Annotated in this window: 48 protein-coding genes and 2 pseudogenes (2 of these 50 running past the window's edge); 21 read left to right on the forward strand and 29 right to left on the reverse strand. The window is 63.3% G+C overall.

Annotation, left to right across the window (positions count from 1 at the left end; translation table 11 throughout):
* A protein-coding gene (locus JFY56_RS01890) for a LysR family transcriptional regulator (RefSeq protein WP_208311791.1) crosses the window boundary here: on the reverse strand, window positions 1-50 show its 5' portion. The gene continues 841 nt to the left of window position 1, outside the view; the window shows 50 of its 891 coding nt (coding positions 1-50); the start codon lies at window positions 48-50; the stop codon falls past the left edge of the window.
* 139 nt (window positions 51-189) lie between these two features.
* On the opposite strand from JFY56_RS01890, the gene JFY56_RS01895 reads away from it, so the two are divergent.
* Both JFY56_RS01895 and mmsB read left to right on the forward strand, forming a co-directional pair.
* On the forward strand, window positions 190-1,707 hold the full coding sequence (locus JFY56_RS01895; RefSeq protein WP_208311792.1) for a CoA-acylating methylmalonate-semialdehyde dehydrogenase: 1,518 nt from the start codon (window positions 190-192) through the stop codon (window positions 1,705-1,707).
* 101 nt (window positions 1,708-1,808) lie between these two features.
* Window positions 1,809-2,684 (forward strand): 3-hydroxyisobutyrate dehydrogenase, encoded by an 876-nt coding sequence (mmsB, locus tag JFY56_RS01900; protein ID WP_208311793.1) that lies wholly within the window; start codon window positions 1,809-1,811, stop codon window positions 2,682-2,684.
* A gap of 155 nt (window positions 2,685-2,839) precedes the next feature.
* Here mmsB and JFY56_RS01905 read toward each other — a convergent pair whose 3' ends face one another.
* Window positions 2,840-3,226: a hypothetical protein gene (locus tag JFY56_RS01905; RefSeq protein ID WP_208311794.1), complete on the reverse strand. Its 387-nt coding sequence runs from the start codon at window positions 3,224-3,226 to the stop codon at window positions 2,840-2,842.
* 205 nt (window positions 3,227-3,431) lie between these two features.
* Here JFY56_RS01905 and JFY56_RS01910 point away from each other — a divergent pair, with 205 nt between their 5' ends.
* Window positions 3,432-3,749 (forward strand): transcriptional regulator, encoded by a 318-nt coding sequence (locus JFY56_RS01910; protein ID WP_208311795.1) that lies wholly within the window; start codon window positions 3,432-3,434, stop codon window positions 3,747-3,749.
* Between the two features lie 412 nt (window positions 3,750-4,161).
* On the opposite strand, the gene JFY56_RS01915 is transcribed toward JFY56_RS01910, so the two are convergent.
* Window positions 4,162-4,539, reverse strand: coding sequence for a hypothetical protein (locus tag JFY56_RS01915; protein WP_208311796.1), 378 nt, complete (start codon window positions 4,537-4,539; stop codon window positions 4,162-4,164).
* Between the two features lie 144 nt (window positions 4,540-4,683).
* Here JFY56_RS01915 and JFY56_RS01920 point away from each other — a divergent pair, with 144 nt between their 5' ends.
* Entirely contained in the window at window positions 4,684-5,403 is a 720-nt protein-coding gene (locus tag JFY56_RS01920; protein WP_208311797.1) for an endonuclease, read from the forward strand.
* Window positions 5,404-5,569: 166 nt separating this feature from the next.
* A complete protein-coding gene (locus tag JFY56_RS01925) occupies window positions 5,570-6,076 on the forward strand; it encodes a DUF1993 domain-containing protein (protein ID WP_208311798.1) in 507 nt (168 codons plus the stop codon).
* Window positions 6,077-6,116: 40 nt separating this feature from the next.
* On the opposite strand, the pseudogene JFY56_RS01930 reads toward JFY56_RS01925, so the two are convergent.
* Window positions 6,117-6,218, reverse strand: a pseudogene (locus JFY56_RS01930) (AsnC family transcriptional regulator); the annotation flags it as partial.
* A gap of 150 nt (window positions 6,219-6,368) precedes the next feature.
* Here JFY56_RS01930 and gmtY point away from each other — a divergent pair.
* Genes gmtY through gmtX form a run of 3 tightly spaced genes read left to right on the forward strand, consistent with a single transcriptional unit; the run spans window position 6,369 to window position 12,047 of the window.
* Window positions 6,369-7,754, forward strand: coding sequence for a gamma-mobile-trio recombinase GmtY (gene gmtY, locus JFY56_RS01935; protein ID WP_208311799.1), 1,386 nt, complete (start codon window positions 6,369-6,371; stop codon window positions 7,752-7,754).
* Window positions 7,755-7,759: 5 nt separating this feature from the next.
* Window positions 7,760-11,413 (forward strand): VPA1269 family protein, encoded by a 3,654-nt coding sequence (locus tag JFY56_RS01940; RefSeq protein WP_208311800.1) that lies wholly within the window; start codon window positions 7,760-7,762, stop codon window positions 11,411-11,413.
* A complete protein-coding gene (gmtX, locus tag JFY56_RS01945) occupies window positions 11,406-12,047 on the forward strand; it encodes a gamma-mobile-trio protein GmtX (RefSeq protein WP_208311801.1) in 642 nt (213 codons plus the stop codon). The genes JFY56_RS01940 and gmtX overlap by 8 nt, the downstream gene beginning before the upstream one ends.
* Before the next feature lie 317 nt (window positions 12,048-12,364).
* Here the strand turns inward: gmtX and JFY56_RS01950 are convergent, their stop codons facing one another.
* The gene (locus tag JFY56_RS01950; RefSeq protein ID WP_208311802.1) at window positions 12,365-12,688 is read right to left on the reverse strand and encodes a helix-turn-helix domain-containing protein; all 324 of its coding nucleotides are present in this window, start codon (window positions 12,686-12,688) and stop codon (window positions 12,365-12,367) included.
* Window positions 12,689-12,773: 85 nt separating this feature from the next.
* Here JFY56_RS01950 and JFY56_RS01955 point away from each other — a divergent pair, with 85 nt between their 5' ends.
* A complete protein-coding gene (locus JFY56_RS01955) occupies window positions 12,774-13,220 on the forward strand; it encodes a hypothetical protein (RefSeq protein ID WP_208311803.1) in 447 nt (148 codons plus the stop codon).
* Window positions 13,221-13,425: 205 nt separating this feature from the next.
* Here JFY56_RS01955 and JFY56_RS01960 read toward each other — a convergent pair whose 3' ends face one another.
* The 14 genes from JFY56_RS01960 to JFY56_RS02025 form a co-directional block, all read right to left on the reverse strand.
* The gene (locus JFY56_RS01960; RefSeq protein WP_208311804.1) at window positions 13,426-13,617 is read right to left on the reverse strand and encodes an AbrB/MazE/SpoVT family DNA-binding domain-containing protein; all 192 of its coding nucleotides are present in this window, start codon (window positions 13,615-13,617) and stop codon (window positions 13,426-13,428) included.
* Window positions 13,618-13,705: 88 nt separating this feature from the next.
* The gene (locus JFY56_RS01965; protein ID WP_208311805.1) at window positions 13,706-14,011 is read right to left on the reverse strand and encodes a hypothetical protein; all 306 of its coding nucleotides are present in this window, start codon (window positions 14,009-14,011) and stop codon (window positions 13,706-13,708) included.
* Window positions 14,008-14,409, reverse strand: coding sequence for a hypothetical protein (locus JFY56_RS01970; RefSeq protein ID WP_208311806.1), 402 nt, complete (start codon window positions 14,407-14,409; stop codon window positions 14,008-14,010). The genes JFY56_RS01965 and JFY56_RS01970 overlap by 4 nt, the downstream gene beginning before the upstream one ends.
* 338 nt (window positions 14,410-14,747) lie before the next feature.
* Entirely contained in the window at window positions 14,748-16,133 is a 1,386-nt protein-coding gene (locus JFY56_RS01975) for a DUF1254 domain-containing protein (protein WP_208311807.1), read from the reverse strand.
* A gap of 109 nt (window positions 16,134-16,242) precedes the next feature.
* A complete protein-coding gene (locus JFY56_RS01980) occupies window positions 16,243-18,582 on the reverse strand; it encodes an arylsulfatase (RefSeq protein ID WP_208311808.1) in 2,340 nt (779 codons plus the stop codon).
* Window positions 18,583-18,670: 88 nt separating this feature from the next.
* Window positions 18,671-20,170 (reverse strand): arylsulfatase, encoded by a 1,500-nt coding sequence (locus JFY56_RS01985; RefSeq protein ID WP_236032390.1) that lies wholly within the window; start codon window positions 20,168-20,170, stop codon window positions 18,671-18,673.
* Between the two features lie 312 nt (window positions 20,171-20,482).
* Window positions 20,483-22,051 carry a long-chain-fatty-acid--CoA ligase gene (locus JFY56_RS01990; RefSeq protein WP_208311810.1) on the reverse strand — a complete coding sequence of 523 codons (1,569 nt, stop codon included), beginning with the start codon at window positions 22,049-22,051 and terminating at the stop codon, window positions 20,483-20,485.
* 89 nt (window positions 22,052-22,140) lie between these two features.
* Window positions 22,141-22,833, reverse strand: a complete 693-nt coding sequence (locus JFY56_RS01995; RefSeq protein WP_328824782.1) for a DUF2889 domain-containing protein — start codon at window positions 22,831-22,833, stop codon at window positions 22,141-22,143.
* A gap of 15 nt (window positions 22,834-22,848) precedes the next feature.
* Entirely contained in the window at window positions 22,849-24,000 is a 1,152-nt protein-coding gene (locus JFY56_RS02000) for an acyl-CoA dehydrogenase family protein (protein WP_208311811.1), read from the reverse strand.
* A 17-nt stretch (window positions 24,001-24,017) separates the two neighbouring features.
* Window positions 24,018-24,848: an SDR family NAD(P)-dependent oxidoreductase gene (locus JFY56_RS02005; protein ID WP_084311238.1), complete on the reverse strand. Its 831-nt coding sequence runs from the start codon at window positions 24,846-24,848 to the stop codon at window positions 24,018-24,020.
* A 37-nt stretch (window positions 24,849-24,885) separates the two neighbouring features.
* Window positions 24,886-25,305, reverse strand: coding sequence for a MaoC family dehydratase (locus tag JFY56_RS02010; protein ID WP_208311812.1), 420 nt, complete (start codon window positions 25,303-25,305; stop codon window positions 24,886-24,888).
* A 10-nt stretch (window positions 25,306-25,315) separates the two neighbouring features.
* On the reverse strand, window positions 25,316-25,756 hold the full coding sequence (locus JFY56_RS02015) for a MaoC family dehydratase N-terminal domain-containing protein (protein WP_084311236.1): 441 nt from the start codon (window positions 25,754-25,756) through the stop codon (window positions 25,316-25,318).
* A 64-nt stretch (window positions 25,757-25,820) separates the two neighbouring features.
* On the reverse strand, window positions 25,821-27,008 hold the full coding sequence (locus tag JFY56_RS02020) for a lipid-transfer protein (protein ID WP_208311813.1): 1,188 nt from the start codon (window positions 27,006-27,008) through the stop codon (window positions 25,821-25,823).
* Between the two features lie 417 nt (window positions 27,009-27,425).
* Window positions 27,426-28,568 (reverse strand): acyl-CoA dehydrogenase family protein, encoded by a 1,143-nt coding sequence (locus JFY56_RS02025; RefSeq protein WP_208311814.1) that lies wholly within the window; start codon window positions 28,566-28,568, stop codon window positions 27,426-27,428.
* A 247-nt stretch (window positions 28,569-28,815) separates the two neighbouring features.
* On the opposite strand from JFY56_RS02025, the gene JFY56_RS02030 reads away from it, so the two are divergent.
* From JFY56_RS02030 to JFY56_RS02040, 3 genes are all read left to right on the forward strand, one after another.
* Window positions 28,816-30,927: a 3-hydroxyacyl-CoA dehydrogenase NAD-binding domain-containing protein gene (locus JFY56_RS02030; protein ID WP_208311815.1), complete on the forward strand. Its 2,112-nt coding sequence runs from the start codon at window positions 28,816-28,818 to the stop codon at window positions 30,925-30,927.
* A gap of 65 nt (window positions 30,928-30,992) precedes the next feature.
* On the forward strand, window positions 30,993-32,177 hold the full coding sequence (locus tag JFY56_RS02035) for an acetyl-CoA C-acyltransferase (protein WP_084311232.1): 1,185 nt from the start codon (window positions 30,993-30,995) through the stop codon (window positions 32,175-32,177).
* Window positions 32,177-32,950: an SDR family NAD(P)-dependent oxidoreductase gene (locus tag JFY56_RS02040; RefSeq protein ID WP_208311816.1), complete on the forward strand. Its 774-nt coding sequence runs from the start codon at window positions 32,177-32,179 to the stop codon at window positions 32,948-32,950. The genes JFY56_RS02035 and JFY56_RS02040 overlap by 1 nt, the downstream gene beginning before the upstream one ends.
* Window positions 32,951-33,000: 50 nt before the next feature.
* On the opposite strand, the gene JFY56_RS02045 is transcribed toward JFY56_RS02040, so the two are convergent.
* The gene (locus tag JFY56_RS02045) at window positions 33,001-35,691 is read right to left on the reverse strand and encodes a LuxR C-terminal-related transcriptional regulator (protein WP_084311229.1); all 2,691 of its coding nucleotides are present in this window, start codon (window positions 35,689-35,691) and stop codon (window positions 33,001-33,003) included.
* Window positions 35,692-35,916: 225 nt separating this feature from the next.
* Entirely contained in the window at window positions 35,917-37,044 is a 1,128-nt protein-coding gene (locus JFY56_RS02050; protein WP_208311817.1) for a CaiB/BaiF CoA transferase family protein, read from the reverse strand.
* A 148-nt stretch (window positions 37,045-37,192) separates the two neighbouring features.
* On the opposite strand from JFY56_RS02050, the gene JFY56_RS02055 reads away from it, so the two are divergent.
* Complete coding sequence (locus JFY56_RS02055; protein ID WP_208311818.1) at window positions 37,193-39,949, forward strand: LuxR C-terminal-related transcriptional regulator; 2,757 nt, start codon at window positions 37,193-37,195, stop codon at window positions 39,947-39,949.
* Here JFY56_RS02055 and JFY56_RS02060 read toward each other — a convergent pair.
* Window positions 39,946-42,507, reverse strand: coding sequence for a LuxR C-terminal-related transcriptional regulator (locus JFY56_RS02060; protein WP_208311819.1), 2,562 nt, complete (start codon window positions 42,505-42,507; stop codon window positions 39,946-39,948). The two genes, JFY56_RS02055 and JFY56_RS02060, sit on opposite strands and share 4 nt — an antisense overlap.
* 309 nt (window positions 42,508-42,816) lie before the next feature.
* Between JFY56_RS02060 and JFY56_RS02065 the strand changes: the two genes are divergently transcribed.
* A complete protein-coding gene (locus JFY56_RS02065; RefSeq protein ID WP_236032391.1) occupies window positions 42,817-44,628 on the forward strand; it encodes a DUF1302 domain-containing protein in 1,812 nt (603 codons plus the stop codon).
* Window positions 44,629-44,654: 26 nt separating this feature from the next.
* Window positions 44,655-46,025, forward strand: a complete 1,371-nt coding sequence (locus tag JFY56_RS02070; protein WP_084311221.1) for a DUF1329 domain-containing protein — start codon at window positions 44,655-44,657, stop codon at window positions 46,023-46,025.
* Between the two features lie 145 nt (window positions 46,026-46,170).
* On the opposite strand, the pseudogene JFY56_RS02075 reads toward JFY56_RS02070, so the two are convergent.
* From JFY56_RS02075 to JFY56_RS02095, 5 genes and pseudogenes are all read right to left on the reverse strand, one after another.
* A pseudogene (locus JFY56_RS02075) lies at window positions 46,171-46,401 on the reverse strand (helix-turn-helix domain-containing protein); the annotation flags it as partial.
* Between the two features lie 252 nt (window positions 46,402-46,653).
* Window positions 46,654-47,739, reverse strand: a complete 1,086-nt coding sequence (locus tag JFY56_RS02080; RefSeq protein ID WP_236032392.1) for an alpha/beta fold hydrolase — start codon at window positions 47,737-47,739, stop codon at window positions 46,654-46,656.
* On the reverse strand, window positions 47,723-48,160 hold the full coding sequence (locus tag JFY56_RS02085; RefSeq protein WP_084311215.1) for a hypothetical protein: 438 nt from the start codon (window positions 48,158-48,160) through the stop codon (window positions 47,723-47,725). Before JFY56_RS02085 ends, JFY56_RS02080 begins: the two co-directional genes overlap by 17 nt.
* Window positions 48,161-48,174: 14 nt before the next feature.
* Window positions 48,175-49,494 carry an alpha/beta hydrolase gene (locus JFY56_RS02090; protein WP_208311821.1) on the reverse strand — a complete coding sequence of 440 codons (1,320 nt, stop codon included), beginning with the start codon at window positions 49,492-49,494 and terminating at the stop codon, window positions 48,175-48,177.
* A gap of 205 nt (window positions 49,495-49,699) precedes the next feature.
* Window positions 49,700-50,077: a winged helix-turn-helix transcriptional regulator gene (locus tag JFY56_RS02095; RefSeq protein ID WP_208311822.1), complete on the reverse strand. Its 378-nt coding sequence runs from the start codon at window positions 50,075-50,077 to the stop codon at window positions 49,700-49,702.
* 149 nt (window positions 50,078-50,226) lie between these two features.
* Between JFY56_RS02095 and JFY56_RS02100 the strand changes: the two genes are divergently transcribed.
* The 5 genes from JFY56_RS02100 (at window position 50,227) to JFY56_RS02120 (ending at window position 55,275) form a co-directional block, all read left to right on the forward strand.
* Window positions 50,227-51,261: a quinone oxidoreductase family protein gene (locus tag JFY56_RS02100; protein ID WP_084311209.1), complete on the forward strand. Its 1,035-nt coding sequence runs from the start codon at window positions 50,227-50,229 to the stop codon at window positions 51,259-51,261.
* Between the two features lie 16 nt (window positions 51,262-51,277).
* The gene (locus JFY56_RS02105; protein WP_084311207.1) at window positions 51,278-51,754 is read left to right on the forward strand and encodes a RidA family protein; all 477 of its coding nucleotides are present in this window, start codon (window positions 51,278-51,280) and stop codon (window positions 51,752-51,754) included.
* A gap of 131 nt (window positions 51,755-51,885) precedes the next feature.
* On the forward strand, window positions 51,886-52,878 hold the full coding sequence (locus tag JFY56_RS02110; protein ID WP_208311823.1) for an AraC-like ligand-binding domain-containing protein: 993 nt from the start codon (window positions 51,886-51,888) through the stop codon (window positions 52,876-52,878).
* Window positions 52,879-53,030: 152 nt separating this feature from the next.
* Entirely contained in the window at window positions 53,031-54,281 is a 1,251-nt protein-coding gene (locus JFY56_RS02115; protein WP_208311824.1) for an acyl-CoA dehydrogenase family protein, read from the forward strand.
* A gap of 67 nt (window positions 54,282-54,348) precedes the next feature.
* Window positions 54,349-55,275 carry a transporter gene (locus JFY56_RS02120; protein ID WP_208311825.1) on the forward strand — a complete coding sequence of 309 codons (927 nt, stop codon included), beginning with the start codon at window positions 54,349-54,351 and terminating at the stop codon, window positions 55,273-55,275.
* 17 nt (window positions 55,276-55,292) lie between these two features.
* Here the strand turns inward: JFY56_RS02120 and JFY56_RS02125 are convergent, their stop codons facing one another.
* Both JFY56_RS02125 and JFY56_RS02130 read right to left on the reverse strand, forming a co-directional pair.
* Window positions 55,293-56,027 carry a FadR/GntR family transcriptional regulator gene (locus JFY56_RS02125; RefSeq protein ID WP_208311826.1) on the reverse strand — a complete coding sequence of 245 codons (735 nt, stop codon included), beginning with the start codon at window positions 56,025-56,027 and terminating at the stop codon, window positions 55,293-55,295.
* A 55-nt stretch (window positions 56,028-56,082) separates the two neighbouring features.
* Entirely contained in the window at window positions 56,083-56,826 is a 744-nt protein-coding gene (locus tag JFY56_RS02130) for an SDR family NAD(P)-dependent oxidoreductase (protein WP_208311827.1), read from the reverse strand.
* A 187-nt stretch (window positions 56,827-57,013) separates the two neighbouring features.
* Here JFY56_RS02130 and JFY56_RS02135 point away from each other — a divergent pair, with 187 nt between their 5' ends.
* Window positions 57,014-57,186, forward strand: partial view of a shikimate dehydrogenase family protein gene (locus JFY56_RS02135; RefSeq protein ID WP_208311828.1) — the start only. It continues 619 nt past the right edge of the window; 173 of the gene's 792 nt are visible here — the first part of the coding sequence; the start codon lies at window positions 57,014-57,016; the stop codon falls past the right edge of the window.

Consider the following 57,186-nt stretch of genomic DNA (forward strand, 5'->3'; position numbering starts at 1 on the left):
TTCCCGGCCCGCGACAGTTCGAGGAAAAAACGCAGATTGTCCCAGTCCATTTCGGCCTTCCTGTGCAAAAACGCAGACCATGCTTGCACATCGCCGCATTGAGTTCATCAAAAACGCACTGCTACTCTCAATCCGAGTCTTCCCCCGCCCTCCCGGGCCATAACGACAATTCGCAGAAGGTTGAGTCCCATGACCACGCAAGCCACTGCCGCAACCGCCACCGTCAAACTGCTGATCGACGGCAAGCTCGTCGAATCCACCACTTCCGAATGGCGCGAGGTGATCAACCCGGCCACCCAGGAAGTCCTCGCCCGCGTGCCCTTCGCCACCCAGGAAGAGATCGACGCGGCGGTCGCCAGTGCCAGGAAAGCCTTCAAGACCTGGAAGAAGACCCCGATCGGCACCCGCGCGCGGATCTTCCTCAAGTACCAGCAACTGATCCGCGAGAACATGAAGGAGCTGGCCGCGCTGCTCACCGCCGAACAGGGCAAGACCCTGCCGGACGCCGAGGGCGATATCTTCCGCGGCCTGGAAGTGGTCGAGCATGCCTCCGCCATCGGCAACCTGCAGCTCGGCGAGCTGGCCAACAACGTCGCCGGCGGCGTGGACACCTTCACAATGCTGCAGCCGATCGGCGTCTGCGCCGGCATCACGCCGTTCAACTTCCCGGCAATGATCCCGCTGTGGATGTTCCCGATGGCCATCGCCACCGGCAACACCTTCGTCCTCAAGCCTTCCGAGCAGGACCCGATGGTCACCATGCGCCTCGCCGAGCTGGCCCATGAAGCCGGCGTGCCGCCGGGCGTGCTGAACGTGATCCACGGTGGCGCCGCCTCGGTGAATGCGATCTGCGACCATCCGGATATCAAGGCCGTTTCCTTCGTGGGCTCCACCAAAGTCGGCACCCACGTCTACAACCGCGCCTCCCAGGCTGGCAAGCGCGTGCAGTGCATGATGGGCGCGAAGAATCACGCGGTGGTGCTGCCCGACGCGAACAAGGACCAGACCCTCAACGCCATCGCCGGTGCTGCCTTCGGCGCTGCCGGCCAGCGCTGCATGGCGCTGTCGGTGGTGCTGCTGGTGGGCGAGGCGCAGAAGTGGCTGCCGGAGCTGGTCGAGAAGGCCAAGACCCTGAAGGTCAGCGCCGGCGTCGAGCCGGGCACCGATGTCGGCCCGCTGGTTTCCTGCTCCGCCCTCGACCGCGTCAGCGGCCTGATCGAACGCGGCGTGCAGGAAGGCGCGCAACTGGTACTGGATGGCCGCAACCCGCAGGTCGCCGGCTATGACAACGGCAACTTCGTCGCCCCGACCATCTTCTCCGGCGTCACTCCGGAAATGACCATCTACCGCGACGAGATCTTCGGCCCGGTGCTCTGCGTGGTGCAGGCCGACACCCTGGACCAGGCCATCGAGCTGATCAACGCCAACCCGAACGGCAACGGCACCGCCCTCTTCACCCGCTCCGGCGCGGCTGCCCGCCACTTCAAGGAAGAGATCGACGTCGGCCAGGTCGGCATCAACGTGCCGATTCCGGTACCGGTGCCGCTGTTCTCCTTCACCGGCTCGCGCGGCTCCAAGCTCGGCGACCTCGGCCCGTACGGCAAGCAGGTGATCCAGTTCTACACCCAGACCAAGACCGTCACCGAGCGCTGGTTCGACGAGAACGAGGTCGGCGGTGCGGTGAATACCACCATCGAACTCAAGTGATGCGACACACGTAGGGCGGGTGCAACCCGCCAGATTTTCAGCAGGTGGCGGGTTGCACCCGCCCTACGTGCACGTCCGCAAACAACAAGAAGGACATCCCCATGCGCATCGGCTTCATCGGTCTCGGCAACATGGGCGGCCCCATGGCCGCCAACCTGCTCAAGGCCGGCTACGACCTCACCGTCTTCGATCTTTCCAGTTCCGCCGTGCAGAGCCTGGTCGGCCAGGGCGCCAGGAGCGCCGCCTCGCCCGCCGAACTGGCACGGGCCGACGTGGAAATCATCCTCACCATGCTGCCTGCCGCGCAGCACGTGAAACAGGTCTACCTCGGCGACGACGGCCTGCTGGCCAACGTCCAGCCGGGCGTGCTGCTGATCGATTCCTCCACCATCGACCCGCACAGCGCCCGCGACGTGGCCGCCGCAGCCCGCGCCCACGGCAACCCGATGCTCGATGCGCCGGTTTCCGGTGGCACCGCGGGCGCAGCGGCCGGCACCCTGACCTTCATGGTCGGCGGCGAGCAGGCGGACTTCGAGCGCGCCAGACCGGCACTGGCGGCCATGGGCAAGAACATCGTGCACTGCGGCGCAGCCGGTAACGGCCAGGTGGCCAAGGTGGCGAACAACATGCTGCTGGGCATTTCCATGATCGGCGTGGCCGAGGCGATGTCGCTGGGCGTGAAGCTGGGAATGGATGCGGAAGTGCTGGCCGGGATCATCAACACCTCCAGCGGCCGCTGCTGGAGCTCGGAGGTGAACAACCCGCTGACCGGCGCACCGGCAGCGCGCGGCTACAGCGGCGGCTTCGGCACCGACCTGATGCTCAAGGACCTCGGTCTGGCCAGCGAGGCGGCCCGCCAGGTGCGCCAGCCGGTACTGCTCGGCGCCCTCGCCCAGCAGCTCTACCAGAGCTTCAGCGCGCAGGGGAACGGCCAGCTGGACTTCTCCGCCATCGTCCGGCTGTACCAGGAACAGTGAATCGGCAGAAAGTAAAAAGCCCGCTCTAGAGCGGGCTTTTCGTCTGGGGTGCTAGTCCTTTAGCTGGGTCCATCATTACCTGATATCTGTGAAGAATTCGTGAAACGCGTCGACCTTCTTTCCGGAAAAGCCGCCACTCATCCGGAAATCCCTCATCAGCCCGAGTAATCCAGCGCCGTCCACATCCGGCTCAGCCCGCCACGAATGCTGCAGGTGGAAAGGTCAGCGGGTTCGTCGCCCACCGCGTAGACGGTCGTGCCGAGCGATTCGCCCTCGCCGCCGGTCAGCCACTGCAGGCGGCCACAATTGGGCGTCTCGATCACATAGCTGGCGGCAATCGGCGAGCGCGCCTTCGGCAGGTGGATCGCGTCGAGCACGGTGCCACGCTCTTCCACGCGCTTGCCATCGGCGACCAGCACCGCCCAGGCCTCGCGGCCTTCGATGATCAGGTAGGCGCCGTTCGCCTTCGGCTGTTCGACCGGCGGCTCGGCACAACCGGCCAGCATTCCCAGCACCGCACACACCATCAGGACTCGTTGCATCGCCATGCGCTCCTTTTCCGAAGGATTCCCTGCAGGTCCGACAGCTTGGTCCTGCAGGATGGGACATCGTTTCAGGTCAGTGAGCTCATGGTAGTCACAAAACACTGTTTATGCATACAGTATTTTTCGATTACTCTTACGGACATCGACGAAAGGCCGTCCGAGACGGGTCAACAACCGTCGTCAGAACTAGGAGCAGGAACCCATGGCAGACATCCGCCAGTTGAAATACACCGTCAACCACATGGCCACCGAGGAAGTCAGCGAAGCCGTCGCGGAACTGCTGCTGGAAGGGCTGGTGACCGAAGGCAAGACGCCGTTCACCCGCACCCACTTCAACACCTGTTTCGCCGAGATCGAGGCGCTGCTGCAGCGTGCCGGCTACCACCGCCCGCTGGACGTGGTCGGCTATCAGGGCAAGGCGTACGCGATGTTCGACCCGACGCGCTGGGACGCCGTGGAAGTGCTGCGCTGGCTGAAGGAGTATGCGGAGGAGGCAGAGCAACAAAGGGCAAGGGCATAGCAGCAACTGTCTTGCCGCCGAAGGTGCTTTTTGTAGGGTGGACAACGCGAAGCTTGTCCACCGCCGCGTCGCGTCGCGCTTGATGGTGGAAAAGGCTTCGCCGTTTTCCACCCTACGTTCTGCACGAGCTAACCGTAGGAGCCAACTGTCATGCGGAATATTTCCCTCGCTGAAAAACAGCACTATCGTGCTACATTCTGGAAAATTCCTACCTGGCAGCGTGCAAATTCCTCATGACAAATTCCATATTCCGTGGTTGGCGGTGGGCCTATCAAAAGCTCCGCAACTGGTACGTCAGCCCTATTGAATCGGTGTTTCGCGCCACCCTGTTCAGCCTGCGCGGAGATACCGGCGTGTTTTACAGCCATGGTGGGCAACGCAAATCGCGTATCGTCCGCGACGGCGACTAAACTCAGGGTTGTGACTGGCGGCGGATGACAGTTCGGCCGCCCGGCGTGACGGGATAGGTGGTGCCGTCGGGATACTCGACGCTCTGGCGAATGCCGCCGCTGCCGGACTGGATCACCGTGGTGGAACCACTGTTTCCGTAATTGCGCGGAACCCGATAGCCCCCGTAGCCGTCATAGCGCTGCCAGTTGGAAGATGTTCCGACACTGCCGCTCGCGCCCGGACTGACGTAGACACGTTCGACCACCTGCGGCCGCTGGTACGGGTACTGCGTCGATTGCCGGGGTGCCACTTCCTGGGCCGAGAAATCCCGCGCCGAAGCCGGCAGCGCCAGCACGCCGCAGGCCAGGACAACGGCAGCGCCGAACCACTTGATCGTCATCGAACCACCCTCCTCAGGCTGTCGCTCCAGCTTACCAGCCTCGCTTCCGAACACTCGAAAAATCGACCGGATGCCATTCGATTGCCACGATTGGCAATCCCTTCATAATCATTAAGATGCAGCTATTTCCTTAAGTAAAATATAATGATTATTCGCTGCGTATCCTTGCTGCTGCTCCTGTCCCTGCCGCTGGCCGCTTCCGCAGCAGCGCCCCGAACCTTTGCCGAAGCCAAGAAGATCGGCTGGAAGCTGTATGCCCGGCAGTCGGTGGAGTTCTACTGTGGCTGCCGCTACACCGGCAACAAGGTCGATCTCGCCAGTTGCGGCTACGTGCCGCGCAAGCAGCCGGCGCGGGCCAAGCGTATCGAGTGGGAGCACATCGTGCCCGCCTGGAACATCGGCCATCAGCGCCAGTGCTGGCAGAACGGCGGACGGGAGAACTGCTCGCGGCATGACCGCATCTATCAGAAAGCCGAAGCCGACCTGCACAACCTGGTACCCAGCATCGGCGAGGTGAACGGCGACCGTGGCAACTACAGCTTCTCCTGGCTGCCGAAGCAGGCACCGCAATACGGCGCCTGCCCGATGGTGATCGACTTCAAGGCGCGCAAGGCCATGCCGCGCCCGCAGGTCCGCGGGATGATCGCCCGCACCTACTTCTATATGAGCGACCGCTACGGCCTGCGCCTGTCGAAACAGGACCGCCAGCTGTTCACCGCCTGGAGCAGGCAATACCCGGTGGAAAACTGGGAGCGCCAGCGCAACCAGATGGTTGGCTGCGTGATGGGCTGGGGCAATCCCTATGTCGGCGAGGTCGAGATGAACCGCTGCCCTGCGCCGAAGAAGTCCGGGCGCAATTCGTAGGCTGAGCTTGCGAATCCCGATGTAACGGTAGGGCGGGTGAAACCCGCCAGGCCAATGCACAGCACGTGCTACCTGTGGCGGGTTGCACCCGCCCTACATCCCGCCCTATCCCACGCGCTACACTCCACGGGTTTGCCCAACCCCTGCAATCATCTGGAGTATCCGCATGTCCCTGTCGATCTACGAAGCTTCCGTTCCGGTGTTCATCCGCATGCTCGGCAATCTTTCGACCATCCTCGGCAAGGCCGCCGCCCATGCCGAGGCGAAATCCATCGACCAGGCGGTGCTGGTGAACGCCCGCCTGGCCCCGGACATGTTCGCCCTCGCCCGCCAGGTGCAGATCGCCAGCGACAGCGCCAAGGGCTGCGCCGCGCGCCTGGCCGGCGTGGACGTGCCGAGCTATCCGGACGAGGAAACCACCCTGGAGCAGTTGCAGGCGCGCATCGCCAAGACCGTCGAATTCCTCAAGGCCATCAAGCCCGAGCAACTGGAAGGCAGCGAGAAGCGCACCATCAACCTGAAGATGCGCACCCGCGAGGTCAGCTTCAGCGGCCGCGACTTCCTGCTCGGCTTCGCCATGCCAAACTTCTACTTCCACGTCACCACCGCCTACGACATCCTGCGCCACAACGGCGTGGAGGTCGGCAAGATGGACTTCCTCGGCGGCGTCTGAAGCAACCACGGGGCGCTGTTTCCGGCGCCCCTTTCCCGGATCAGCGCCCCGGCAGCGGCAGGCTGGTGGTGGACTTGATCTCCGACAGCGCGACGATCGAGTTGATCTCCTGGATGCCCGGCACCTGGGAGAGCTTCTCGAAGATTAGTTACCCTCAAATTCACTCCTAAAATTCTTCAATTTCCCCCATTGAAAGCTGAAATTTTCTCTAACACGCCTTGACTGCAGCCCTGCAACGTCAAGAGTTACCCCTACCAAATACAAAATTCCAAGAGACATGGTAGGGGCTTCGATGAATACCCTGTTTGAATCCTCCCACCGCGAGTACAGAACAATCATCGGTAATGCGGTCGGGCTGCAAGCCGTGTTGCCTGTTGTCGTCACAGAGCATGGCGTGCTCAGTCAGTTCGCCCGGTACATTTATCGGAAGCAACGTAGGAGCCGTGCGTGGCAGGACACCGCCACCTTTGCAATTCAACTGTTGCTCGAATTCTCGGAGGCGAACCAGGGGTTCTATGAGGAGCCAAGAGCCCTTTTCGCTGCCTTTTCAGATGCCCTCTATACCGGCACGATTGAGCGAGGGTGCGATCCGTCAGGACTTTATTGGCAAGCACGCCAGCCCAACGACGCCAGCAAGCTGATCAATCACATCACCCAATTCTCGGACTGGCTGTCAGCAATTAATGAGGATGCTGGCCTCCAGCTCAATCCGTGGCGGGAGGCTACTCGGCATGAGCAGCGTCTGAATTGGGCCGCATACACGCATCGACGGGACAACGCATTTCTCTCCCATCTTGTGTTTCGAGACGAGCCACAAACGGATCAATCCAGAGCAATTAGATCCCAAGGGTTACCGATTGAACATCTGACCCCGGCCAAGGCCTTCCCTGAGGCAAAGATCGATCTGCTGCTCACGGATGGATTTCGCAGGCGGGCACGGGACGGGCGCGGGCCGACAAACCTGCGCAATGTCCTTATAACGTTGCTCATGCACAACGGGGGACTGCGGCTGTCTGAAGCGCTTTCACTGTGGAGTGATGACGTCACGATTGAGAATGGGGAGGTCATCGTCCGGGTGTATCACCCGGAATATGGACTAGCCCCAGATAGTAGGACCAATCGAGCGACTTATTTGCAGCATCGCTTTGGTTTGCTACCGCGCAAACGGCTGGTGAAAGCGACTGACCCTCTGTTTCTTGGATGGAAGGATCCACTGATTACCGATCCAGCTCGAAAGTGTTTCGAGGTCTATTTCTTTCCCCATAGCGCCGGAGAGGAATTTGCTCAGCTGTGGCTCGACTATCACCGGAAGCAACGGGTAAAGCCATTGCTGAACGCCCAGCATCCTTATGCGTTTACCAACCGCGACGGCCAGCCCTACTCACACCGCATGTTTCGTAAGGCCCACCAACAGGCAGTCGAACGTATTGGTCTGGAACCCGAAAAACTCCTGGGTACAACTCCGCATGGTCATCGACATGCTTTCGGCCAGCGCTTGGCAGCGGCCGGCGCCTCGGACCTCACGATCAAAACCGCCATGCACCACAAGTCGATTGAGTCGAGCCAGACCTATACGCAACCGACCTCGACAGATCTTCGCAATTGCATGATTGAACTGGAGTCACAGCTTTCTGAGCGGCACGCAAGCGCCAACGCACTACAACTCAGCAAGGAGTGAAAGTGATGCCAGTAAAGAAGGATTTTTACAACTACGCCGAGGCGCAGGCAGCAGCCCAGGCGCTGAGAATCAAGAATTTGCCTGACTACAAAAAGCGTCATCACGAAGATCCGCGGCTACCTGCTGTCCCCCATCAATTCTATGCCAATGCCGGTTGGACGAACTGGTATGCCTACCTGGGTCGGGAAAAAACCAACCTTTACGCCACCTACGCCGAGGCGCAGGCAGCAGCCCAAGCGCTGGGAATCAAGAATGGGACGGACTACAAAAAGCGCTACCGCAAAGATCCGCGGCTGCCTGCTGGCCCCCATCAATCCTATGCCAATACCGGCTGGACAAACTGGTACGCCTTCTTAGGCAAGGAAAAAGCCAACTTTTACGCCACCTACACCGAGGCTCAGGCAGCAGCCCAGATGTCGGGGATGAAGAGTCAATCTGACTACCTCGCACTCTACAAAGAAGATCCGAGACTGCCTGCCACCCCTGACAGGGTATACGCCGATGCAGGCTGGACGAACTGGTACGCCTTCCTGGGCAATAAACAACCCAACCAATACGCCACCTACGCCGAAGCACAAACAGCAGCCCAGGCGCTGGGGATCAAGAGTCAGCCTGACTACAAAAAGCGCCGCGATGAAGACCCGAGACTGCCTAGCCGTCCCGACCAGCGCTATGCCGACACCGGCTGGATAGGCTGGCACGCCTACTTGGGCAAGGAAAAACCGGACTTTTACGCCACCTACGCCGCGGCCCAGGCAGCAGCCCAGGCGCTGGGGATCAAGAGTCAGCGTGACTACGAAAAGCGCCACCATGAAGATCCACGGCTACCTGCTAGCCCCCATCAATGCTATGCCAATACCGGCTGGACGAACTGGCACACCTTCCTGGGCAATAAACAACCCCTCCGATACGCCACCTACGCCGAGGCGCAGGCAGCGGCCCAAGCGCTGGGGATCAAGAGTGGGCCGGATTACGAAAAGCGCTACTGCCAAGATCCGCGGCTACCTGCCTCCCCCAGCCAATTCTATGCCAACATCGGCTGGACGAACTGGTACGCCTTCCTGGGCAATAAACAACCCGACCGATACGCCACCTACGCCGAGGCGCAGGCAGCGACCCAGACACTGGGAGTCAAGAGTGAGCCGGAGTACAAAAAGCGTTACCGCGAAGATTCGCGGCTACCTGCCACCCCCAACTACGTCTATGCCAACGTCGGCTGGACAAACTGGTATGCCTTCCTCGGGACTGAAGGACCTTATGATGCTGCAACTGACTATCCAATTATCTGGGCCGATTTTGAACGATGGCTAAGCAATTCTCTGGGGCATACCATCAAGAGAATTGCGATTAGGGCGCTGTTGGCAAATTTCTTTCGGGGACAGGGCTTGCCCGACGACCCACGATACTTGCTGCTGCGTACCAATCCCTTCAATGCCGAAGCTTACCAACAGTTCATCGAGAACCAGGCCGAGTCCACGAAAGTCCAATTTCACAGCACTTTCAAAGCCTTTTTCGGATGGCTATTGGATATGTACTGCACCGATGTCGATGCCTACGAGCGCGTCGTGCTTCCAGAGTACCGAAACCCCTTTTTGACAGTGCTTGCCGGCTTTGCCGATAGCTTGGGTAGTTATCGACCAAGCCAGTCCACAAAGGTACCTCTAGGTTACGAATACATACTTCGAGCGCGTCAATTCTTAGTGCCGAACGGCGAACAAGTTATGCAAACTCGGCCGTGCCTTAAGGACATTCCGCACCTGCAAGAATTTTTCAGTAACGACTGGAGGTCTGTTGATGAGGCCATTATTGATCGGAGTGATCCGAACTGTATTTGGCGTATAAAGAAAGGGCGAGCTAAAGGCTATGAGATTTGGTCGCCAGTTCGCTTCATCGCCCTCTACACACTACTGCGCTGCCCACTGCGTGGCCAGCAGATCCTCTGGCTCGACAGCGGAGAGGCGGACAGCGAGATTGCCGTTCTAGATGCTAAAAATGGCGGTATCCGCTGGGAGAAAAACGCCGGCCCCCTGACTGGAAAAGGAAGCAAGAAGCGTCGCCCACAAGCCGCAATTCAACGCGGTAGTTTGAATGAGCCGAAGTTCTATGTAACCACGAACAAGACCAGTCGAGTCAGAGGCGGTTACGAAATCGAGTGGATTCCCGACGACCTTGTCTACTGGTTCATCCTGCTGCGGGACTGGCAGGCCAAATACGCCCCCTTGAGCGCACCGACCAACTGGTCTGCAATTGGCCTTGACAGCACGACCAATTCAAAGATTTTGCAAGCACGGGGCACACAGTGTTTTCTGTTTCGCGCTGGCGCCTCGGGCACACCAATGGCCACCTCCACTGCCTTCACTCAATACTTCCCCGCGTTGCTCTACCAGATTCAACGCGATGGCGAGAATCTGGCTACCCCAGATCCTGAATGGCCTACACGCCAGCGCTATCTCAGCCCGTACACTCCCCACTGTCTGCGCGTGAGCCTCATTACGGCATTCATTATTGACGGCGACCTGCCCGTTGCAATCGTCTCGAAACTGGTCGGCCATGCCTCGTTGGTGATGACGATTTACTACACCAAGCTGAACAGGGGACAGATGCGGCATGCAATGGGAGAGGCAGAAAAGCGAGCCGCGCAATTGGTTACGGAGGCCGGTGTCGAATCGATCAGAAAACAGGGGCTGAAGCCCCTTCGCCACCAGTTGATTGCAACAGACGGCAATCGTTCGCTGCTCGAGACTGACGTACCGAATTCCGCCTGCGTCGTGTTCGATCACGGAATCTGCCCAATGTCAGCCAGCGCCTGCGAGGAAGGTGGGGACCTACTGGTAGAGAACGTTGCTCAAGCCGTCTATGGCCCCGTTCAAGTAGGTTATCTCGGAAAGAAAAATTGCCCCCAATGCCGGTTCTTTGTCACTGGCATCCCATTTCTCGGCGGATTGGTGGCAATCGCCAACGAGGTCGCACTGGAGATACACGCGGAGAGCAAGCGCTACCAAGACTACACCACAGAGGTTGAACGGCTTGAGCAAGAGCGCTATGACTCTTGCCAGGAAAATCTACCAGATACCCAGCAACCGAAGCTGAAACAGGCGATTGCCTGTCAGCAGCAAAGCGCCGCAAAGCTGGACAGCCTACTGGCTGATTACATCGCGATTAGCCGTTACATCCAGGGTTGCCTGAAACTGATCAATGAAGGCGAGCAGCATAGCGAGAGCCAGGATGCCGTCAGACTGATCGTCGCTGACGGCGTTGGTGAAGTTGGCGCGACATATGAAGAATCCAAGACCGAATACCATCTGCTCGCCGAGATTTGTCAGAACGCGACCATCTATCAATCGGCCAATCCTTCGCGCGCTGTGCCCCTTATCGCCCAGGCCATCGACCGCATGGCTGAAAACAACGGCCTGGCACCTGCAATGTTCAGGCTCAGCGACAAACAAAAGTTGGTCGTCGCCAACGAGTTGAACCGACTACTCCTCCAACGCCTCGGCTCGTGGGAAAGGATCGACGATCTGTTTGCCGGCGACTTGATGCTGCTCGATATCGATACCCATGAGCCGGCATTGACGCGCATCTCGACCGAGATACAGCGTCTGCTATCTAACCCAAATAGCGCTCGCCAAGTTGCTCTCGAGGTTCCGGCTAATGAGTGAGCAGCTAACTACGCCGCAGGAAACGTTCGAGCGACTGATCAACGAGGCTAGCGATGCGCGCCGTAAACGCAGTCTGGATGCTCTGAATGAGGCATGCCGGTTGTTACATGAGCGCGGGTCTTCTGACTTCTCGTACAAGACCATCGTCACCCTCGGCCAGGACCGAGGGCTTTCAGTACCCGGTGAAAAATCAATTGTTAATGCCACGGGAGCGCATTACCGCGAGCTGATCCAAGCCTGGAAACTGAACTCGGTCGCGGGGAAGGCCAACAGAAAGGTCGCTCCAAATGATTGGATAGAGAAGATAGATGATCCTGTGTTACGCCTGAGTGTCGCGCTACTGGCCAAAGAATTGCGCGCAATCAAGACAAAGATTGCTCGGCAAGAGAAGGCCAACGGTGCACCGATTTATTTGGGTGCTTCTCAAGTCCAAGGCCAAGGCACCTCGAAACAACCGAACCTGAACGCCGCTGAGTTGGACGCCCTCAAGGCCGCAATTGATCCGAGCGTCCTATCGCCGCTTGGATATTCTATTGGCAGTCGTGGCGAAGTGGTGGATGCGAAGGGCAGGAAGATTCATAAGCCTGGATTTCGGGATGCCATTGAGAAAATCCTGTCTGTACAGGTGAAGTGAAATGGCCAATGGATAGCAGATAAGCCCTGTTCACCGAGGGGTGACAGTCCCTAGGAATTACCATGCGAGCACCTATCGACGGTCCAACATCAAAATCGCGTGATGGAGACTCCGCCATCGTCCAGGGACGCCGCCCCGATCACGAATGCTGAGTCATCCGAGGCTAGATAAAGAACCGAGCGAACCTGCTCTTAAGGCTTCGCCACATGCATCAACGCATGCAGATTGGTAACGAAATTATCTATCTGAATCACCCTGGTCGATCGAGTTCATCTAGGCCTCCTCGACCGCCTGTAGGCAAGCACATACAGGTTCTCCTATGCGTTGGAGGCACCGATCGACGTCCGGTCGCTTCCGTTGGCCAGCCCAAGGAACTGCAGCTCCCGTTCTAGGCGGGTGATGAGCGTTCGACTGTCCTGATGCGGCTCTTTATACAGGTAAGCTGCAATTAGCAGAGTCGCCGGGTGCACCTCCAATACGTCGGCCAACTGCTCGAGCTTCTGAATCGTCGGGACCTTCTGTCCGCGTTCCAAGGTGCTCAGGTAAGTTCGGCTGCTGACCGTCGAAAAATCCTCCTGAGTCAGCTCTCGCTGCTTGCGTAGCTGCTTGAGGGCAAGCCCGAATGCGGTATTCAGTTCCATTTTGCCAATTCCGCAAAAGGAACAATGAGGCCTACATGAACACTATGGAGCTACAATCTATAGGACTCATTTCGAGTGTCCGGCCATGTTTATCACCTATCGCTACGCCGAGATGTCTCTGGATCCGCGGCTCGAGTTCACCCCGGCACAGCTGTGGGCGGCTGTGGAGCAGGATATCCAGTGGCCTTGGTTTTACGTGCAGATCGCTCGGCGCGATGGACGCGAAGTGGTTGCCAGTGCGCTGCTGCTCCAGCATGCACATGATCTGGAAACCATTATCCAGAGCCAGTCGAAGCACGCGTGGGTCGAGCAAGTGCAGATCGTCACCCCGGCGCATCTCAATGGACATGCCAGATGGCTGATGGAGCCGTTGAAGGAAGTGTGCTTAATGCAAGACGATGCTGGAGAGAAAGGCCTGCTGTTCAAGGTGGAGAATGATGTCCGCTATTCGCTGCACCCGCAGCGCAACCTGGAGCAACTGCTCTTGATCAAGGTGTTGTTCTCGGCCGAGTCGGATCTGCAGCGGCGTTGAACGAGGGACAGTCGAGGCAGGCAACCTCGACCGGAATCTAGTGAGCGCGCGGTGGCGGCTGCTTTGTCTGCACTAGGTGGTGTGTGCTCGCGAGCCATTGTCATGGCATCGATTTGCATTGTCCGCAGGGGAAGACGGTTTCCCGTCAACATGTCCCTAGGACCGTGAAGTCAGTTTACTCGAAAAGAAATCACTACTGACATATCTAGCCGGTTGGCTCACTGGGCAGTGGCTTAAGCTTCAGGGACAGCACACTCTCGACACGCTCAAGGATCAACTCGTCGCCCACAACCCACCCCAGCCTCTCAAGCAGTTCGGATGGCAGCTCGATGATGGCGTCGCCACTGCCATCCCCAGCGTCTTGGCAGGCAACCCGCCACGTATTGATATCAGCCATTGCCCATATCCTCGTCAAGTGATGGCATCGTAGGCACTCTAACGCTCGGCCCCAGTCACTCGACGCGAGTGCGAAATGGACCGGCCTGCTATGGTTCGAGATCGGTCGCCCGTGAATAGCGGTACTCTTCCGACGAAAGGCGCCCCTTGGGACCAAACAGCAAGTTGGCCGTGAGCGTTTCTAGATAGACCATTGCCTCCGGTTGAGTGTGCTGCGCGAAGTATGCCCGCTGCGTCGCAGGCAGGGTGGCGCGGTGCGCCAGGCAGGCACTCACCATCTCCGCCAGCACATAGCCACGAACGTCGTAACGCTCATCTACAGCACGCAGGACGGTGCGATAACACGAGCGATAGGTCGGTGTCCGGCCGGCCTGCCGGTAAGCGTCGTTACTCATCCCTGGCTCCCGGCCTGCCAGGAGGCCAGAAACTGCAATATCTGCTCAACCTGGCCCTGACTGATCAGTTGCTCCGCAGTCCGGCGCTCGAAGGTCGGCAATGGCTCGTGGCGGAACCAGGCAATAGATTTCTCGATCGCCACCCCGCTCTCGGCCACCGCCAGTACCACGCGCAGGGCGTCAGCTATGAAATGCTGCGCGGCTTCGGCTTCGGACGCGGCGGCGACGAATGACTGGCTGCGGCGATAAGAATCGACCTGGGCGGCCCAGATGGCCGGGCTGACGCCGAAGACCTTGGTATAGCGCTCAGCCGAATAGGTCGCTCCATTCGCGGTACGCAGGTAGTCGTTCAGCTCGCCAGCCGACATCGCCCCTTGCTGGAATGCCTCCCGATTCATGGCTCGCTCCTCCCGCCGCATTTTGATGACAGCATGCCCGCAAACAGGCGGCGGGCAAAGCCCCGTTCGCTAGCCAGGGGCTGCCAGTTTTCGCTGCCGTTTCGCCACTTGGCGCGACCAGCTTGGCTAGCTGCTGCTCGAGAGTGCTCGCCCTGGCCTTCTCGGTGGCAGCGATCTGCTGCGCATCACTGAGTTGGGCCAGTGCGATATTGCGCTGAACTGGTTAAAGCAGCATGTGCAAAATTTGCGCATGCTGCAACCGCTGGAAAACTATATCGCGCGGTTCCTGCAAGCCACTCAATAGCCGCCGACTCGGCCCCCGACACCTCACCGGCTATTCACTGCCGTACCACCGCCGGCGGCGTCCAGGAGCCATCGATGATTTCCCCGCGCGGCGAATAGAGGCGCATGAGCAGGTTGAACGGTGCCTTGTCGACCGGCAGCCAGTTGGCTTCCTTGTCCGCTCCGGGCGACTCTGCCTGGATATACAGGTCGAGCGAGCCGTCGGCGTTGCTGGCGAGCTTGTCGCGGTCGCCGATTGCCTGGCGTTTCAGCGAGTTCGGGATGAAGTAGCCGTCGGTGTCGTAGGCCGTCACCGACCAGAAGGCATCCACCGGCGGCAGCTTGCCTTTTTCGAAGTGCAGCACGTAGCGGTTGTTGCCATCGAGTTGCCGGCCTTCGCTGTCCTTCGCCAGCGAGGGATAGATCGCGTCCTGCGGCAGGTTCATGCCCAAGCCGAAGTTGGCGACGGCGGCGCGGTAGTAATAGTCCACCCCGTATGCGCCTGCACGTGTCGTGTAGATCCATCCCTGACCACCAATGCCGGCGGCTTTCCTGCCCTCGGCCGCCACCTGCGCCATGCCGTCGGCGAAACCGCGCTCGAACGCCTGCCGGACACTCGCTGGCGCCGCTGCGAGGTTGAAGCTCTGCCCTACCGTGAATCCCGCCCGTTCGAGGCGGTGGATCATCGGATAGTCGGTCGGGTTCGGCGGATTGTCCTTCAGCAGCTCAGCAAAACGGCCGAAGAAGGTTGCCGCTTCCATCTTTTTCACCTGCGCCGGCGGCGGCGTCTTCATGTCGATGGTCGGGTCGACCTGACCTTTGGGCGCTACGTACGCGCCGTTACCCCAGGCGGAGAGCGGCACCAGGTTGAGGGTGTCCTGGATCTCGTGGACTTTCGCGTAGTCGGCCACGCCGTTGGTCTGGGTCCGACCGATGATCCACGCATAGCGGGTGGGGCTTTTGATCACCTCCAGTCCTGCCGGCACGGTGCCGTGCCACTGCGGCCCGACCACGAGGAAATTGCGCGCCGTATTCCGGCCGGTAGTACGAGTGCCGGGCACGGCGAACACATCGGTCCACAGGCTGAGAATAGGCAACTGGAAGTAGCGGTCGGTGGCCGGTACCGAGAGAACCACCGGCTCGGCCTTCAGGTCGAGCACGGCGGCCGAGTACAGAGTGTCGACGTTCGAGCGAATGACGGTCTTGCGGCTGGGGTCCGGGAACTCGCGGGCGTGATAGAAGCGGTTGGCCGGGCCACGGACCGAATCGTTCGGCTCGGCGAAGTTGCTCAACTGCTGCAAGGTGAGGTGCGTCAGTACCAAGGGGTAGGCATAGACGTAGGCGTCCTTGGCGATGGCACGGATCTCCTCCTCGGAAATCGCCTGGACCGGTGCCGCAGGGCGCACCGTCGCGGGCTTGCCCTGGTCCTGAGCGACGGCCACGGGAAGGGTGCCGATCGCAAGGATTACCACGGCATTGAAAGTTGCTAGCCATTTTCTCAACATGTGTATTTGTCCTCTTTCTTATTGATATCGGGGAACGCCCGAGAAATCAGCGAAGATCCACCGTCACCCGGTCCAGCTTGCCTTCGAAGGTGAACGGCGGCGTGTAGTCGCCCGACACCGCGGAGCCGGAATCCAGGCCGACGTCCTGGCCTTCGTATAGCGAGTAGATGAACGGCACGGTGCGCTCCACTTTCCCTTCTGCGATGACCTTGCCGTCGGCCGACAGGCGCAGGGTGCCACCCTTGCCACGTTCCTTGGCGCTGCCGGCGTAGTCGAAGTCCATCTTCAGTGTGGTCTTGCCAGTTGGCAGTACCGACTCGCTGTCCACACGGTAGCTGGCCATGCCCAGGTAGTTGTGCACGGCGGTCAGGTGCCCATCCTTGAGGTAGAAGCCCCAGCCGCCAGTGAAGCCGCCCTGGGTGAAGAGCATGCCGTTGGCCTTCTCCGGCAGCTCGACCTCCGCCGTCACCGAGAACGAGCGATTGTGCAGCCCCGGCGAATTACCCTCGGGCAATGCCGCCAGCGCGCCGTTGTAGACGAACTGCTTGCGACCGGCTGCCAGGCTCGGGCGGCCCATCAGCTCGGCGTTGAAGCGCTTCACGCCGTCCCAGTTCAGCGGCAGGATGTTGGCCTTCTGCGCCTGGGCCCACCACAGCTGATCCATCTGCCTGACCTTCTCCGGATACTGCGCGGCAAGGTCATGGGCCTGGCTGAAATCTTCGTCGATCTTGTACAGCTCCCAGGTGGTCTTATCCACGTCGAACTCGTCGCGATCCGGATTCCACGGCGTGGAACCAATCGAGGAGGCGAACCAGCCGTCCTGGTAGATGCCGCGATTGCGGAACAGCTCGAACACCTGGCCCCGGCGGCGGTCTCTGGCCTTCGCGTCATTGAATGTATAGAGCATGCTGATGCCATCCATGGGCTTCTGCGTCACGCCATTGAGCACGCTCGGCGCCTCGATGCCGGCGGCTTCGAGGATGGTCGGCGTGATGTCGGTGACATAGGCGAACTGGCTGCGCAGGCCGCCCTTGTCCTTGATCTTCGCCGGCCAGGAAATCACCAGCGGGTTGCGCGTACCACCGAAGTGCGAAGCGACCTGCTTGGTCCACTGGAACGGGGTGTTCATGGCATGCGCCCAGGCTGAGGGGAAGTGGTTGAAATGCTTCGGCCCACCCAGCTCGTCGATGACCTTGAGGTTGCTCTGCCAGGTCTCCTGTACACCGTTGAAGATCGAGAACTCGTTGGTGCGGCCGTCCATCCCGCCTTCGGCGGAGGCACCGTTGTCGCCGACCATGTAGATGATCAGGGTGTTGTCACCGTCCGGCAGCTTGCGCACGGCGTCGATGATCCGGCCCATCTCGTAGTCGGTATGCGCACTGAAGGCGGCGAACAGCTCCATCATCCGCGAATACAGGCGCTTCTGATCCGGCTGCAGCGAGTCCCAGGCGGCCAGATCGGCCGGGCGCGGCGTCAGTTGGGCGTTCGCCGGGACCACGCCGAGCTTCTTCTGGCGCTCCAGGGTCAGCTCTCGGTACTTGTCCCAGCCCATGTCGAACTGGCCCTTGTACTTGTCGCGCCAGTCGGCCGGCGGCTGGTGCGGCGAGTGGGCGGCGCCGGGGGCGACATAGAGGAAGAACGGCCGCTGCGGGTCGATGGCCTTGGCCTTGTTGACCCAGGTGATGGCGTGATCGGCCAGGTCGGTGGTCAGGTGGTAGTTCGGGTCCTTCGAGCGCGGCACCAGGCTGTGCCCTTCATAGAGGATCGGCTCGAACTGGCTGGTATCCCCGCCGTTGAAACCGTAGAAGTAGTCGAAGCCGAGGCCCGTCGGCCAACGGTCGAACGGTCCCACTTCGCTGGTTTCCCAGGGCGGCGTGTTGTGGTTCTTGCCGATCTGCGCGGTGGCGTAGCCGTTCTGCCGGAGGATTTCGGCGATGGTGCCAGTACTCCTCGGCAGGATGCCGGTGTAACCGTCGTAGCCGATGCCGAGTTCGGAGATCACCCCGAAGTTGGCCTGGTGCTCGTTGCGCCCGGTGAGCAGCGCGGCGCGGGTCGGCGAGCACAGCGCAGTGGTGTGGAAACGGTTGAAGCGCACGCCGTCAGCCGCGAGCTTGTCGAGGCTCGGCGACGGCACAGCGCCGCCGAATACGTCGAACTGACCGAAGCCGACATCATCGAGCAGGATCACCAGCACGTTCGGCGCGCCTTTCGGCGGGCGTTCCAGCGGTGGGAACTGCGGCGGATCGCTGTCGAGCTTGGTGCGCCCGACATACCCCGGATAGTGGTAGTCCGGCTTCGGCAGGATCGTCTCGGCATGCACCTGGATCGCCAGGGCACAAAGCCCCAGCAGCAAGCCCAGGGCGCGCACTTTCTTCTGAATGAACATGCTTGCTCCTAACTGAATGGGGCCCGGGTTGCGGGCCTTGTTGCAGGCGTTCCAAGGGTTCTGCGGGGCTCGCAGAACCCCAGGGGGATCACTGCTCGGCAGATGATTTCTGCAAACCCATCAGGGCTTTCCGGATCGCCAGGCTCTGGTAATTGATGTTGGCCGGGTTGAGGTTCTCGCCTTCCTGGAAGGGGTACTGCCCCAGTGTCGCCATGAACTTCTTGATTTCGGCCTGTACCGGCACGAACAACCACATCTGGTCAGCAGCCCAGCGCGCGGACAACCCAGAATCCTTACGCGCGGTTTCAAAGGGATCGGCCTTCAGGTTAGTGAGGCTCGGCCAGTTGGGGACCGTGCGCGATGCCCGGGAGACGGAGCCTTCGAAGCTGGCGAAGGCGATTTTCCAATCGTTCCAGCGCAGCGCATTCAGCTCGCCCCCCTGACCGAAATAGAAGTACTCCTCACGCGGGCTGCTCTTCGTTTCGCCCTTGAAGAACGGCAGAAAGTCGTAGCCGTCCAGGTGCACCCGGTACCGCTTGCCGTTCAGCTCGCCGCCCTTGGCCAACTGAGCCACCAGGTTGGAGTTTCCGGCGGCCGCGGCCAGGGTCGGCATCCAGTCGTTGAGGGCAATCATGTTGTTGTAGCGGATGCCTGGCTTGAGCACGCCCGGCCACTTGACCAGCATCGGTACGCGGTGGCCGCCCTCGTTGGAGGTGCCTTTCTCGCCATTGAACGGCGAGGTGCCGCCGTCCGGCCAACTGGCCTTCTGCGCACCGTTGTCGGTGGTGTAGACGATGATGGTGTTGTCGGCGATGCCGAGGTCGTCGAGCTTCTTCAGCAACTGGCCGACCTGGCCGTCGTGCTCGACCATGCCATCCGGGTACAGGCCGATCCCGGTCTTGCCGTCCGACTCTTTCTTCAGGTGAGTCCAGACGTGCATGCGCGTGCTGTTGAACCAGACGAAGAAGGGCTTGTCGGCCTTGTGCGCCTTGTCGATGAAGTTCTCGGTGGCTTCGACGAACTCCTGGTCGATGGTCTCCATGCGCTTGCGGGTCAGCGGACCGGTGTCCTCGATGCGGCCGTCGGCATAGGAATGGATCACGCCGCGCGGGCCGTATTTCTTCCGGAATTCCGGGTCTTTCGGGTAGTAGTAGGTTTCCGGCTCTTCCTCGGCGTTCACGTGGTAGAGATTGCCGAAGAACTCATCGAAGCCGTGGTTGGTCGGCAGGTGCCTGTCGCGGTCGCCGAGGTGATTCTTGCCGAACTGGCCGGTGGTATAGCCCTGCTGCTTCATCACGTCGCCCAGGGTCGGCGCCCAGTCCGGGATACCGTGCTCGGAGCCGGGCATGCCGATGGTCAGCAGGCCGGTACGGAACGGATGCTCGCCGAGAATGAAGGCAGAGCGGCCGGCGGTGCAGGACTGCTCGCCGTAGGCGTGGGTGAACAGCGCACCCTCTTTGGCGATACGGTCGATGTTCGGCGTCTCGTAACCCATCATCCCCTGGTTGTAGGCGCTGATGTTGTAGTAGCCGATGTCGTCGCCGAAGATCACCAGGACGTTTGGTTTGTCTGCCGCATCGACGCTCAACGCAGCTCCAAGCAATGATGCTGCCAGGACGAGTCTGGGCAGCCATTTGTTCAATCTCTTCATTTCGCCAGTTCTCTGTTCTTGTTTTGCGGGCCGGTCGGCCCATGAACGGATGCTATTCCTCTCGGCTTGCGCAGGAACCCGCCCATTCCGGCCAGGCCACCCCACTCCTTCCCCACTCCATGGGCACCGACCAGCCACCCGGACGCCATGCTCATGGCGGGGCAACGAAAGTGGGTATCTTCAGGCAGGAAAACTTCCGCCAACCGCCCCGCAGGGCGGCTGGTTGGAAGGTCGGGAGGCAGTCGCCGGTCAGGCGATATTGCGCGAGTGGTTTTCCCAGTAGGGTTTGCGCAGCTCGTTCTTGAGAATCTTGCCCACGCTCGACAGCGGCATGGCCTCGCGAAACTCCACGCTGCGCGGGCACTTGTATCCGGCGATGCGCTCACGGCAATGGGCGACGATTTGCTCTTCGCTCACCGAGTGCTCGGGCTTGAGCACGATCACCGCATGCACCGACTCGCCCCACTTGTCGGAGGGGATGCCGATGGCCGCGCACTGCGCCACGGCGGGATGGCTGGAAATGGCGTTCTCGACCTCGGCGGAATACACGTTCTCGCCGCCGCTGACGATCATGTCCTTCAGGCGGTCGACGATGTAGACGAAGCCCTCTTCGTCCATGTAGCCGCCGTCGCCGGTGTGCATCCAGCCATCCTTCAGCACTTCGGCGGTGGCTTCCGGCTTGTTCAGGTAGCCGAGCATGACGTTGGGGCCGCGCACGGCGATCTCTCCTACCGTGCCGCGCGGCACCTCACGGGATTCGCTGTCGACGATGCGTATTTCCACGCAATTGATCGCCCGGCCGGCCGAATACATCTTGCCGCTGGCCTGGTGTTCCGCGCAGTGGTACTCGGGGTCGAGCAGGGTTCCGCCGGTAGTCAACTCAGTCATGCCATAACCCTGGAAGAACCGCGCAGCCGGGAATGCTCCCCAGGCACGATCGAGCAGCACCGGGGAAATCGGCGAGGCGCCATAGATGATGTTGCAGATCGACTCCAGTTCAACCCCGGCCCACTCCGGACTGGCGTCACGGGCATCGAGCAGCATCTGGATCATGGTCGGTGCCAGCATCAGGTCGCACACGCCTTCGCGGGTGATGGCCTGCAGGGCTGCCTCACCGGTGAACGCCGGAAGGATCACATGGACCCCACCGGATACCAGCAGGCTGTACATGGCGGAGAAATCGGCCAGGTGGAACATCGGCATGGCATGCAGGAACGCCGTGCCGCACTTGAAGAAGCCTCTGTTCTGGGAAGCCAGCGAGGCGAAAGCCAGGTTGTTCTGGCTGATCATCACGCCCTTGGGGAAACCGGTGGTGCCGCCGGTGTAGAATATCCCCAGCAGCGCATCGCCGCTGCGGCGAACATCCTCGACCGGTTCGGCCGCGGCGAGCAGCTCCTCGTAGGACAGCATGCCCTCGGGAGTCTGCTCGTCGCCGGCGTAGATCATGTGACGGATAGTCTTCGCCTGCTGGGCAATGACCGCGCCCATGCCCTTGAACGTGTCGTCGACGATCAGCATGGTCGACTGGGAGTCATCCAGGGAATAGACGATCTCGGCGACGCTCCAGCGCGTATTGACCGGGTTCAGCACGCCATCGCCCCACGGCACGCCCAGGCTGTACTCGATATAGTGCTGGGAGTTGCGCGACAGCATGGCGATGCAGTCGCCGCTAGCCATGCCGAGTTTCTTCAATGCACCGGCCAGCCTCGCGACTCGTTGGCCGAGCTCGGCGAACGTCATGCTGCGTCCCTGGCTGCGAATGGCAGTGGCATTGGGGCGCTGCTGCATGTGGCGGTGTAAGCCTTGGGTGATGTACATCTGAACCTCCACTCTTGTTGTTATTGGCGGATGCGCTCGGTGCAGGCTGCATGCAACGCCAGGTCATTCATGCCCCTTCCGGGACTTCATCAATCGTTGGCCACAGCCAATGGCATCGGTTCGGTATATCGGCTGCGGGCCAGTAGTCTTCTCTCGGCTTCGCCGCCGCGTTGGTAGGCATGGCAGGTGCCGATCACCCATTTGTTGCCGGCGAACTCGCTGGCCCGGTCGACCGCCGCGCGCTCCCGCGGGGTGCCATAGGCGAGCATGGAGACTGTCTGGTAAACGGTAGTCGCCATCGGCCCGAGCAGCTCGGTCAGGTGAGTGCAGCCCTGCTCTCCTCCCACGCGTTCAAGCAGCCGCTTCTTGAAGCCTGGACCGATACGCAGCCCCTTCAGGGCCGCGTAGGCGCCGTTTATCTGGCGGCAGAACGGCGTCGGGCCAGCCTCGGTGACTGCCTTCAGGTCATGGATCACCAGGTCCCGGTCGACCGTCATGATCATCAGCATCTGGTGCACCGGCTGGTTGGCGGAAATGCTGCTGAACAGCAGGGTGGTGTCGTACGACTTAGTGTCGCGCAGCCGTCCTTCGAACTCGAACAGGCCATCCTCGCGCAGGTAACCCTCACAGCTGACCTGCCGGGTGTGCAGCAGGCGCCGCCGCTGGTTTTCCGATGCGTGTTCCGCCATCGCAGTCTTCTCTTGTAGCTGGCAGGCTGACGACAGCCCGCTGGTTGAAAGGCCTTCCCTGGCGGTGTGGGCGGCGCTCTCGTGGCTGAACACCGCCCTGATCCACTGTTACAACGACCGACCGACCAACTCGCGCTGGATCTCGTTGGCGCCGCCGTAGATACGCGCGACGCGGGCGTCGGCGTACATCCGGGCGATGGGGTACTCGTTCATGTAGCCGAAACCGCCGAAGAACTGCAGGCAACGGTCCATGACCTCACCCTGGCGCTCGGTCAGCCAGAACTTGCCCATGGACGCCAGCGTGGTATCCAGGCTGCCATCCACCCAGCGCTGGATGATCAGGTCGACGAAGGTGCGCGAGGCGACCACCGTGGCCTTCACATCGGCGAGGGTGAAACGGGTGTTCTGGAAGTCCAGGATCGCCTTGCCGAAGGCCTTGCGTTCCTTGGTGTACTCCACGGTCAGCGCCAGGGCTCGCTCCATCTGCGCGACGGCCTGGATGGAGATTTCCGCGCGCTCGTAGGGCAACTGCTGCATCAGCTGGTAGAAGCCCTGCCCCTCGGCGCCGCCGAGCAGGCAGTCGGCCGGTACTTCGCACTCGTCGAAGAACATCTCCGAGGTGTCCTGGCCCGGCATGCCGATCTTGTCCAGGCACTTGCCACGGATGAAACCGGGGGTCCTGGTATCGACGATGAACAGCGAGATACCCTGCGAACCCTTGGCTTCCATGTCGGTCTTGGCGACCACGACCACCATGTCGCTCAGTTGGCCGTTGCTGATGAAGGTCTTGGAGCCGCTGATGACGTACTTGTCGCCCTTCTTCACCGCGCGGGTACGCACGCCCTGCAGGTCGGAGCCGGTGCCCGGCTCGGTCATGGCGATGGAGCAGATGCACTCGCCCGAGGCGATCTTCGGCAGCCACTGGCGCTTCTGCTCCTCGGTACCGCTGGCGAGGATGTAATGGCCGACAATGTGGCTGATGCTCAGCGCAATGCTGGCCGCGCCGCCGTAGGCCAGCTCCTGCAGCACCACGGCGTAGTGCGCCGGGGTGCCGTCGGCGCCGCCGTACTCGGACGGAACGTCGGGCAGGATCATGCCCATCTCGCCGCAGGCCAGCCAGGTTTCGCGGTCGCCCTGGTGCTGGGCGCGCCATTTGTCCTCGTTCGGCGCCATCCGCTCACGGACGAAGCGGCGGATGCTGTCGCCGAAAGCCGACAGGTCGTCGGTCATCCAGGCGGAACGGTAGTTGTCCAGTTGCATGACGGATTCCTCTCAGGTCACACGGTGCCCAGGCCGCCACCGCAGACCAGGACCTGGCCGGAGACGAAATCGGACTCGGGGATGCAGAACAGGTAGACGGCGCCGGCGGCTTCCTCCGGGCTGCCCGGGCGACCCAGCGGGCACATCATCTTGCTCGCCTCGATGGCGGACTGCTGGATGCCGACCTTGATCTCGCGGCCCTCGATGTTCACGGTCTTGCTGTTCTCGCCGGCCAGCGCCTGGGTCATGCGGGTCTCGATATGGCCGAAAGCGACGGCGTTGACGTTGACCTTGTGACGGCCCCACTCCTTCGAGAGGGTCTTGGTCATACCGAGGATGCCCGACTTGGCGGTGGAGTAGTTGGTCTGCCCGGCGTTGCCGGCGGCGGCGACGGAGGAGATGTTGACGACCTTGCGGTGCACGACCTTGCCGGCAGCGGCTTCCGCCTTGGCGGCGGCGCTGATAACCGGGTAGGCGGCACGCAGGATGCGGAACGGAGCGGTCAGGTGGCAATCGATGATCGCGTACCACTGCTCATCCGACATCTTCTGGATCACGTTGTCCCAGGTGTAGCCGGCGTTGTTGACGATGATGTCGATGCCACCGAAGTTCTGCACGGCGGTCTGCACGAAACGGTCGGCGAAGTCGACGGCGGTCACGCTGCCCACGCAGGCAACGGCTTCACCGCCGGCAGCGCGGATTTCCGCGACCACTTCCTCGGCGGGCGCCTGGTCCAGATCGTTGACCACCACGCGGGCGCCGTCGGCGGCCAGCTTCAGGGCCACGCTGCGGCCGATACCACGACCGGAACCGGTCACCAGGGCAACTTTACCTTCGAGCTTTTTCATTGTTCCTTACCTGTGTTTTCTTGTTCGGTTGTTTGCTTCAGGCCAAAGCCACCACGGCTTCGCCGACGATCTTGGATTCGCCGTACTGGTTGGCGCACTGGATTTCCAGGCGCACGCGCTTCTCGCCGTCCGCCTCGAACTTCTCGGCGACACGCCCGCTCAGGTGCGGGATATGGCCGATCTGAGTGATGCCGGTGAAGCGCACCGCGATCTTGCGGATCTGCGGCTGCGGCACCCAACTGGTGAGCAGGCGGCCAAGGTAGGCGGCGGAGAGCATGCCGTGGGCGAATACGTCCGGGACGCGCGCCTTGCGGGCGAAATCGATGTCGATGTGAATCTGGTTGTGGTCGCCGGAAGCGCCGGCATAGAGCGCGAGCATGGTGCGGTCGACCGGACGCAGCTTCATCAGCGGCAGCTCGTCGCCAACCTGCACATCGCTGTATTGCGGAATATTCATGGCCATTTCCTCAGCGCTGGACGAGGGACGAGCGGAGATCGGCAATGTGCTCGCCGTCCTGATTGGTGATGCGGGTTTCCTGGACCACGAACTGCAGCGCCCCACCCTTCTTCTCGTACACGTCGGCGATGCGGGTATCGAAGGTCAGCACGTCGCCGGCGAAGGCCATGCGGTGATAGGTGAACTCCTGCTCGGCATGCAGGATGCGGCCGAGGTCGAAGCCCATGACGTCCTCGACGATGGCCTGTGGATTGCGGCCTTCGCTTTCCAGGCACAGCAGGAAGGTCGGCGGTACCGGCAGGGATTTGTAACCGGCAGCCCTGGCGGCGGCCTCGTCGCTGTAGATCGGGTTGGTTTCACCGATGGCCTTGGCGAAGAAACGCAGGCGGCCCTTCTCCACTTCGCTGGTGGTGGTGCCGGTGGATCGGCCGATCAGGCTCTTGTCTGCCATTTCGGTTGGCTCCTGTTGTTGTCTTGAAGTGGCGCGCCCTACCGGGCGCGCGTGTCGTGCCTGATCAGCCGCGACCGTAGAGGGTCACGACACCGGCGCCGCCGAGGCCGAGGTTGTGCTGCAGGGCGAGCTTCACGCCTTCGACCTGACGGGCCTCGGCGGTGCCGCGCAGCTGGTGGCTCAGCTCATAGCACTGCGCCAGGCCGGTGGCGCCCAGCGGGTGGCCCTTGGAGAGCAGGCCGCCGGACGGGTTGACCACCACCTGGCCGCCGTAGGTGTTGTCGCCATCCAGGACGAACTTCTCGCCCTCGCCCACCGCGCAGAAGCCCAGGCCTTCGTAGGTCAGCAGCTCGTTGTGGGCGAAGCAGTCGTGCAGCTCGCAGACGCGGATGTCTTCCGGACCGACGCCGGCTTTCTCGTAGACCTGCTGGGCAGCCGCATGGGTCATGCCGGTGCCGACCACGCTGATCATCGACGGCGGCTCATAGGCATCGGGGGTGTCGGTAGCCATCGCCTGGGCGAGGATGGCCACGTCGGTGCGCAGGCCATGCTTCCTGGCGAAACGCTCGGATACGAGGATCGCCGCAGCGCCGCCGCAGGTCGGCGGACAGGCCATCAGGCGGGTCATCACGCCTTCCCAGACCACCTGGTCGGCCATCACGTCCTCGGTGGTGACCACCTTGCGGAACACCGCCAGCGGGTTGTTGGCCGCATGGCGGCTGGCCTTGGCGCGGATGGCGGCGAAGGTTTCCATCTTGGTGCCGTACTTCTGCATGTGTTCGCGACCGGCGCCGCCAAAGAGCATCAGCGCACCCGGCATGCCGGCGCCTTCCGGGAAGACTTTGGAGGCGGCGCGATAGGATTTGCCCATGGTCGGTTCGCGATCGGTCCAGAAGCTCTTCAGCGCACCCGGCTGCATCTCTTCGAAACCGAAGGCCAAGGCGCAATCCACCGCCCCGCTTTCCACCGCCTGACGGGCCAGGAACAGCGCGGTCGAGCCGCTGGCGCAGTTGTTGTTGACGTTGATCACCGGGATACCGGTCATGCCGACTTCATACAGGGCAGACTGGCCGCAGGTGGAGTCGCCGTAGACATAGCCGGCATAGGCCTGCTGGATCAGTCTGAAATCCAGGCCGGCGTCCTTCAGTGCCAGGCGCACGGCCTCGGCGCCCATCTCGATGTAGGACTTGCTCGCGCCGGGCTTGGCGAACGGGACCATGCCAACGCCAACGACATAGGTTTTCTGCGACATCTTCTTCTCCACGCTCAGTTGACAGTGTCCCGGCTGGCAGTCGAGCCGGGTTTATTGATGGATCAATGGTTGCGCAAGCGGGGGGTGGTGTATCCCGCCCATGGGGAGTGGCATGGAGTGGGATTTGGTGGTCCGCTTTTGCATGGGCGCAATCGCGGGCATGGCCCGCTCCTGCTGAGACTTCGGCGCTGGGAATGCCTCACCCCAACCCTCTCCCGGAGGGAGAGGGGGCACAACGGTGTCGGGAGATATGCCTTGCCAGCCGGCAACGCCGAGCAGTCCCCCCTCCCTGAGGGAGAGGGTTAGGGTGAGGGGGATACGTAGGGCGGGTGCAACCTGCCATATCAATGCCAGGCGACCGCACCAGAAATAAAAAAACCGCCGTGCACGAAGCACGGCGGCGCTCGAAAAAGTCGATCAGAGAGTGCGGGCGATCAGCTCGCGCATGATGTCGTTGGCGCCGCCATAGATGCGGGTGACACGGCAGTCGATGTAGTGGCGGGCAACCGGGTATTCGAGCATGTAGCCGTTGCCGCCGTGCAGCTGCAGGCAGGCATCGACCACCTTGGAGTACAGGTCCGAACACCACATCTTGGCCGCGGCGGCCGCTTCGGTGGTCAACTTGTGCTCCAGGCAGAGTTCCATGCAGCGGTCGACATAGGTCTGGCCGATGACGATCTCCGCCTTCAGGTCGGCGAGCTTGAAGCGCGAATTCTGGAAATCGATGATCGGCTTGCCGAACACCGTGCGGCCGCGGGTGTAGTCGATGGTGCTGTCGAGCACCGCCTGCGCTCCCGAGATGCAGGAGATGGCAATGGACAGGCGCTCCCAGGCCAGCTCCTTCATCAGTTGGTAGAAGCCCTGGCCCGGCACGCCACCGAGAACGCTGCTCTTCGGTACACGCACGTTCTCGAAGAACAGCATGGTGGTGTCCTGGGCATGCAGGCCGACCTTGCGCAGCGGTTTGGACTTGCTCAAACCGGGGCGATCCGCCTCGACCAGGATCAGCGAGATGTCCTGGGAGCCCTTGCCGCTGTTGCCGGTCTTGGCTACTACCACGATGACGTCGCAGTTGGTGCCGTTGGAGATGAAGGTCTTGGCGCCATTGATGACGTACTCGTCACCCTCGAGGACCGCGCGGGTCTTCACCGCCTGCAGGTCGGAGCCGGTGTTCGGCTCGGTCATGGCTACGGCGGAGATGATCTCGCCAGTCGCCATCTTCGGCAGCCACTCCAGCTTCTGCTCTTCGGTGCCGAAGTTGTTCAGGTAGCCGGCGCAGATATCGTGAATCCCGAAACCGTTCAGGCCAGTGGTATTAGCTAGGCCGATCTCTTCGGCAACGATCATCGAGAAGCGCCAGTCCAGGCCCAGGCCGCCATAGGCTTCCGGGGTAGTGGGATTGAGCATCCCCAGTTCGCCGGCCTTTCTCCAGATTTCGCGCGGCACGCGGCGGTCCTCTTCCCACTGTTCATGGTGCGGCATGCACTCATCGGTAAGGAATCGGCGGACGGTACTGCGGAACTCTTCATGTTCGTGACTGAACAGCGTGCGTGGAATCATGGCGGCATTGCCCTCTGTATATCGACTGGATCGTGCCCGCTCGGATGGCGGCAACTCACCCAGGCAGGTTAGGGACATGGCCTTGCGCACAGACCACTCCGTTGGAGTTGGCCGGGGGTGAAAAAAGACTGGGGTGGACCTGTTCCTGCAGGGAGTGGTGTACCGCCCCACTCCGAAGGAAGGGATCGGTAACGCGCGGGTTTCGCTTAACTAGCGAACGCCCGATCCACCGACCCCGGACATTCCAATGAGCAGCCTGATCCGCTATCGCATCGACAACGAACTGGCCCTGATCGGCCTGGCACGCGCGCCCGTCAACGCCCTTGGCCAGCCGCTGCGCGCCGCCCTGCTGGAGGCCATCGAATGTGCCGCTGCCGATCCTTCGGTGCGCGCCATCGTCCTGCATGGCGACGGACTGCCGTTCAGCGCCGGCGCCGACATCGGCGAATTCGGTAGCCTGGCCAGTCTCGCCGCACCCTTCCTGCCCGATGTGCTATTGCGCATGACGCGCCTGGACAAGCCGCTGCTGGCGGCGATCGGCGGTGTCGCCATGGGTGGCGGACTGGAGCTGGCGCTGGCCTGCGGCTATCGCATCGGCGAGCCCACGGCACGCCTTTCCCTGCCGGAAATCAATCTCGGCCTGCTGCCCGGCGCCGGTGGCACCCAGCGCCTGCCACGGCTGATCGGCGTCGAGCCGGCGCTGGAAATGATGATCTCCGGCCAGCCCGTCGATGGTCGTCGCGCCCTGGAGCTGGGCCTGCTGGACCGCGTCAGCCACGATGGAGAGAACCTGCTGGATGCGGCCTGCGCCTTTGCCCGCGAACTGCTCGCCCATGGCGCCCCTGCGCGCCGGCCGGAGCCCTGGACGAACCCGGCAGACAGCATGGCCGACGACTTCATCGAGCGCTATCTGGCCGACAACGAGCCGCGCTGGAAGAACCGCCAGGCGCCCTATCGGGTACTGGCCGCGATAGAGGCCGCCTGCACGCTGCCGCTGGACGAAGGCCTGGCCTGCGAGAGCGAGCTGTTCAGGCAGGCCGAGAGCTCCGCGCAGTCGGTTGCCCAGCGCCATGTGTTCTTCGCCGAACGCGAAGCGGGAAGGATTCCGGGAGTGGATGCCACTACCCCGCTCCGCCCGATCCGCAAGGTCGCGGTGATCGGCGCCGGCACCATGGGCGGCGGCATCGCCATGAACTTCGCCAACGTCGGCATTCCGGTGAAGCTGCTGGAGCAGAAGGCCGAGGCGCTGGATCGCGGCCTGGCGCAGATCCGCAAGAACTACGAGATCAGCGTCAAGCGCGGCAAGCTGACCGAAGCGCAGCTGGAGCAGCGCATGGAACTGCTGCAGGGCACCCTCGACTACGCCGACCTGGCCGACGCCGACCTGGTGATCGAGGCCGTGTTCGAGAACCTGGCGATCAAGCAGCAGGTGTTCCGCACCCTCGACGAGGTGTGCAAGCCCGGCGCGATCCTCGCCAGCAACACCTCGACCCTCGATGTCGACGCCATCGCCGCCGTCACCCGCCGCCCGCAGGACGTCATCGGCCTGCACTTCTTCAGCCCGGCCAACGTCATGCGCCTGCTGGAAGTCGTGCGCGCCCGGGAAACCGCCCCCGACGTGCTGGCCACCACCCTGAAGATCGGCAAGCGTATCGGCAAGATGCCGGTGGTGTCGGGCGTGTGCTTCGGCTTCATCGGCAACCGAATGCTCGAACCCTACTCCCGCGAGGCCCATCGCCTGGTGCTGGAAGGCGCCACCCCGGCGCAGATCGACAAGCTGCTCACCGACCTCGGCCTGGCCATGGGCGTGATGGCCATGCACGACCTGGCCGGCATCGACGTCGGTTACCTGGTGCGCGAGTCGCGCCGCGAGGTCATTGCCCATGACCCGAGCTACTGCAAGCTGGCCGACGAACTCTACGCACTCGGTCGCTACGGGCAGAAGACCAATCGCGGCAGCTATATCTACGAAGGCCGCGAACGCAAGGAAGACTACGAAGTGGTCGCCCTTGCCGAGCGTATCTCCGGCGACCTGGGCATTCCGCGCCGCCCCGTTTCCACGCAGGAGATCCACGACCGCTGCCTGTTCATGCTGATCAACGAGGGCATCCAGCTGCTCGACGAGGGCATCGCCCTGCGCGCCAGCGACATCGACCTGGTGTGGATCAACGGCTACGGCTTCCCCGCCCATGTCGGCGGCCCCATGCATTACGCCGAACAGCTCGGCCTGGACACCGTTCTGGCTGGCATCCGCCAGTACCGCAAGCAGCTCGGCGAGTACGGCGAGATGTGGTTCCAGCCGGCGCCGTTGCTGGAACGCCTGGTTGCCGCTGGCAAGCCCCATATCGAGAAGATCTGAGTCAACCGCGCCCTTCTCTCCTCTCTCTCTGGGAGAGAGGACTAAAACGCCCACAGGACATCCCCATGAAAGAAGCCGTCATTCTCTCCACCGCCCGCACGCCGATTGCCAAGGCATACCGTGGCGCCTTCAACAACACCCGTTCGCCAAGCATGAGTTCCTTCGCCATCCGTGCCGCCGTAGAGCGTGCCGGTGTCGATGCCGGCGAGATCGAAGATCTGGTCATGGGCTCCTCACTGCCCTCCGGCACTGCCGGCTGGAACCTCGGCCGCATGGCCGCGCTGGCCTCCGGCCTGCCGCTCAGCGTCAGCGGCCAGACCATCGACCGCCAGTGCGCCTCCGGCCTGATGGCCATCGCCACCGCTGCCAAGCAGATTATGGTCGACGGCATGCAGGTGACCATCGGCGCCGGCCAGGAGCAGATCAGCCTGGTCCAGCAGTGCAGCGTCGAATGGGCCATGAGCGAGCGCGACGAGCAGGTGACGCGCCACGCCGAGCACGCCTACATGCCGATGCTGCAGACCGCCGAACTGGTAGCCAAACGCTACGGCATCAGCCGCGAAGCGCAGGACGCCTACAGCCTGCAATCGCAGCAGCGTACCGCCGCGGCCCAGCGGGCCGGGCTGTTCGCCAACGAGATCGTCCCGGTCACCGTCACCAAGCAGACCGTGGACAAGGCTACCGGTACGGTGAACCTCGAAGAGGTCACCCTTGGCCAGGACGAAGGCAACCGTCCGCAAACCCGTCTGGAAGACCTGACCGGCCTGAAAAGCGTTTTAGAAGGCGGCTGCATCACTGCTGGCAACGCCAGCCAGCTGTCCGACGGCGCCAGTGCCTGCGTGCTGATGGACGCCCGCCTGGCGGAGCAGCGCAATCTGGAGCCGCTGGGTCTCTATCGCGGCATCGCGGTAGCCGGCCTGGCGCCGGAAGAAATGGGCATCGGCCCCGTCCTGGCCGTGCCCAGGTTGCTCAAGCAGCACGGTCTGACCGTCGACGACATCGGCCTCTGGGAGCTCAACGAGGCCTTCGCCTGCCAGGTGCTCTACTGCCGCGACCGGCTTGGCATCGACAACGACAAGCTCAACGTCAATGGCGGCGCCATCGCGATCGGTCATCCCTACGGCATGAGCGGCGCGCGCATGGTCGGCCACGCCCTGCTGGAAGGTAAACGACGCGGCGTGAAATACGTCGTGATCACCATGTGCATCGGCGGTGGCATGGGCGCCGCCGGCCTGTTCGAGGTGCTTTGATGGAACGGAACATTTTCTCCCTGGCCGGCAAGACCGTGCTGATCACTGGTGCGTCCAGCGGTATCGGCGCTCACTTCGCCCACACCGTAACCGCCGCCGATGCTCGCGTGGTGATCGGCGCGCGGCGGGTCGATCGCCTGCAGGTACTGGCGGCGGAACTGCGCGACAAGGGCGCCAAAGTGCTGGACGTGGCAATGGACGTGACCAGCCGAGACAGCGTCGAGGCGGCTTTCGATGCTGCCGAGGCGGCGTTCGGCGTGGTCGACGTGGTGGTCAACAACGCCGGTATCGGCAACGGCCGGCGCGCGCTGGATATCAGCGAGGAAGACTGGCGCGCCATGCTCTCGACCAATCTCGACGGCGTCTGGCGCGTGGCCCAGTGCGCGGCGCGGCGCATGGTCAAGGCCGGGCGCCCGGGCAGCATCATCAATATCGCCTCGATCCTCGGCCTGCGCGTCGGCATGCAGCTCAGCCACTACTGCACGGCCAAGGCCGGTGTAGTCCAGCTGAGCAAATCTCTGGCGCTGGAACTGGCACGCAGCAACATCCGCGTGAATGCCATCGCTCCCGGCTACTACAAGACCGAGATCAACGACACCCACTTCGAAACCGAGGAAGGCATGGCCTACATCCGCCACATGGTGCCGATGCGCCGCCTGGGCCAGTTGGAGGAACTGGACGGCCCCCTGCTGCTGCTCGCCAGCGAAGCCGGCTCGTTCATGACCGGTTCGGTGCTGGCAGTGGACGGCGGCCATCTGGTCAACTCACTGTAGCCGGCGGTATGGTCCGCCCTCCTCACCCCGGGCCGGGCGGACCATCGGCCTCAGGAGCCGCGCGGAACGCGCTTGCGGGCGATGATGATCGCCTCGTAGCGGCTGGATACCCCGAGCTTGGAGAAGATGTTGCGCAAGTTCCACTTGACCGTCTGCAGGCTCAGGTTCAACGCCAGGGCGATGCGCTTGTTGGACATCGACTGTTCGAGCAGTTCGAGGATTTCCAGCTCGCGCCTGGTCAGCAGCGGCTCCTTGGTCTCGGCCCCGCCGACCTGCGGCTCGACCTCGTCCTGCTCCGTCTGCACAGGCTGCCGCCGGGTGAGTTCCTGCAGGTACGCCGCCAGCTCCTTGTCGGCCGGGATTTCCAGGCGAGTCAGCAGTCTGCGCAGCGGTTCGCCTTCATCCAGCAGCGTGCGCAGCATGCCCATGCGGTAAGCGCCGGCCAGTACGCTCTGCGCGCGCTCCAGCGACTCCTCCTCGCGGCCGAGCATGTCGAGGACGAGGGTGCGGAGGATTTCCGCCTTCAGCCGCCAGCCGCTGCGGGCATACTCGCGCGCGGGCCCCTCGATTTCCGAAAGCGCCCGCAACGCCAGTTCGGGCTGCTGCCGCGCCAGGGCCAGCCGGGCTTTCGACAGCGCGGTGAGGACGGCCACTTCCGCCTGTGCCGGCGTCGGTTCGAGCGTCTCGCGCGGCAGGTCTTCCAGCGCCGCCTGGATGACTTCCGCCTGCCGCCAGTCGCCGCTGCGCAACAGGATGCGCAGCCGCTCGGCGAGCATGGCGGCGACGCCACGGTGCAATCCCAGGTCGCGGAACTGTTCCTCCTGCCGGGACAGATACTCCAGTGCGCTGCGCGAAGACTCCTGCAGCAGCTGCAGGCGCGCATGGCTCAGGGCCGAGCTGATGCGGTACTCCGGCACCGCGAAACGCAGGATGTCCTGGCGATTGGCGAGGACCTCGCGCGCCTCGTCGATGCGGTCGAGCTCGTAGTACGCCTCCCCGAGGATCGCCGCGCAGTTGCAGGCGCTGACCGAACGCCGGCCATGCACCTGCTCGGCCTGGGCGAGCACCGTGGAACAGCTGCGCTCGGCCTCCAGCACGTTGCCCTCGAACAGCGCCATCTGTGCCATCGAGGCCGCGCCGATCAGCGCCATTTCATAACTGCTCGAACGCAGGCAACGACCGGCCGGCGAGTTGAAGTAGCGGCGTGCCTCGGCGTACCGCCCGAGACTGCTCAGCGCGCTGACGGTCAGGCAGGCGCATACCTGGGCGAGGAACGGATTCTCCAGGGTCGTGCCCATCAGCGGCTCCAGCAGCGCATGGGCCTCGGCCATGTCGTCGTGCTGGATTGCCAGGGTCGCCCGCAACAGCGCCACCTGGTCCTGCCATTGCGGCGTCAGTTGCGCGTCAACCAGCGCGGCCAGCCAGCTCTCGGCCCTGGCGGTGCGAGAGGTCAGCAGGCAGCTCCAGATGCCCATGATAAGCAGGTCAGGATGCTGAGTGAGCAGCAACAGCGGAACATTGTCGAGCCAGCGGATGAACTGGCCGAGATGGCTGACGCTCTTGTACGACGGCTGCGAGCGGTGCAGCAGCTCGACCAGCAGGTCGAAGTCTTCGGCGAGCAATGCATGGCGCATGGTTTCGGCAACCAGTCCGGCCCGTTCGAACCACTCCGTTGCCCGCCGGTGCAGCAGTCGCACGTCGGTGCCCGAGGCAACCAGGCGCTTGGCGAGGAATTCGTTGAACATCGGATGCAGGCGCAGCCACTGGTAGTCCCCCGGCGCATCGACCGACTGCAGGAACAGGTTGCGCGACTCGATCGCCTCGATCATCGCCTCGGCCTCGGACACGCCGGTGACATGGGCGGCCAGTGGCGCATTGAAGCGCCGCAGGATGGAGATCTTCTGCAGGAAATCCAGCAGGCCGGCCGGCAGGTCGGCGATCACGTCTTCCGCCAGATACTCCTCCAGGCCCTGGCTGCTCGCCTGCGGGTTGATCGACCCACCCCGGCGCCGCGGGTTGGCCTTGCGCGAAATCGACAGCAGTTGCAGACCGATGGGCCAACCGTCGGCCTGGTCGTGCAAGGCATGGGCCGTATCGACGTCGATCGCGCTGTCCAGATGGGTCTTGAGGAAGTCGTGCGACTCGTGGAAATCGAAGGCCAGTTCCGCGCCCTCCACCTCGCACAGCTCGCCCATCGCCCGCAGGCGGCCAAGCAGCAACCCCGGCATCTGCCGCGAAGCGAGGGCGATGTGCAGGTTGTGCGGCGCGCCTTCGATCAGCCCTTGCAGCAGTTGGGTGATGCGTGGGTCGCGCGCCTGCTGGAGGTCATCGAGCATCAGGTAGAACTCGCCGCTGGTCCTGGCCAGGGTATTGATCAGCAGCGACGACATCATGTGCATCACATCGCTGCCTGCCTCCTCATTGAGCGGCAGGAGATTCTCCTCCAGCGACACCCCGACCTGCTGCAGCGCACCGATCAGGCTCAGGCAGAACGTCTCCAGCTGACTGTCGTCCTGGGACAGCGACATCCAGGCCACGGTCGCCCCGTCGGTGATCAGCGCCTGGCGCCACTGGGCGAGCAGGATGGTCTTGCCGAAGCCGGCGCCAGCGGTGACCAGGAACAGGCGGTTCTGGTGCTCGGCCTGCAGCCGCGCCAGAAGATTCCTGCGCGGGACCGACTGGCTGCCAATGCGCGGCGGGGAGAACTTGGTGCTGACGAGCAGTGGGGAGGTCGGATTCATCTGAACTGGGAACTCCGGGATTGCGGGAACTGGCTGGCGGGGTGGGAACGATGTTTTCACTTGAACGGTGGGTCACCCCTCACTCCAGCCCTGGCTGCGCGCCCCGCTCCAAGGGAGAGGGGACTATTCGGCGTCAGGCGAAACATCGCACTAATCGACACTCCGTCCGGCCCCCTCTCCCTGAGGGAGAGGGTTGGGGTAAGGGGAAACGTTTTGGCCAATGGCTCAGCCAATCGCCCCCACCTCACGCAACACCTCGATTGCCTCCTGGTCGAGCCCGAGCTGTTCGAGGATTTCCAGCGTGTGCTCGCCATTCTTCACCACCTTGCCGACCACGCCCGGCGTGCGGCTCAGGCGCGGTGCGGGCGCCGGATGCACGATGCCGTCGCTTTCGACGAATACGCCACGTGCCTGGTTGTGCGGATAGTTCGGCGCCTCGCTCAGGTCCAGCACCGGGGCGAAGCACACGTCGGTGCCTTCCAGCAGCTCGCACCATTCGTCGCGGGTGCGGGTGAGGAACATGGCTTCCAGTTTGGCACGCAGCTGCGGCCACTCCTTGCGCTCCCACTGGTGCAGGAAGGCCGGATCGTCGATGCCGCAGAGTTCGAGGAACAGCTGGTAGAACTGCGGCTCGATGGCTCCCAACGAAATATAGCCGCCGTCCGCGCAGGCATAGCAGCCGTAGAACGGCGCGCCGCCGTCGAAGATGTTCTCCCCGCGGCCTCGCCATTCGCCTTTCTGCCGGAGCTCGTAGTACATGGTGCCGAGCAGCGCCGCACCGTCGCAGATGGCCGCATCCACCACCTGCCCCTTGCCCGAGCGCTGCGCCTCGAACAGTGCGCTAACCACGCCGAAGGCCAGCATCATCGCTCCGCCGCCCATATCGCCGACCAGGTGCAGCGGCGGCGTCGGCGCACGGTCGGCATGTCCCATGGCATGCAGGGCACCGGTGATGGCGATGTAGTTGAGGTCATGCCCGGCGACCGGCGCCAGCGGGCCGTTCTGGCCCCAGCCGGTCATGCGTCCGTAGACCAGTTTCGGATTGCGTTGCAGGCAAACCACCGGGCCCACGCCCAGCCGCTCCATCACCCCGGGGCGGAAGCCCTCGATCAGCACGTCGGCCTCGTCGATCAGACGCAGCAGCACATCCACCGCCCCCGGTTTGCGCGGGTCGATGCCAATACTGCGGCGGCCACGACTGATCACGCTGTCGTCGCCATTGAGGAAGCCGGACACCAGGCGGTCGACGCGGATCACTTCCGCGCCCATGTCCGCAAGCAGCATGGTGGCGAAGGGCGCCGGCCCTATCGCATTCATTTCCACTACTTTCACACCTGCCAGGGGTCCGGCCATGTTCATTCTCTCTGCGTGATTGAAAAATACCTGCGGGGCCGAGCGCCCCGGCGGTCCTGCGCCCAAGGCTATCCGGGCCGCCGGACATGGCAATCACTCGAATGGCTGAGTACCCTTGGAAGACCCTATCCATCTGCTGGAGAGATCGATGCCTGACCGTCCCGACCTGCTGGCACGCCTGGCCCTGGTACCCGGAGCCGACCAGAAAGGCGGCCTGCAACCACTGCCCAGGCACCTGATCCCGGTTCCGGGATTGCCGGCGAATGAGCAGGCGGTACGGATCAACGCGGGCAAGTTTCGCCCACCGCTCGCCTCCCCCTTCCATCTCCAGCGCAAGCGAATCCTCGCCCGGCTGGGCGAGGTGGCTGGCGCCGGGCTGGTCCTGATCCGCGCCGCCGCTGGCTTCGGCAAGAGCACCCTGCTCTCGCAGTTGCGCGAACTCTGGGCGGCCAATGGCAGGCCGGCTCTGTGGATCAACCTGGATGCGGCGGACAATGACCCGCAGCGCCTAGCCGCACACCTGGATGCCGGTCTGCGCGAACTCGACCTGGCGCGCGGGGTTCGCGTCGAACGCGCGACTGGCGCGCCCCGGCCGGCGGCCCTGCTCGACGAGGTCGCCGAGCGCCAGCAGCCCTTCGTCATCCTCCTCGACGAATTCGAGGTGCTGAACAGCGCCGAGGTGCTGGATTTCGTCCGTCAGTTGCTGGACGCCCTGCCCCCCTGCGGGCTCCTGGCCATTGCCACGCGCAATACGCCGGACCTGGGGCTGGGCCGGCTCAGGGCGCATGGCCGGCTGCTGGAAATCAACGCTGACGCCTTGCGTTTCAGCATGGAAGAAACCCATGCATTCGTTCACGACAAGCACAACCTGTCGCTTCCCGACAGCGAAATCGAGACGCTGCAGAACCGCACCGAAGGCTGGATCACCGCCCTGCACCTGGCCACCCTGTCGCTTCAGGGGCGCCGCGAGCAGAGCGAGTTCGTCGCGGCCTTTTCCGGTACCCACCTGGAGCTGGCCGAATACCTCACCGAAGACGTCCTCTCCCGGCAGAGCGACGAATGCCGCCAGTTCCTGCTGCAGACCTGCATCCTCAATCGCTTCTGCGCGCCGCTGTGCGACGCACTGACCGGCCGCAGCGACAGCCAGTCGATGATCGGGCAGCTGCTGCGCGCAAACCTGTTCCTCTTCCCGCTGGACAGCGAGAACCGCTGGTTCCGCTATCACCCGCTGTTTGCCAGCTTCCTGCGCAGCGCGCTGGAGCGGCAATTGCCCGGACAGGCGCCAGCCCTGCACCGCGCCGCCGCTAGCTGGCATTTCGCCGCCGACCTGCCCTTGCAGGCCATCGAACATCTGCGGCTGGCCGGCGATGAGGAAGAAGTCGCCCGCCAGCTCGACGCGCACCTGGACCAGTTGATCGACATCGGCAGCCTGCGCGCGCTGCTGCGTTGCATCGACCCGATCGCCGCGCCGGTCATCGACCGCTATCCGCGCCTGGTGCTGGTGCACGCCTGGACCCTGCTGCTGGCCCGCCGCTATGCGCAGGCCATGCAGGTCGTCGAGCGCAACTCGTCCAGCCGGGAGACGGAAACCATCCGCTGTCTCCTGCTGGGCCTGACCGATCGGCTGGAGGCCGCCTGCGGTGCCGCCCAGACGCAGTTCGAGCGCCTGCCGCCGGAGGAAACCTTCCAGCTAGGCCTGGTGGGCAACGTCCTCGCCTACTGCCTGATCGCCACGGCGCGCTACGATGAGGCGCGACAGGTGCTGGCACGCATGACCCAGGCCAGCGTGCAGCCGCGCGCACTCATCGTCGACGCAGTCGCCGAGTGCCAGCACGGCATCATCGAACTGGTCCAGGGCCGCCTGAGCGAGGCACGTACGCGCATGCAGGCCGTCGCCGAACGGCGCCGCCAGGGCTCGGAGGACAGGTGGCCGGCAGGCCGGGTGCCGCTAGACATATTCAATGCCCTGACCCTCTATGAAGCCGATCGGCTCGACGAGGCTCGCCATGCGCTGGAGGACGTCCCGCTGGCGGCGATGGATGGCGGCGGCCCTGACGCATCGATCATCAGTCGCGTGCTGCAGGCGCGGATGGCTCATCTGCGTGGCGACCGCACGCTCTGGCTGCATCATCTCGCCTGTCTCGAACAGCTCGGCCGGCAGACCGATTCCTCTCGTCTGCTCTGCGCGGCGTGGCTCGAACGTGCGCGCATCGCCACTATGGAGAACCGCCTGGACGTCGCCAGCCAGGCCCTGCATTCCGCCGAACTCAACAGCGACTGGGAACGCTCCGGGGTACTGCTGTATGGCTGCGATGTGGACACTCCTTTCATCGCCCGGCAGCGCCTGCTCATCGCCCGTGGCGAACATGTGCAGGCCGTGAAGGCCCTGCAGGAGGCCATCGAGGATGCCCTGCGCTTCCAGCACCATCGCCGTGCCCTCAAGCTGCGTCTCCTGCATGCCATGGCGCTGGCCGGCAATGGGCAGCGGGATGAGGCACTTGCCGCGCTCACCCCGGCGCTACAACTGGCGAGCCGCGAGGGCTTCCTGCGCACATTCCTCGACGAAGGGTCGCGCCTGGCGAAGCTGCTTGCCGACTGGGCGGTGTCCTTCCAGCCGGGCTGCAGCAGCCTTGGCATCGCGCCGGCGTTCCTCGCTGATCTTCTTGGCCGCGCGGGCGTGGCGAAAGGCACCGGCAGCAGCGATGCGGACGCGCTGCTGAGCAACCGCGAACTCGAAGTGCTGCGCCTGTCGGCCGCCGGCAATCGCAACCTGGCCATCGCGGCGAAGATGAACCTGTCGCTGCACACGGTGAAAAGCCACCTGCGCAACATCAATCACAAGCTCGGCGCGGAAGGTCGCACGGCGGCCATCGCCATCGCCCGGACGCGCGGCCTGATCGACTAGGCCAGCATGCCTAGCACCCGGGCCCGCATCACTGCCTGGGTACGCCGCTTCACGCCCAGCTTGTGGTTGATGCGGATGGTGTGCGCCTTGACCGTGTTCAGCGAGATGTACAGCCGTTCGCTGATCTCCATGTTGGACAGACCCTCGGCCAGCAGCTCCAGCACGGAGAATTCGCGAGTGGTCAGCACGTCCTGCTTGCCGGGATGCAGGCGCGTCACGCTGCCCGGGCTTGCGACAGGAGGCGTCGCCCACTTCGCCAGCAGGCTGAAAGGCACCGGCTGCCGGATTTCCCGGGGCTCCGGGCAACTCCAGCCCAGTTCCTGCTCGACTTGGCGCAGTGCGACCCCGGCCTCCGCGAGAAGACCGGCGAAACGCAGGCGCTCGCAGCTCTGCGATAAGGCACGCAGTTCCTTTTCCGCCTCGCTCAGATCGCCAGTACCGCGCAGGGCCAGCGCCTGAAGCAATTGGATGCGTTGCGGCAGGGATGGTGCATGCAGCGGCGGTAGCTCCGCCCGCGCCTGCTGCTCCAGCGTGCGCAGTTGAGGCAGCATCTGCTCCCATGCTTCCTGGCGGGCCAGCACGCGCAGGTTCTGCTGGGCGATGGTGCTTGCGTAGCAGTCGGCATGGACCCGTGCGCACTGCATGCGGCGCTCGATCTCGCGCAGATGCTGGCCCGCCTGCTGGTAATCGCCGCGACACGCCGCCACTTCGGACAGGCCGATCCGCGCATGCAGGATGAATGGGTCGGCGCATTCGCGCGCATGATCCTCGCCCCGGCGCAGGGCGATCTCGCTGGCATCCAGGTCACCGCCGAGGAGTGCCAGCTCGCCACGGAGCAGATGCAGGCGGCCAAGCAGCAGGCTGTGTTCGCCTCCCTCCTCCGCGACCAGTTGGAAACATTCGTCCAGCAGAGCGTGCGCCTCGTCCAGCTCGCCGTTGAGGATCATCAGGCGGATGCGGTCGGTGTCGATCAGCACCTCGCTGGCCAGGCAACCCTGACGCCGCGCCAGTTCGAGGGCGGTATGCAGGAGGTTGTGCGCCTTGTCGCCTTCACCGGCGGCCATCGCTACCCGGGCCAGGGTCGAATAGCACAGGTACGCCGATTGCCAGTCGCGTACGTCCAGGTGTTCCAGCGCCGAGTGGCAATGTTCTCGGGCCCCTTCAGCGTTGCCTTCCAGCCCCTGCAGGGTGCCGTACAGCGCCTGCCAGTTGGCCAGGGTTCGCCGGTTGCGCGTGGCGGTGGGTTGCGGCAGGAGGTTGCCGATCCGCGCGATGCACTGCCGCGCCTCGTCCAGCCGCCAGCTGCTCAGCAGCGCCTGGGCATTCAGGTAGATCAGGAATGGTGTGCCTTCCAGCAGGCTGATCGGCAGCCGCGTACGCCAATCGAGCCAGGTGGCCAGATGCTGGTCGGTGAACAGCCAGTCCGGGTGCATGCGATCCATGTAGTTGGCGGCGGTGTCCGCCTGGTCGGCGCAGAGCGCCATTTCCACGGCCTCGTCGGCGAACCCGGCGTCCCACAGGAAGCGGCAACTGTGCACGCGCAGGCGGCCCAGCTCAGCGGCATTCAGCTCCGGCTGCAGGGCGGCTGCCACTGCCGGCAGCAGGCGCCACCAGGTTCCCTGGTTGTCCATGGGCCGCAGTAGCGCCTGTGGCAGCAGGCGATCGCGGAACACGTTCCCACCATCCAGTTCCGGCCAGAGTTGCGCGCACAGCTCGGCAGACACCCGAGGCAGATGCGCCAGGCGAATCAGGATCGTGCGTTCATCCTCGCCCAGGCGCGACAGCAGTTCGCTGCCGAGATAGTCGCGCAGGCTCAGGGCTCCGGGGCGCCCGCCACCCTGATCGTCCAGCAGCAACCGGCTGCCCGCGCACCAGCCAAGGGTGCGCTGCCATATTCCATCGCGGAATGCTTCCGTGGTCGCCGCACCGAGCAGGTTGGCCAGTCCGTCAAATTCGTCGTGGGTGAATGCCAGGTCATCCGCGCCCAGCTCCAGCAGCTCTCCCTCCAGCTGCAGGCTCGACAGCCTCCAGGCGGGACGCCGCCGGCAGCTGACCCAGAGCTGTACGCGCGCGGGCGAGCGGGTCAGCAGATGATCGATCCAGGCGTCGAGCTCGACATCGGCCTCCTCCGGGTAGTCGTCGAGCACCAGGCAGATGGTTTCCCGGCTGGCTTCCAGCGCATCCAGCGTGGCCACGGCGAGGCCATGCGTGGTGCCGCAGCCGGGCAGTTGCATGCGGAGCTTTCCGGCAAGGCGTTCGCAGAAACGGGCCAGTGACGTGGGTTGGCCGTTCAGGCTCAGCCAGCAGCGGCGCCTGCCGGGCGATTGCCGGCCCATGCAGTCGCTGAGTAACGCCGTCTTGCCGTAACCGCCCGGTGCGCAGAGCAGGTGCAGGCGCTTCGGTACGCCCAGCAACCTGTCCAGCAGGCGTGTGCGGGAAAGGAATGCACTGGGCAGTCTGGCTTGCCCGGCGGCCGGAGGCAGTGTGTCGTACCGATCCTTACCAGTCTTGGCGGACCAATCGACGGGGATGTCCTGAAGGTGACTGAACGGAACCATGGGCACTTACCGCATGCAATTATTCACGCCTGCGATGCTCGCCCCGCCCAGGCCGGCGCTCAATCAGCCATAGGAGGTAATTGGACCGGGAGCGGGTGTTCCGCCAGCGCTTGTTACCTTCGGATACAGCTATCCCGCTTCACCGATCAGTAGCAGCGGAAATTCGCTGCCGACGCGTCGATCTAAACCCTTCGGGTAATGCCGCGAAATTGCCAGAACAGGCAATTCAGGCCAGCCGGCGCTGTGCATAGCATGAAGTCTCCAACCGTTTCATCCTCTGGAGTACGCATGCTGCCAACAACAATAAAAATGCGCCGAGCATACCGCCCCCACGCCCTGGCCACAGCGGTGGCACTGGCGTGGACTGCGCAGGCCAGCGCCATTGATTTCAATATCGGGGAGATCGAGGGCAAGTTCGACTCATCGCTGTCGATCGGCGCGAGCTGGTCGACCACCGGCGCCGACCCTGATTTCATTTCCAACGCCAACTCGCTGGGCAAGACCGGCAGGGCCGCGAGCCGTACCCTCGACGATGGCCGGCTGAACTTCAAGAGCGGCGAGAACTTCTCGACCATCTTCAAGGGCCTGCACGACCTGGAGCTGAAATACGGCGACGGTGGCGCCTTCATTCGTGGCAAGTACTGGTACGACTTCGAACAGAAGGACGGCAGCCAGCACTTCTACGACATCGACGACAGCGGTCGCGACGACCTGGCCAAGTCCTCCGGCGCCGAGTTCCTCGATGCCTTCGTCTACTACAACTACAACCTTGGCGAGTTGCCGGGCAACGTGCGCCTGGGCAAGCAGGTAGTCAGCTGGGGCGAGAGCACCTTCATCCAGAACGGCATCAACGTGATCAACCCGATCGACGTGGCCGCCCTGCGCCGTCCGGGTTCGGAGATCAAGGAAGGCCTGGTGCCGGTGAACATGTTCTACCTGTCCCAGGGCCTGAGCGAGAACCTCACCGCCGAGGGCTTCTACCAGATCGAGTGGGAGAAGTCGGTAATCGACAACTGCGGCACTTTCTTCGGCAACGACGGCGTCCCGCCGGGCTGCAACGACCGCCTGGTGACCGCCGGCCTCGACCTGGCGCCCGGTGTGGCACAAAACACCGGTGGCCTGGCTGCCATCGCCGCGGGCACGGACAACGCCTACATCCCACGCCTGAAGGACGACGATGCGCGCGACGGCGGCCAGTACGGCATCGCCCTGCGCTGGTTCGTGCCGGAGCTGAACGACACCGAGTTCGGCGCCTATGCGATGAACTACCACAGCCGCAACCCGTTCCTCAGCCAGATTCACTCCACCACGTCTCTGGCTGGCGCCACGCCGCTGGCGCGGCAGGTCGCGCAGGTCAATGCGATCCGCAACACCCGCTATTTCGTCGACTTCCCCGAGGATATCCGCCTCTACGGCCTGAGCTTCCAGACCAACGTCAGCGGCACCGCGCTGGGCGGCGAACTGAGCTTCCGGCCGAACCAGCCGCTGCAGCTGAGCACGCCGGACCTGACCAGTGCGGCGCTCGGCGTGCCGACTTCGCCGCTGTACACCAGCGGATTCGCACAGAACGTGCTGGGCGCGGAAATTCCCGGCTACAAGCGCTTCCCGGTACTGCAGGCGCAGATGACCGCCACCCAGTTCTTCGATCAGGTCTGGGGCGCCAGCCGCCTGACCCTGGTCGGCGAGGTCGGCTACAACCGCATCAACGGACTGGGCGACAGCGACGGCACCGACGTGCGCTTCGGTCGCAGCCCGACCTTCGGCGCCGGCGTGACTCCGGGCGTCGCCTGTGCCGATCCGGCAACCAGCCCGGTAGTCGTCGAGTGCAACAGCCACGGCTTCTACACCACCAATTCCTGGGGCTATCGCGCCCGCGCCCGGCTGGATTACCCGAACGTGTTCGCCGGCATCAACCTGGCGCCGAACCTGGCCTGGTCGCATGACGTGGAGGGACGTGGACCGAACTTCGAGGAAGGCGCCAAGGCAGTCAGCGTCGGCGTGGATGCCGATTACCTGAACATCTACACCGCCAGCCTCAGTTACACCGATTTCTTTGGGGGCGACTTCAACACCAACACCGACCGGGACTTCGTCTCGCTCAGCGTTGGTGTGAACTTCTGATACACGCCTGATAGAGGGCAGGAAACATGAAATCGAGCACTTTGTTGAAAACCGGCGCCCTGGCGCTTTCCCTGATGGCCTCCAGCGTGATGGCAGCTGTCTCCCCCGATGAAGCCGCCAAGCTGGGCACCAGCCTGACCCCACTGGGCGCCGAGAAGGCCGGCAACGCCGACGGCAGCATTCCCGCCTGGACCGGCGGCCTCAAGCCGGGCGCAGCTCCGGTGGATGGCAACGGCTTCCTCGGCAATCCGTTCGAGAGCGACAAACCGCTGTTCGTCATCACCAAGGACAACGTCGCGCAGTACAAGGACAAGCTCACGGCCGGCCAACTGGCGATGTTCCAACGCTATGGGGACACCTACAAGATCCCGGTCTACCCGACCCGCCGCAGCGCCGCGGCGCCGCAATCGATCTATGACGCCGCGAAGAAGAGTGCCGTGACCACCGAGACGGTCAACAATGGCAACGGCCTGAAGAACTTCGAGCAGTCGCACTACTACCCTTTCCCGATTCCGAAGAATGGCGTGGAAGTGGTGTGGAACCATGAGGCCCGTTATCGCGGCCCCAACATGAAGAACGTCACCGCCCAGGCTTCCCCGCAGGCCAGCGGCGCCTTCAGCATCGTCGAACTGGAGCAGAAGATCGGCTATCCGCAGGCCATGCCGGATGTCGGCCCGGAGAAAGGCGCCAACGTCCTCTTCTACTTCACCCAGGCGATCACCGCGCCGTCGCGTCTGGCCGGTAACGTTACCCTGGTTCACGAGACCATCGACCAGGTCAAGGAACCGCGCATGGCCTGGGCCTACAACGCCGGCCAGCGCCGCGTGCGCCGCGCCCCGCAGGTTTCCTACGACGGCCCGGGCACCGCTGCCGACGGCATGCGTACCGCCGACAACTCGGACATGTACAACGGCGCGCCGGATCGCTATGACTGGAAACTGGTCGGCAAGAAGGAGATGTACATCCCGTACAACAACTACAAGCTGTGGTCGCCCAAGCTGAAGTACGCGGAGATCCTCAAGCCGGGCCATATCAACCAGGACCTGACCCGCTATGAGTTGCACCGCGTGTGGGAAGTGGTGGGTACCGTGAAGCAGGGCGAACGGCACATCTATGCCAAACGCCACATGTACTTCGACGAGGACACCTGGCAACTGGTGGAAGTCGACCACTACGACGGCCGCGGCCAGCTGTGGCGCGTCGGCGAGGGCTTCCAGGTGCTGGATTACCAGCAGGGCGCCGGTATCTATGCCGTGCAGGCGCTGTACGACCTGATCGCCGGCCGCTACGCCGTGCTGGGGATGATCAACGAGTCCAAGCAGGCCTACCAGTACGGGCAGAAGTTCACCATGAACGACTTCACCCCGGCCGCACTGCGTAACGCCGGCATTCGCTGAAACAAGACAGCTGTAACCATCCGACCGACGCCCTGCTTGCAGGGCGTCGGTTTTTTGTTTCTGGTGTTACCACGCTGTAGGGCGGGTGAAACCCGCCATGACGCCTCTGAATTGGCGGGTTGCACCCGCCCTACTTTCCTTTGCGAGGCTCCAGATCGCATAGTGTCAGTCCCTGCTGGCCCATATGGAATTTGATGGCTTCGCTGGGATCGGACGGCGGGATCGGATAGTGCTCGTCCTCGTACTTCTCGATCAGTACCGCCAGCGCTTCCAGTTCGTCGCCCTCTGGCGTACCGGTTTCGGCACCCCACCGTTCCTCCATGCGTACAAAGGCCTCTGCCAAGTTTTCCTTGGAGCGAATTGGCTTGATGTTCATCACACTGTCTCCGCGTTGATCTGGTCGTACTGGCTGTAATCCGCAATGGAACCGATGGTGGGTATCGCTGCGCTCAACACCACCCTACACCATCAGGCCACCCTCTTACGCCGTTATCCCGGTAGGAGTGGGCCATGCCCACGATGCTCTTTCGTGCTTTCGCGGCCATGGGCCGCTCCTACGCAAATAATTCATCGCCCACAAAAGAAAACGCCCCGAACTTGTCGGGGCGTTTCTTGAATCGAGTCTGGGTCAGACCGAGCGCCTGCCCAGCCACTGGTCGAGCTTGGGCCACAGCCGCCGGATGGCGGCCGGGCCGGCCATCAGGCTGACGTGGCCGCCTGGCAGGATCAGCTCTTCCTTGTCCTGCGAACTCACGCCTGCCACCAGCGGCCGCGCGCACTCCGGGGTCACCAGGGTGTCGTGCTCGGCGATCACGTGCAGCAGCGGAATCCGGATGTTCTTCAGTTCCACGCGCTTTCCGTCAAGGCACAGGGTGCCCTCGTACAAGCCGTTCTTGCGCAGCAACTCCTCGACGATCTGCCGGTAGTAGTCGCCCGCCAGCGGCAGCGTATCGTCGCCCCAGCTCAGCATCATGCGGAAATTCCGCACGTAGTCTTCGTTCCACATGTTGTCCCAGAGACGAATCTGGGTGGCGATGGGGCCGGCGGGCCGATGGAGTTCGACCAGCCGCTTGAACACCGTCGGAGGAAGAAGGCCCTGCGAATTGATCACCCGGTCCGGGCTGAACTGCTCGTCCTCGACGACCTTGCGGAAGATCATCCGGGTCCAGTCGGTCGGCGTGGTGAACAGCACCAGGTTCTTCACCGGGCCATCGGGATGCAGCGCGGCGTATATGGTCGACAGCAGTCCGCCCATGCAGTAGCCGACCAGCGTGACGTCCTCGATCCCGGAGCCTTCCTGTACGCGACGGATGCAGTCCGGAATAAAGTCCAGCACGTAGTTTTCCAGCTTCAGGTGGCGTTCGAGCGTCGTCGGCGCGTTCCAGTCCATCACATAGACGTCGTAGCCATGATCGAGCAGGAAGCCGATCAGGCTCTGCCCTTTCGCCAGGTCGAAGATCGAGGCCTTGTTGGTCGTCGGCATGACGAACAGCAGTGGCACCCGGTAAACCTCTTCGGTCGTGGCCTGGTAATGGTACAGGGCCAGGGTGCCGCGCCGGTGCAGCAGGGTCCTTGGCGTCGTGCCGACCTGCGGAGCCGGCGTTCTGAGATATTCGAGGCCGTTGATGCTGCGCTTGCACAGTTGATCGACTTCGTTGCGCAACCGCTCGACGAGGGACACAGCGGAAACCTTGCCGTTACGAAGCGACGCCATTGCCCACCTCCCCGCTGCCGGCTTGCCTTGCGGCGGTGGCCGGCTTGCCTGCACCCTTGTTGACCTTTTTCCTGGTCGGCTGCGAACTTGCGCTCTCTTGCGGACGGCGAGTTCGTGACGGTCGTGGCGCACTCGCTGCATCGGCCGACGGCGCGGTCAACTGGTCGATCCTGTCCTCGACGCGTCCCAGGAGCGCAGCCAGGTTGTCGATTTCGGAGCGGCTGGGCAGTCCCAGGCATTTCTGGATGCCGTCCAGTGTCCTCTCCGATACGTACTTGGCGCCACAGGCCACTTTGGAAACCCGATTGAGCACCCGAGCGAACTCCCTGGTCTCGAATTTGCTGGCGGCCAGCGAGTTGACTCCGCTTTCGAACTTGTCCAGGGCTTCTCGGCAGAGGCGCAAGGGGTCGAGGATTTTCATGCGTAGCTCCTTGCTCAGCGTTCCGCTGAGCAATCTTTCATTGTCGGATAGGTTTGGTGTGCATCCAGCCGGTCGAGACGGGCAATGATCCTGCCCCTGACCAATGCAACGGGGATGGACCACGGCTTGAGCAGGAACTGGCAAACCGTGGCCGCCTTCGGCGACAGCAGACTCAGCAAGGTATTACCCCAGCGCTCGGTCGCCACCCAGGCGGTCAGGGTGGAAGTCGCCACTTCATTTGCGGCAGCCAACAGCGACGACTGCACCTGTGGCGATTCGTCGGCGATTTCGATGGTCCGGTTGCATGCAGGATCGAGTCGGAACACCTGCGCCAGCGCATCGGCGACGCGCTGCAATGCATCTCGTCCGGAGCCGAACACCTCGTCCAGGTTCAGGAAGCCGTGGATCTGCCCGGCGTAGTGCAGGACTTCCACCGGCACTCCGGCAGCACGCAGGCGTGCGGCATAGTCGAGGCCGTCGTCGCGGATCGGGTCGAAGCCGGCGCTGATCACCACTGCGGGGGGCAGTCTATGGAGATCAGCACTGCGGCGCGGCGAGAGCCATGGATCTTCGGCATCCAGAGTGCCCAGGGAGCCAGCTACGATCTGCTTCATCTGCTCCAGCAGGCGAGCGGTGATCAGGTAGCCTTCGGCGTTCTCCGCCAGCGAGGGAAACTCGTGCACCAGGTCGGTTGCCGGATAGGCCAGGACCTGCATGCACAGTTGCGGGCCGCCGCGGCGGAAATTCTCCTGTGCCACCACTGCGGCGATGTTGCCGCCCGCGGAATCGCCACCGATCGCCAGCCGGCTGGTATCGATGCCCAGCTCGGCGCCGTTGTGCGCCAGCCACTCCAGCGCGGCCAGGCAGTCCTCGCGGCCGGCGCTCAGATCATGTTCCGGTGCCAGGCGATAGCGCACGGCGACGGTGATGCAGCCGGCGGCAAGGGCGATGCTGCGACAGATCGAGTCGCCGGTATCGAGGCCTCCGATGATGAACCCGCCCCCGTGGTACCAGAGGAAAGCCGGCAATGCCTGCTCCGAACTGGCGGGGGTGAATATCCGCAGGGTAATGGGACCAGCAGGGCCGTCGATCTCCCGCTCGATCACCGACTCCAGCTGAGGCCGGCGACCCAGCGCAAGAGCCACCAGGCGCCAGGCCTGGCGAAGCCGAGGCAGCCGGGTAAGCGAGTGGTTGTCGGTGCTCCGCGCACGCGTCAGCAGGTTGAGCGAGCGCAGGAATGCGCGCACCTCCCGGTCGGGCTCACGAGCACGCAGCACCAACGGCATGCCGGTATTTGCCGTGGTGTTGGTTTGCCGGTCTTCAGCGGTATTCATTCGGTGGTCCTTGCACGAGTGGAGAAAACCATTCGCAAAGGTTACCGATCGCCATTCTCCCGCGCGCCCACCCGTGGGGATTGGGGGGATGGGGTGGCGCACAATGATTGCGGGTTGGCTCCCAGCCTGCGGCTTACGGGCCTTCCACCTAGTCAGCCATGAATGCAGGGGCCCGGAGTCGGTTTCAATTTCCGCAGATGGACTGTCAGCCCTCGGCTTCCTGGATATTGCGCTCCAGCTGATCCAGCGCCGCCGAGTTCCTGGCCGCCCAGTCGTAAAGCGCATGGAGCGGCTCGACGAAGGTTTCGCCGAGTTCGGTCAGCGAATACTCCACCTTCGGCGGCACCACGTTGAACACCTCGCGCCTGACCAGTCCCGCGTTCTCCACCTCACGCAGGGTCTGGGTCAGCATCTTCTTCGAGATGCCCGGCAGCGTCCGCTCCAGTTGGCCGGTGCGCAGGGGGCCGCGGCTGAGCGCATAGAGCACCATCGATGTCCACTTGCCGTTGAGTACGTAATGGATGCGCCGCTGAGGGCAGTTCTCTCGCAGCACGAAGGGGGTCTGCTCGTCTTGATTCGCCATATTGGTTACCAAAAGGTTACTACGGAACAAAAAAGTGCCTACTTTCCAAAATTACCCTACAGCAAATACGATGCTATCACCAACTGGGGCGCCACCTTTTGGAACGCAGGTTACTTCTGCATCCCATCCAGTCGATTAGAGGACTCAACATGAAAGCTGCAGTGATTCGTGCCTTTGGTGGCCCCGAACAGATTCGCGTCGAAGACATCCCGACCCCGACTCCCGGTCCCGGCCAGGTACTGGTCAAGGTCCTGGCGGCCGGTATCAACCGCCTCGACCACTATGTCCGCCTGGGGCAGATCAATCCCCACCTGGCGTTCCCGCACATCCTCGGTTCAGATGCCGTGGGCGAGGTCGCCGAACTGGGCGTCGGCGTCACCCGCTTCCAGGTGGGCGAACGCGTGATCGCCATGCCGGGCTACCCGATCGATCCTGCCGAGGCACACATCCGCCCGGTCACCACCGCTGCGAGCTATGCGATTCCCGGCACTCATATCCAGGGCACCTATGCCCAGTATGCGGTCGTGCCCGAGGCCTTCCTGCTGCGCGACACCACCGGTTTGCCGGTGGAGCAGATCGCCGCCATGCCGGTAGCATTGCTCATCGCGATCCGCTCTGTGCAGATCGTCGGCGAGGTGAAAGCCGGTGACCGGGTTCTGGTCCATGCGGGTGCCTCTAGCACCGGGATCATGAGCATCCAGGTCGCCCGCGCGCTCGGCGCCCATGTCGCCGTGACCGTGCAGAACGAGGCATCGGCGCAACTGGCGCAGAGCCTGGGCGCCGAACGGGTGATCGACTCGGGCAAGGCGGACTTCGTCGCGGAGATCGGCAAATGGACGGCTGGCCGTGGCGTCGATGTGGCAATCGACAACCTGGGCGGCAATATCCTCGCCCGCACCATCGACGCAGTGAGGCCGCAGGGCATCGTCGTCGCCATGGGCTTCATGGCCGGCCCCGAGGTGACCTTCGATATCCGCAACTTCTTCTTCGCCCAGAAGCAGCTGCGTGGGACCCTGGTCGGCGATATCGAAGACTTCGCCGCATGGCTCGACCCGATCCGCGAGAGCAAGATCAAGCCGGTGATCGACTGCGTGCTGCCGCTGTCCGAGGCCGCCCGGGCTCACGAGCGGATCGGCAGCAACCAGGCGCGCGGCAGCATCGTCCTGCTGCCGTGGGCAGAGTGAAGCGCAGGAGGTAGTCATGAGCGATCTGGCCTTGCAACGCCTGCACGCACTCGGCTGGCAACTGCCCTCGCCTCCCGCTCCGCTGGGAGCCTACCGGGCGGTGGTGGAGGCGAGTTCGATGCTGCATATCTCCATGCAGGGGCCGATGCTCGAAGGACGGCCCCTCCTGACAGGGTTGCTCGGCCGGGAGGTCTCGATCGAAGAAGGTCGCGAGGCGGCCCGGGTCAGTGCGCTCAACGCGCTGGCCCAGGCCCACCACTACCTCGGCAGTTTCGAATGGGTCAGGCAGATCGTGCGCCTCGACGCCTACGTCGCCTGCGAGGAATCCTTCACCAGCCATCCGCAGGTGATAGACAGCGCCTCGGAGCTGTTGGCCGAGGTCTTTGCCGAGCGGGCCGGACATGTGCGAACGGTCTGCGGGGTGCGCAACCTGCCGGGAAACCTCCCGGTCGCCCTGGCCCTGAGCATGGAGCTCGTGCAACCACTCGACTGATCGACGCAAGACGAGCGGGCAGCGAGTGCGAGGATGGCACTCATGGCAAGGCTTCTGGCAAGCAGGACAAAGCCTGGCCTTGGGCAGATATGCGGATAATCCAGGGCTGAGGTCCAGCCAGGGGTGCACAGATGAACTCTTCCCAGTTGTTCACGGCAAGTTCCGCAGAGGTGGCCAAAGGGGCGCTCAATGAAGCCTTCTTCGACGACGTCGATGCCTGGGAAGCAGCGGTCGAGCGTAGCTGCGCACCACTGCGCATCAGCCTGGAAGCCAGCCGCCCGCTCAGTGCAAGACTGATCGAGCAGCAACTCGGCGTGCTCCATCTCAGCCGGGTGACTTCGGTGGAATGCCGCTGCGAGCACGACCGCCAGCACATCGTGCAGAGTCCTGACGACGCCTTCCTCTACAGCCTCCAGTTGCAGGGCGAAGGCCTGCTGGCCCAGGGTGAGCGCAGCGTGTCGCTCCGGCCCGGTGATGGCGTGCTCTACGATTGCAGCCGCCCCTTCCAGTGGGCATTCAGCGGCCATCTGCAACAACTGGTCGTCCGCCTGCCGCGCGACCTGCTTCGCGGCAGGCTGAAGGACCCGGACAAATGCACGGCGTTGCGGGTATCGGGTGGGCAAGGCATCGGCCGCCTGCTGGCGACACAGCTCCACTCGCTGCTGTATGAGCGTGATGCGATCGATCCCGAAGCCGCACGCTATGTCTCCGGAAGCACGCTCGACCTGCTGTCGGGAGCGCTCAGCGAACTGAGTCGCCAGCTGCCCGGCCCGGCCAGCAACATCCAGACCTACCACCTCAATCGCGCCTACTCCTGCATTGCCGAGCGCATTCGCCAACCGGAACTGTCGCCCGAGTCCATTGCGAAAAGCCTGGGCATTTCGCTGCGCTACCTGCACCAGCTGTTTCATGGCACGGGTACCACGGTGGCGCGCCACATCCAGGACATGCGGCTGGACGGCTGCGCCCGCGAACTGGCCGCCCTGCCCGCCCGCAGCCACTCCATCACAGATCTCGCCTTTGCCTGGGGCTTCGAGAGTTCTGCGCATTTCAGCCGGGTCTTCCGCAATCGCTTCCAGCTCAGCGCCCGTGAATACCGGGCGCAGCATGCCAGCGGCCGTTGACGCGCAACCGGAGTGCGCTGGCAGTCAAGAAAACGCTGCATCCACAGCGAAGAACCCACCCGAGGCCTTCCATAGCATCCGAGTCGACAGCTGCGCCGTAACCGACTGTCACGCGCGCGGCTTTCATTCACTCGCTACTGGAGAGCCATCTCATGGCCATCGATTTCACGCTGACACCCTCGCAGGTCGAGCTGCAGAAACGCGCCCGCCAGTTCGCCAGACGAACCCTCAGCCAGGTAACGGAAACCATCCGCCAACTGCCGACCCCGGAAAGCCGCTTCCAGGCGACCCGCCCCTTCTATGAAGAGCTGATCCGCGAAGGCTTCCTGCAGCAGTTGATTCCCCAGCCGTTTGGCGGTGGCGGGAGCGGGATGGTCGACATGGCCGTCGTCGCAGAGGAGTTCTACGCGGAAGACGTCAATATTTCCCTCACGATGTTCGCCAACCTCCTGGGCCTGATGCCCCTGTTCCTGGCCGGAACGCCCGAACAGCAACGCCGCTTCATCGCCCCCTTCCTCGCATGCTCGGGTGCGCCCCTGGCCGCCCTCGCTTCCAGCGAACCCGGTGGAAGCGCCAACTATCGCTCAGCCGCTGCAGGTGGCGGGGTTCGGACCCAAGCCGTGCTGGATGGCAATGACTGGGTGATCGACGGCTCCAAGCAGTGGGTATCCAGCGCCTCGGGCTGGGACGGCAAGGGTGCGGATCTGCTCAGCGTGGTGTGCCGGACCGATCCGGATGCCGCGCCCGAACAGGGCGTCTCCGTCATCCTGGTGCCCGGCCCCGTGCAAGGTTTCGCGGTCAACCGCTTCCATGACTCGCTGGGGCACCGCGGCCACCTGACCTCCAACTTCAGCCTCCACGACGTGCGGGTTCCGCGGGAGAACGTGGTTGGCGAGGAAGGACGCGGCCTGGACCTGGTGGATGCCAGCTTTTCCGCCACCGCCGCGCTGGTTGGCGTCATGTCGCTGGGTGTCATGCGCGCCGCGTTCGACACCGCCCTCCACTTCGCCAGGACGGAACGCCGAGGCGGAGAGGTCACGATTATCCACCACCAGGCGGTCGGCTACGCCCTCGCCGATGCCAAGGCCGCCATCGAGGCGGTGCGAAGCCTTAGCTACCGGGCCTGCTTCGCGCTGGACCAGCAGGCGCCGGAAGCGCTGGAGTTGTCGCTGCAGGCAAAGGTATTCGGCTCGGAAACCGCCGTGCGGGTTATCACCGAGCTGATGCGCGTCGTCGGCATCGACAGCTACGACCATTTGTCTTCGCCGCTGCCCGGCATGCTGCAGGACGCCCTGGCATTCCCCCTCTTCGATGGCGGAAACATGGGTGTGCGCCGTCGCCAAATGCATGAACTGATGCAGCACGAAGGCTATGACTCGACCGCCACGGTATTTCACCGCTAGTTCGGCGGCACGCGGGTTTGCCGGAACCGGCAGCGAATAGCCAGTGCACAGACAAAGAGTCGCGACAATGAATAACAAGAGCGCAAACAACCGAATCGAATCCCTTGCGAGATTCCGCCCTTCAGACGATTTCTTCCGGCGACTGATCCCGGGCCTGTTCTGCCTGGGCAGCATGGCCGCCAATGCCGGAGTCATCGCCACCGACCCCGGGGACTACGTCGCCTTTCCGGCGGGCACCAACCTGGCCTTGCTGTATTACAACCACGCGGAACGCAACGACATCTATCTGGACGGCCACAAGCAGGATGCCTCCGGGTTCGGCCTGGACAGCGACATCGCCGCGCTGCGCGCGGTTCACTACGTCCAGTGGGGCCCGGTGCTAGCCGCGCCACAGGTCATCGTACCCTTCGGCAGCCTGAGGATGAGCGGCGCCCGGAATGACAGTGCCGAAGGCGTCGGCGATCCCATGTTCGGCAGCGCCTTCTGGCTACTGAACGACCCGGAGCATCAGCGCTACCTGTCCTTCGGAACCTGGATTGCCGCGCCGCTGGGCAACTACGACGAAGACGACGCAGCGATGAACATCGGCGAAAACCGCTGGAAAGGCATCGTGCACGCCTCCTATACCCAGTCCCTGGTCGGCAACCTCGCTGCGGAGATTACCGCCGAGTGGGACTTCTTCGGCGACAACAACGACTTCGCCGGGATGACGCGAAAGCAGTCGCGCATCTTCGAGACGCAAACCCACCTTCGCTACAACTTCTCGCCGGGCAACTTCGCCGCCGTCAGTTACTACCACACCACGGGCGGCGAGAACGAACTGGACGGCGTCGACCTGGACGATGGGCTGAACAGCAAAAGAGTCATGTTCTCGGTGGCGCACATGCTCACGCCGAGCGTGCAGTTGCTTGGACAGGTGGGCCAGGACATCGAGGTACGCAACGGTCCGGAAGAGCAGTTTCGCGTCGGCTTTCGCCTGCTGAAGATCTTCTGACGCCGTTCAGCGGCTAGCTAGCCCTGGAGGTACATGTTCAGCCGCTTGGCCGCGTTGCGCAGATGGGTTTCCGCCGCCTCGGCCGCCGCTTTCGCATCGCCGGCCTCGATTGCATTGAAGACGGCCTTGTGCTCGTCCTGCACGTCCTGGATCAGCTCGGCGTAGTTCTGCGCGGTGTTCGTGCGCGCCTGGCGGATCAGCCGGCGGGCGTGCTGTTCCAGGTAGTCGTTGAGCGATACGAAGTGAGGATTGCGGGTGGCCTCGACGATGGCCTGGTGGAAGGCGAAATCCTCTTCCTCGCCCAGTTCGTCATTGAGTATCGCGTACTCCATGCCGACCAGCGCACGCTTGATGCGCTTGAGGTCCTCCGGCGTACGGCGCAGAGCTGCATAGCGCGCGGCGGCCGATTCGAAGGTCACCAGCAGTTCGAGGATATGCGTCAGGCTTTCACTGTCGTCCAGCGATGCCGGCTGCAGGCGAAAGACCTGACGCGCTCCACGTTCGTTGACGAACACTCCCCTTCCCTGCTCCGCCCGGACCAGTCCCTCGGACTTGAGCTGCGACAGCGCCTCGCGCACGGCCGAGCGGCCGACCGAGAAACGCTCCTGCAGGGCGCTTTCGCTGGGCAGCTTGTCGCCCGGCTTGAGCTCCTCGCTCTCGATCTGCCGGTGCAGCCACTCGACGATCGCCTCCGTCACCAACTGGCGCGACTGTTCGGTTGCGGGTTTCGGCGTTTTCTGTGCAGCGGTCATCTGGGCAAGCCTTGGGAATGGGGTATCCGGTGAAGAAACATCGTGGCCGATATTCCTACACCATGTACAGGCCGCCGTTGACGTGCACAGTTTCGCCGGTCACGAAACCGGCCAGCGGCGAGCAGAGGAACACGATGCAGCCGGCCACCTCTTCCGCCGTGCCGAAGCGACGCATCGGCGTGTTGTCCATCAGCAACTTGCCCTTGCTCTGCAGCAGATCGGTAGTCATCGGGGTTTCGATGATGCCGGGCGCAACCAGGTTGACCCGGGTCCTGGGCGCCAGCTCGAGGGCCAGGCTCTTGCTGAAGCTGCTCACCGCACCCTTCGACGCCGAGTAATGCGCATGCGAGGGGCTGCCGCGATGGCCGGCCACGGAGGACAGGTTGACGATGGAGCTGTCGTCGCTCAGGTACGGCATCACCGCGCGGCAGATGTAGAAGGTGCCATCGAGGTTTACACGCATGACCTTCTGCCAGTCGGCATCTTGCATGTCACGTACCCATTCTCGCGGGTAGATGCCGGCGGCGTGGATCAGGTGATCGATACGGCCATGGCGCGTGGCCACCGCTTCGCTGGTACGGATGCAGGATTCTTCATCGCCGATATCCAGCACGTGGCAGCTGATGCCGCCGCCCACGCCATCGGCGACCAGCTCGGCCTGCAGCACTTCCAGCGCGGCCTCGTTGATGTCGGCCAGGGCCAGATTGGCGCCTGCGCGCCCCAGCATCCGCGCACAGGCACGGCCGATGCCGCTGGCAGCGCCAGTGATCAGGACGGTTTTGCCATCGAAAGCAATCATTGTTTTCCCTCTGGTGATGACGGTACGCAGTATTCGCTACGCCAACTTGTCTGACAGGATTTGAAAGGATGTTGACAACATCTGTTGCCGCCCATAATGTGCGACAACCTGTCAGACAAGTAAACAATATCTGTCCTACATGCTGACGAAATACATCCGCCACGGCTCGACCGGAAACGAGGGAAGCATGATCAACGGAAAAACCCGCGTCGTCGGAATCGTCGCCGACCCCATCGAGCACGTGCGCACGCCGGAACACTTCAATGCGTACATGCGGGAGCTGGACTGCAATGTCGTCCTCGTGCCCTTCCATGTCCGTCCGGAAAACTTCGCGGCCTTCGTCGCTAGCCTGCCGGCCAT

This window comes from Pseudomonas schmalbachii (assembly GCF_017589465.1).
GTDB classification, from domain to species: Bacteria; Pseudomonadota; Gammaproteobacteria; order Pseudomonadales; family Pseudomonadaceae; genus Pseudomonas; species Pseudomonas schmalbachii.

Excerpts from the sequence above, each read along its gene's own strand:
- JFY56_RS02100 (WP_084311209.1), top strand. The coding sequence starts at position 50,227 with ATGAAAGCTGCAGTGATTCGTGCCTTTGGTGGCCCCGAACAGATTCGC.
- JFY56_RS01960 (WP_208311804.1), bottom strand. The coding sequence starts at position 13,617 with ATGGCTGATATCAATACGTGGCGGGTTGCCTGCCAAGACGCTGGGGAT.
- JFY56_RS02040 (WP_208311816.1), top strand. The coding sequence starts at position 32,177 with ATGGAACGGAACATTTTCTCCCTGGCCGGCAAGACCGTGCTGATCACT.
- JFY56_RS01990 (WP_208311810.1), bottom strand. The coding sequence starts at position 22,051 with ATGTACATCACCCAAGGCTTACACCGCCACATGCAGCAGCGCCCCAAT.
- JFY56_RS02010 (WP_208311812.1), bottom strand. The coding sequence starts at position 25,305 with ATGAATATTCCGCAATACAGCGATGTGCAGGTTGGCGACGAGCTGCCG.
- mmsB (WP_208311793.1), top strand. The coding sequence starts at position 1,809 with ATGCGCATCGGCTTCATCGGTCTCGGCAACATGGGCGGCCCCATGGCC.
- JFY56_RS02130 (WP_208311827.1), bottom strand. The coding sequence starts at position 56,826 with ATGATTGCTTTCGATGGCAAAACCGTCCTGATCACTGGCGCTGCCAGC.
- JFY56_RS02105 (WP_084311207.1), top strand. The coding sequence starts at position 51,278 with ATGAGCGATCTGGCCTTGCAACGCCTGCACGCACTCGGCTGGCAACTG.
- JFY56_RS02050 (WP_208311817.1), bottom strand. The coding sequence starts at position 37,044 with ATGGCCGGACCCCTGGCAGGTGTGAAAGTAGTGGAAATGAATGCGATA.
- JFY56_RS02000 (WP_208311811.1), bottom strand. The coding sequence starts at position 24,000 with ATGCAACTGGACAACTACCGTTCCGCCTGGATGACCGACGACCTGTCG.
- JFY56_RS01980 (WP_208311808.1), bottom strand. The coding sequence starts at position 18,582 with ATGTTCATTCAGAAGAAAGTGCGCGCCCTGGGCTTGCTGCTGGGGCTT.
- JFY56_RS02065 (WP_236032391.1), top strand. The coding sequence starts at position 42,817 with ATGCGCCGAGCATACCGCCCCCACGCCCTGGCCACAGCGGTGGCACTG.
- JFY56_RS02110 (WP_208311823.1), top strand. The coding sequence starts at position 51,886 with ATGAACTCTTCCCAGTTGTTCACGGCAAGTTCCGCAGAGGTGGCCAAA.
- JFY56_RS01955 (WP_208311803.1), top strand. The coding sequence starts at position 12,774 with ATGTTTATCACCTATCGCTACGCCGAGATGTCTCTGGATCCGCGGCTC.
- gmtY (WP_208311799.1), top strand. The coding sequence starts at position 6,369 with ATGAATACCCTGTTTGAATCCTCCCACCGCGAGTACAGAACAATCATC.
- JFY56_RS02030 (WP_208311815.1), top strand. The coding sequence starts at position 28,816 with ATGAGCAGCCTGATCCGCTATCGCATCGACAACGAACTGGCCCTGATC.
- gmtX (WP_208311801.1), top strand. The coding sequence starts at position 11,406 with ATGAGTGAGCAGCTAACTACGCCGCAGGAAACGTTCGAGCGACTGATC.
- JFY56_RS02035 (WP_084311232.1), top strand. The coding sequence starts at position 30,993 with ATGAAAGAAGCCGTCATTCTCTCCACCGCCCGCACGCCGATTGCCAAG.
- JFY56_RS02095 (WP_208311822.1), bottom strand. The coding sequence starts at position 50,077 with ATGGCGAATCAAGACGAGCAGACCCCCTTCGTGCTGCGAGAGAACTGC.
- JFY56_RS01920 (WP_208311797.1), top strand. The coding sequence starts at position 4,684 with ATGATTATTCGCTGCGTATCCTTGCTGCTGCTCCTGTCCCTGCCGCTG.
- JFY56_RS02070 (WP_084311221.1), top strand. The coding sequence starts at position 44,655 with ATGAAATCGAGCACTTTGTTGAAAACCGGCGCCCTGGCGCTTTCCCTG.
- JFY56_RS02060 (WP_208311819.1), bottom strand. The coding sequence starts at position 42,507 with ATGGTTCCGTTCAGTCACCTTCAGGACATCCCCGTCGATTGGTCCGCC.
- JFY56_RS01910 (WP_208311795.1), top strand. The coding sequence starts at position 3,432 with ATGGCAGACATCCGCCAGTTGAAATACACCGTCAACCACATGGCCACC.
- JFY56_RS01905 (WP_208311794.1), bottom strand. The coding sequence starts at position 3,226 with ATGCAACGAGTCCTGATGGTGTGTGCGGTGCTGGGAATGCTGGCCGGT.
- JFY56_RS01915 (WP_208311796.1), bottom strand. The coding sequence starts at position 4,539 with ATGACGATCAAGTGGTTCGGCGCTGCCGTTGTCCTGGCCTGCGGCGTG.
- JFY56_RS02015 (WP_084311236.1), bottom strand. The coding sequence starts at position 25,756 with ATGGCAGACAAGAGCCTGATCGGCCGATCCACCGGCACCACCACCAGC.
- JFY56_RS01940 (WP_208311800.1), top strand. The coding sequence starts at position 7,760 with ATGCCAGTAAAGAAGGATTTTTACAACTACGCCGAGGCGCAGGCAGCA.
- JFY56_RS02005 (WP_084311238.1), bottom strand. The coding sequence starts at position 24,848 with ATGAAAAAGCTCGAAGGTAAAGTTGCCCTGGTGACCGGTTCCGGTCGT.
- JFY56_RS02045 (WP_084311229.1), bottom strand. The coding sequence starts at position 35,691 with ATGAATCCGACCTCCCCACTGCTCGTCAGCACCAAGTTCTCCCCGCCG.
- JFY56_RS02080 (WP_236032392.1), bottom strand. The coding sequence starts at position 47,739 with ATGGCGTCGCTTCGTAACGGCAAGGTTTCCGCTGTGTCCCTCGTCGAG.
- JFY56_RS01895 (WP_208311792.1), top strand. The coding sequence starts at position 190 with ATGACCACGCAAGCCACTGCCGCAACCGCCACCGTCAAACTGCTGATC.
- JFY56_RS02120 (WP_208311825.1), top strand. The coding sequence starts at position 54,349 with ATGAATAACAAGAGCGCAAACAACCGAATCGAATCCCTTGCGAGATTC.
- JFY56_RS01965 (WP_208311805.1), bottom strand. The coding sequence starts at position 14,011 with ATGAGTAACGACGCTTACCGGCAGGCCGGCCGGACACCGACCTATCGC.
- JFY56_RS01925 (WP_208311798.1), top strand. The coding sequence starts at position 5,570 with ATGTCCCTGTCGATCTACGAAGCTTCCGTTCCGGTGTTCATCCGCATG.
- JFY56_RS02085 (WP_084311215.1), bottom strand. The coding sequence starts at position 48,160 with ATGAAAATCCTCGACCCCTTGCGCCTCTGCCGAGAAGCCCTGGACAAG.
- JFY56_RS02020 (WP_208311813.1), bottom strand. The coding sequence starts at position 27,008 with ATGTCGCAGAAAACCTATGTCGTTGGCGTTGGCATGGTCCCGTTCGCC.
- JFY56_RS01950 (WP_208311802.1), bottom strand. The coding sequence starts at position 12,688 with ATGGAACTGAATACCGCATTCGGGCTTGCCCTCAAGCAGCTACGCAAG.
- JFY56_RS02090 (WP_208311821.1), bottom strand. The coding sequence starts at position 49,494 with ATGAATACCGCTGAAGACCGGCAAACCAACACCACGGCAAATACCGGC.
- JFY56_RS02125 (WP_208311826.1), bottom strand. The coding sequence starts at position 56,027 with ATGACCGCTGCACAGAAAACGCCGAAACCCGCAACCGAACAGTCGCGC.
- JFY56_RS02115 (WP_208311824.1), top strand. The coding sequence starts at position 53,031 with ATGGCCATCGATTTCACGCTGACACCCTCGCAGGTCGAGCTGCAGAAA.
- JFY56_RS02025 (WP_208311814.1), bottom strand. The coding sequence starts at position 28,568 with ATGATTCCACGCACGCTGTTCAGTCACGAACATGAAGAGTTCCGCAGT.
- JFY56_RS02055 (WP_208311818.1), top strand. The coding sequence starts at position 37,193 with ATGCCTGACCGTCCCGACCTGCTGGCACGCCTGGCCCTGGTACCCGGA.
- JFY56_RS01970 (WP_208311806.1), bottom strand. The coding sequence starts at position 14,409 with ATGAATCGGGAGGCATTCCAGCAAGGGGCGATGTCGGCTGGCGAGCTG.